This window comes from Mesorhizobium sp. C264A, assembly GCF_040324515.1.
In the GTDB taxonomy this organism is placed as follows: Bacteria; Pseudomonadota; Alphaproteobacteria; order Rhizobiales; family Rhizobiaceae; genus Mesorhizobium.
This window is the reverse complement of the sequence record NZ_JAMYVY010000002.1, coordinates 688,931-745,595: the sequence shown is the minus strand read 5'-3', so window position 1 is coordinate 745,595 and position 56,665 is coordinate 688,931. Positions and strand designations below refer to the sequence as shown.

53 protein-coding genes and 1 pseudogene (2 of these 54 cut by a window edge) are annotated in these 56,665 nt (G+C 62.8%); 27 read left to right on the top strand and 27 right to left on the bottom strand.

Features of this window, described 5'->3' with window-relative positions; genetic code table 11:
* The 4 genes from NKL04_RS22605 to NKL04_RS22590 form a co-directional block, all read left to right on the top strand.
* On the top strand, window positions 1-1,532 hold the 3' portion of the coding sequence (locus NKL04_RS22605) for a hydantoinase B/oxoprolinase family protein (protein ID WP_023694214.1). The gene continues 673 nt to the left of window position 1, outside the view; the window shows 1,532 of its 2,205 coding nt (coding positions 674-2,205); its start codon lies off the left edge, out of view; the stop codon is at window positions 1,530-1,532.
* The gene (locus tag NKL04_RS22600; protein WP_023702346.1) at window positions 1,529-2,014 is read left to right on the top strand and encodes an acetone carboxylase subunit gamma; all 486 of its coding nucleotides are present in this window, start codon (window positions 1,529-1,531) and stop codon (window positions 2,012-2,014) included. Before NKL04_RS22605 ends, NKL04_RS22600 begins: the two co-directional genes overlap by 4 nt.
* Before the next feature lie 95 nt (window positions 2,015-2,109).
* Window positions 2,110-2,937 (top strand): SDR family NAD(P)-dependent oxidoreductase, encoded by an 828-nt coding sequence (locus NKL04_RS22595; RefSeq protein WP_023702345.1) that lies wholly within the window; start codon window positions 2,110-2,112, stop codon window positions 2,935-2,937.
* A gap of 288 nt (window positions 2,938-3,225) precedes the next feature.
* The gene (locus NKL04_RS22590) at window positions 3,226-4,509 is read left to right on the top strand and encodes an O-antigen ligase family protein (protein ID WP_023689977.1); all 1,284 of its coding nucleotides are present in this window, start codon (window positions 3,226-3,228) and stop codon (window positions 4,507-4,509) included.
* Window positions 4,510-4,519: 10 nt separating this feature from the next.
* Here the strand turns inward: NKL04_RS22590 and NKL04_RS22585 are convergent, their stop codons facing one another.
* From NKL04_RS22585 to NKL04_RS22575, 3 genes are all read right to left on the bottom strand, one after another.
* On the bottom strand, window positions 4,520-5,611 hold the full coding sequence (locus NKL04_RS22585; protein WP_023711268.1) for an acyltransferase family protein: 1,092 nt from the start codon (window positions 5,609-5,611) through the stop codon (window positions 4,520-4,522).
* 177 nt (window positions 5,612-5,788) lie between these two features.
* Entirely contained in the window at window positions 5,789-7,012 is a 1,224-nt protein-coding gene (locus NKL04_RS22580) for a polysaccharide biosynthesis/export family protein (RefSeq protein ID WP_023702343.1), read from the bottom strand.
* A gap of 218 nt (window positions 7,013-7,230) precedes the next feature.
* Entirely contained in the window at window positions 7,231-7,908 is a 678-nt protein-coding gene (locus NKL04_RS22575) for a sugar transferase (protein ID WP_023668816.1), read from the bottom strand.
* A 607-nt stretch (window positions 7,909-8,515) separates the two neighbouring features.
* Between NKL04_RS22575 and NKL04_RS22570 the strand changes: the two genes are divergently transcribed.
* Window positions 8,516-8,788 (top strand): exopolysaccharide production repressor protein, encoded by a 273-nt coding sequence (locus NKL04_RS22570; protein ID WP_023668815.1) that lies wholly within the window; start codon window positions 8,516-8,518, stop codon window positions 8,786-8,788.
* 47 nt (window positions 8,789-8,835) lie between these two features.
* On the opposite strand, the gene NKL04_RS22565 is transcribed toward NKL04_RS22570, so the two are convergent.
* The 6 genes from NKL04_RS22565 to NKL04_RS22540 all read right to left on the bottom strand — a co-directional run bounded on the left by NKL04_RS22565 (window position 8,836) and on the right by NKL04_RS22540 (window position 14,549).
* Window positions 8,836-10,671, bottom strand: coding sequence for an ABC transporter ATP-binding protein (locus tag NKL04_RS22565; RefSeq protein WP_023702342.1), 1,836 nt, complete (start codon window positions 10,669-10,671; stop codon window positions 8,836-8,838).
* 5 nt (window positions 10,672-10,676) lie between these two features.
* On the bottom strand, window positions 10,677-11,645 hold the full coding sequence (locus NKL04_RS22560) for a phosphoenolpyruvate carboxykinase (ATP) (protein WP_023702341.1): 969 nt from the start codon (window positions 11,643-11,645) through the stop codon (window positions 10,677-10,679).
* On the bottom strand, window positions 11,642-13,561 hold the full coding sequence (locus tag NKL04_RS22555) for a lasso peptide isopeptide bond-forming cyclase (protein ID WP_023702340.1): 1,920 nt from the start codon (window positions 13,559-13,561) through the stop codon (window positions 11,642-11,644). Before NKL04_RS22555 ends, NKL04_RS22560 begins: the two co-directional genes overlap by 4 nt.
* A 3-nt stretch (window positions 13,562-13,564) precedes the next feature.
* Window positions 13,565-13,939, bottom strand: a complete 375-nt coding sequence (locus tag NKL04_RS22550; RefSeq protein WP_023702339.1) for a lasso peptide biosynthesis B2 protein — start codon at window positions 13,937-13,939, stop codon at window positions 13,565-13,567.
* 25 nt (window positions 13,940-13,964) lie between these two features.
* Window positions 13,965-14,234 carry a PqqD family protein gene (locus NKL04_RS22545; protein ID WP_245259933.1) on the bottom strand — a complete coding sequence of 90 codons (270 nt, stop codon included), beginning with the start codon at window positions 14,232-14,234 and terminating at the stop codon, window positions 13,965-13,967.
* Between the two features lie 162 nt (window positions 14,235-14,396).
* Window positions 14,397-14,549 carry a lasso RiPP family leader peptide-containing protein gene (locus NKL04_RS22540; protein WP_023684233.1) on the bottom strand — a complete coding sequence of 51 codons (153 nt, stop codon included), beginning with the start codon at window positions 14,547-14,549 and terminating at the stop codon, window positions 14,397-14,399.
* A 478-nt stretch (window positions 14,550-15,027) separates the two neighbouring features.
* On the opposite strand from NKL04_RS22540, the gene NKL04_RS22535 reads away from it, so the two are divergent.
* The 9 genes from NKL04_RS22535 (at window position 15,028) to NKL04_RS22495 (ending at window position 25,663) form a co-directional block, all read left to right on the top strand.
* The gene (locus NKL04_RS22535; protein ID WP_023816354.1) at window positions 15,028-16,152 is read left to right on the top strand and encodes a nucleotidyltransferase family protein; all 1,125 of its coding nucleotides are present in this window, start codon (window positions 15,028-15,030) and stop codon (window positions 16,150-16,152) included.
* A 130-nt stretch (window positions 16,153-16,282) separates the two neighbouring features.
* The gene (locus NKL04_RS22530) at window positions 16,283-17,305 is read left to right on the top strand and encodes a glycosyltransferase family 2 protein (RefSeq protein WP_023702337.1); all 1,023 of its coding nucleotides are present in this window, start codon (window positions 16,283-16,285) and stop codon (window positions 17,303-17,305) included.
* Window positions 17,306-17,519: 214 nt separating this feature from the next.
* Window positions 17,520-17,828, top strand: coding sequence for a hypothetical protein (locus NKL04_RS22525; RefSeq protein WP_502898766.1), 309 nt, complete (start codon window positions 17,520-17,522; stop codon window positions 17,826-17,828).
* A gap of 121 nt (window positions 17,829-17,949) precedes the next feature.
* Window positions 17,950-18,849 carry an endo-1,3-1,4-beta-glycanase ExoK gene (exoK, locus tag NKL04_RS22520; protein ID WP_023702335.1) on the top strand — a complete coding sequence of 300 codons (900 nt, stop codon included), beginning with the start codon at window positions 17,950-17,952 and terminating at the stop codon, window positions 18,847-18,849.
* A 55-nt stretch (window positions 18,850-18,904) separates the two neighbouring features.
* Complete coding sequence (locus tag NKL04_RS22515; protein ID WP_023702334.1) at window positions 18,905-20,236, top strand: UDP-glucose dehydrogenase family protein; 1,332 nt, start codon at window positions 18,905-18,907, stop codon at window positions 20,234-20,236.
* A gap of 31 nt (window positions 20,237-20,267) precedes the next feature.
* Entirely contained in the window at window positions 20,268-21,347 is a 1,080-nt protein-coding gene (locus tag NKL04_RS22510) for a glycosyltransferase (RefSeq protein ID WP_023702333.1), read from the top strand.
* Window positions 21,348-21,570: 223 nt separating this feature from the next.
* A complete protein-coding gene (locus NKL04_RS22505) occupies window positions 21,571-22,812 on the top strand; it encodes a glycosyltransferase (protein ID WP_023702332.1) in 1,242 nt (413 codons plus the stop codon).
* Between the two features lie 221 nt (window positions 22,813-23,033).
* A complete protein-coding gene (locus tag NKL04_RS22500) occupies window positions 23,034-24,203 on the top strand; it encodes a glycosyltransferase (RefSeq protein WP_023702331.1) in 1,170 nt (389 codons plus the stop codon).
* Window positions 24,200-25,663: a lipopolysaccharide biosynthesis protein gene (locus tag NKL04_RS22495; protein ID WP_023702330.1), complete on the top strand. Its 1,464-nt coding sequence runs from the start codon at window positions 24,200-24,202 to the stop codon at window positions 25,661-25,663. Before NKL04_RS22500 ends, NKL04_RS22495 begins: the two co-directional genes overlap by 4 nt.
* Window positions 25,664-25,888: 225 nt before the next feature.
* Here NKL04_RS22495 and NKL04_RS22490 read toward each other — a convergent pair.
* Window positions 25,889-26,938 (bottom strand): annotated as a pseudogene (locus NKL04_RS22490) (polysaccharide pyruvyl transferase family protein); the annotation flags it as partial.
* Window positions 26,939-26,999: 61 nt separating this feature from the next.
* Between NKL04_RS22490 and NKL04_RS22485 the strand changes: the two are divergent.
* From NKL04_RS22485 to NKL04_RS22455, 7 genes are all read left to right on the top strand, one after another.
* Complete coding sequence (locus NKL04_RS22485; RefSeq protein WP_352724411.1) at window positions 27,000-27,197, top strand: hypothetical protein; 198 nt, start codon at window positions 27,000-27,002, stop codon at window positions 27,195-27,197.
* Window positions 27,198-27,233: 36 nt separating this feature from the next.
* The gene (locus NKL04_RS22480; RefSeq protein ID WP_023689991.1) at window positions 27,234-28,406 is read left to right on the top strand and encodes a glycosyltransferase; all 1,173 of its coding nucleotides are present in this window, start codon (window positions 27,234-27,236) and stop codon (window positions 28,404-28,406) included.
* A gap of 42 nt (window positions 28,407-28,448) precedes the next feature.
* Complete coding sequence (locus NKL04_RS22475; protein WP_023711254.1) at window positions 28,449-29,444, top strand: glycosyltransferase family 2 protein; 996 nt, start codon at window positions 28,449-28,451, stop codon at window positions 29,442-29,444.
* The gene (locus tag NKL04_RS22470; protein ID WP_198029329.1) at window positions 29,444-30,388 is read left to right on the top strand and encodes a glycosyltransferase family A protein; all 945 of its coding nucleotides are present in this window, start codon (window positions 29,444-29,446) and stop codon (window positions 30,386-30,388) included. Before NKL04_RS22475 ends, NKL04_RS22470 begins: the two co-directional genes overlap by 1 nt.
* Window positions 30,378-31,328 carry a glycosyltransferase family 2 protein gene (locus NKL04_RS22465; protein WP_023702326.1) on the top strand — a complete coding sequence of 317 codons (951 nt, stop codon included), beginning with the start codon at window positions 30,378-30,380 and terminating at the stop codon, window positions 31,326-31,328. The genes NKL04_RS22470 and NKL04_RS22465 overlap by 11 nt, the downstream gene beginning before the upstream one ends.
* A 75-nt stretch (window positions 31,329-31,403) precedes the next feature.
* Window positions 31,404-32,300 carry a UTP--glucose-1-phosphate uridylyltransferase GalU gene (gene galU, locus NKL04_RS22460; protein WP_023668795.1) on the top strand — a complete coding sequence of 299 codons (897 nt, stop codon included), beginning with the start codon at window positions 31,404-31,406 and terminating at the stop codon, window positions 32,298-32,300.
* Between the two features lie 190 nt (window positions 32,301-32,490).
* Entirely contained in the window at window positions 32,491-34,869 is a 2,379-nt protein-coding gene (locus NKL04_RS22455) for a polysaccharide biosynthesis tyrosine autokinase (RefSeq protein WP_023702325.1), read from the top strand.
* A gap of 88 nt (window positions 34,870-34,957) precedes the next feature.
* Here the strand turns inward: NKL04_RS22455 and NKL04_RS22450 are convergent, their stop codons facing one another.
* Window positions 34,958-35,659, bottom strand: a complete 702-nt coding sequence (locus NKL04_RS22450) for a metallophosphoesterase family protein (RefSeq protein ID WP_023689995.1) — start codon at window positions 35,657-35,659, stop codon at window positions 34,958-34,960.
* A 71-nt stretch (window positions 35,660-35,730) separates the two neighbouring features.
* Window positions 35,731-37,638, bottom strand: coding sequence for a propionyl-CoA synthetase (locus NKL04_RS22445; protein ID WP_023689996.1), 1,908 nt, complete (start codon window positions 37,636-37,638; stop codon window positions 35,731-35,733).
* Window positions 37,639-37,856: 218 nt separating this feature from the next.
* On the opposite strand from NKL04_RS22445, the gene NKL04_RS22440 reads away from it, so the two are divergent.
* From NKL04_RS22440 to NKL04_RS22425, 4 genes are all read left to right on the top strand, one after another.
* A complete protein-coding gene (locus NKL04_RS22440) occupies window positions 37,857-38,654 on the top strand; it encodes a DUF2259 domain-containing protein (RefSeq protein ID WP_023689998.1) in 798 nt (265 codons plus the stop codon).
* A 543-nt stretch (window positions 38,655-39,197) separates the two neighbouring features.
* A complete protein-coding gene (locus NKL04_RS22435; RefSeq protein ID WP_023684213.1) occupies window positions 39,198-39,485 on the top strand; it encodes a PqqD family protein in 288 nt (95 codons plus the stop codon).
* Entirely contained in the window at window positions 39,485-39,919 is a 435-nt protein-coding gene (locus NKL04_RS22430; protein ID WP_023668789.1) for a lasso peptide biosynthesis B2 protein, read from the top strand. Before NKL04_RS22435 ends, NKL04_RS22430 begins: the two co-directional genes overlap by 1 nt.
* Window positions 39,916-40,911: a phosphoenolpyruvate carboxykinase (ATP) gene (locus NKL04_RS22425; protein WP_023702324.1), complete on the top strand. Its 996-nt coding sequence runs from the start codon at window positions 39,916-39,918 to the stop codon at window positions 40,909-40,911. Before NKL04_RS22430 ends, NKL04_RS22425 begins: the two co-directional genes overlap by 4 nt.
* Before the next feature lie 8 nt (window positions 40,912-40,919).
* Here NKL04_RS22425 and NKL04_RS22420 read toward each other — a convergent pair whose 3' ends face one another.
* The 15 genes from NKL04_RS22420 to NKL04_RS22350 form a co-directional block, all read right to left on the bottom strand.
* Window positions 40,920-41,945: a nucleotidyltransferase family protein gene (locus NKL04_RS22420; RefSeq protein WP_023668787.1), complete on the bottom strand. Its 1,026-nt coding sequence runs from the start codon at window positions 41,943-41,945 to the stop codon at window positions 40,920-40,922.
* A gap of 448 nt (window positions 41,946-42,393) precedes the next feature.
* Complete coding sequence (gene dhaK / locus NKL04_RS22415; RefSeq protein ID WP_023668785.1) at window positions 42,394-43,380, bottom strand: dihydroxyacetone kinase subunit DhaK; 987 nt, start codon at window positions 43,378-43,380, stop codon at window positions 42,394-42,396.
* Between the two features lie 22 nt (window positions 43,381-43,402).
* On the bottom strand, window positions 43,403-43,828 hold the full coding sequence (locus NKL04_RS22410; protein ID WP_023668784.1) for a hypothetical protein: 426 nt from the start codon (window positions 43,826-43,828) through the stop codon (window positions 43,403-43,405).
* A 10-nt stretch (window positions 43,829-43,838) separates the two neighbouring features.
* On the bottom strand, window positions 43,839-45,425 hold the full coding sequence (gene ptsP / locus NKL04_RS22405) for a phosphoenolpyruvate--protein phosphotransferase (RefSeq protein ID WP_023702322.1): 1,587 nt from the start codon (window positions 45,423-45,425) through the stop codon (window positions 43,839-43,841).
* On the bottom strand, window positions 45,409-45,711 hold the full coding sequence (locus NKL04_RS22400; RefSeq protein ID WP_023729629.1) for an HPr family phosphocarrier protein: 303 nt from the start codon (window positions 45,709-45,711) through the stop codon (window positions 45,409-45,411). The genes ptsP and NKL04_RS22400 overlap by 17 nt, the downstream gene beginning before the upstream one ends.
* Before the next feature lie 21 nt (window positions 45,712-45,732).
* Complete coding sequence (dhaM, locus tag NKL04_RS22395) at window positions 45,733-46,122, bottom strand: dihydroxyacetone kinase phosphoryl donor subunit DhaM (protein WP_023668781.1); 390 nt, start codon at window positions 46,120-46,122, stop codon at window positions 45,733-45,735.
* Window positions 46,119-46,721 (bottom strand): dihydroxyacetone kinase subunit DhaL, encoded by a 603-nt coding sequence (dhaL, locus tag NKL04_RS22390; RefSeq protein ID WP_023668780.1) that lies wholly within the window; start codon window positions 46,719-46,721, stop codon window positions 46,119-46,121. Before dhaL ends, dhaM begins: the two co-directional genes overlap by 4 nt.
* Before the next feature lie 70 nt (window positions 46,722-46,791).
* Complete coding sequence (locus NKL04_RS22385) at window positions 46,792-48,432, bottom strand: dihydroxyacetone kinase subunit DhaK (protein ID WP_023668779.1); 1,641 nt, start codon at window positions 48,430-48,432, stop codon at window positions 46,792-46,794.
* 64 nt (window positions 48,433-48,496) lie between these two features.
* On the bottom strand, window positions 48,497-49,510 hold the full coding sequence (locus NKL04_RS22380) for an ABC transporter ATP-binding protein (protein ID WP_023668778.1): 1,014 nt from the start codon (window positions 49,508-49,510) through the stop codon (window positions 48,497-48,499).
* Window positions 49,503-50,615 carry an ABC transporter ATP-binding protein gene (locus tag NKL04_RS22375; RefSeq protein WP_023668777.1) on the bottom strand — a complete coding sequence of 371 codons (1,113 nt, stop codon included), beginning with the start codon at window positions 50,613-50,615 and terminating at the stop codon, window positions 49,503-49,505. The genes NKL04_RS22380 and NKL04_RS22375 overlap by 8 nt, the downstream gene beginning before the upstream one ends.
* A gap of 2 nt (window positions 50,616-50,617) precedes the next feature.
* The gene (locus tag NKL04_RS22370) at window positions 50,618-50,821 is read right to left on the bottom strand and encodes a hypothetical protein (protein WP_023668776.1); all 204 of its coding nucleotides are present in this window, start codon (window positions 50,819-50,821) and stop codon (window positions 50,618-50,620) included.
* Window positions 50,822-51,035: 214 nt separating this feature from the next.
* Window positions 51,036-51,986, bottom strand: coding sequence for a carbohydrate ABC transporter permease (locus NKL04_RS22365; protein ID WP_023668775.1), 951 nt, complete (start codon window positions 51,984-51,986; stop codon window positions 51,036-51,038).
* Entirely contained in the window at window positions 51,983-52,930 is a 948-nt protein-coding gene (locus tag NKL04_RS22360) for a carbohydrate ABC transporter permease (protein WP_031198535.1), read from the bottom strand. The genes NKL04_RS22365 and NKL04_RS22360 overlap by 4 nt, the downstream gene beginning before the upstream one ends.
* A 229-nt stretch (window positions 52,931-53,159) precedes the next feature.
* On the bottom strand, window positions 53,160-54,491 hold the full coding sequence (locus tag NKL04_RS22355) for an ABC transporter substrate-binding protein (RefSeq protein ID WP_023684201.1): 1,332 nt from the start codon (window positions 54,489-54,491) through the stop codon (window positions 53,160-53,162).
* Window positions 54,492-54,745: 254 nt separating this feature from the next.
* Window positions 54,746-55,444: a PIG-L deacetylase family protein gene (locus tag NKL04_RS22350; protein ID WP_023715560.1), complete on the bottom strand. Its 699-nt coding sequence runs from the start codon at window positions 55,442-55,444 to the stop codon at window positions 54,746-54,748.
* A 26-nt stretch (window positions 55,445-55,470) separates the two neighbouring features.
* Between NKL04_RS22350 and NKL04_RS22345 the strand changes: the two genes are divergently transcribed.
* Both NKL04_RS22345 and hrpB read left to right on the top strand, forming a co-directional pair.
* Window positions 55,471-56,361, top strand: coding sequence for a DMT family transporter (locus NKL04_RS22345; RefSeq protein ID WP_023702319.1), 891 nt, complete (start codon window positions 55,471-55,473; stop codon window positions 56,359-56,361).
* Window positions 56,362-56,401: 40 nt separating this feature from the next.
* Window positions 56,402-56,665, top strand: partial view of an ATP-dependent helicase HrpB gene (hrpB, locus tag NKL04_RS22340; RefSeq protein ID WP_352724403.1) — the beginning only. Its footprint extends 2,199 nt past the window's final position; 264 of the gene's 2,463 nt are visible here — the first part of the coding sequence; it begins with the start codon at window positions 56,402-56,404; the stop codon falls past the right edge of the window.

The following is a 56,665-nucleotide window of genomic DNA, read 5'->3' as shown; positions in this document are numbered from 1 at the left end:
TCGCCTCCTGCATCGACATGCGCGAAAGCGTCAAGCAGCTGATCTCCGAGATCGGCCTCGACTACTGGATGAAGGTGTCGAAGGAGTTCATCGAGGAGGGCCGTCGCGCCCAGCTCGCCCGCACCCGCCAGCTCACCGTGCCCGGCATCTATCGCGGCCACACCTTCTACGGCCATGTCACGGCGGGCAAGCCCGGCTTCCAGCTGCTTGGCGATCCCGACTGGCTCTACAACATCCCGATCGAGATGGAGATCACCACCGACGGCAAGATCACCATGGACTTCGAAGGCACGCAGCCCTGGGGCTACCATTCGATGAACTGCACGCCGGCCGGCATGGATGGAGGCATGTTCGTCACCTTGACCCAGCACATGAATTTCGAGGGCCTCGTCAATGACGGCGCCTGGATGGCGACCGAGCTGAAGCTGCCGCACGGCACTTGGACCAACCCCGACAATGAGATGGTGGCGACCGCCACATCCTGGGCGCTGCTGCTGCCGGCCTATGGCGTGTTCCAGCGCCTTTTGTCGCGCGGCTTCGTCGCGCGCGGCTTCGTCGAGGAAGCCTTCGTTGGCCAGGTCAACAGCCCGATGATTGAGATGGGCGGCGAAAGCCAGTACGGTACGCCGTTCGGCATGGCGCATTTCGAATGCGCCGCCGCCGGCTCCGGCGCGCTGGCCATCGCCGATGGCCTCGACACCGCCTATGTCGGCTGGAATCCGGAATCCGACATGGGCAACATTGAGGTCTGGGAACAGTCGATGCCGATGGTCTATATCGGCCGCTCGATCATGCCCAATTCGGGCGGCGCCGGCAAATATCGCGGCGGCTGTTCCTTCGTCTCGACCTGGCTGATCAACAAGACCTCGCACCTGCGACTGCACACCTCGGAACACTCCTCGCGGGTATTCGACAATGGCGGCATGTGCGGCGGTTATCCCGCGCCGACCTGCCAGAAGCATCGCGCGGTGCGCAACTCCAACATCCACGAACTGGCGGCAAAAGGCGAACCGCTCGCGCATGCCCCAGGTATCGATCCGCATGTCTCCGACTACGAGAAGAACATCGGCGGCGACCATGCCGTGGTCGAAGGCCCCTACATCACCTCGCCGCACAAGTCGGGGGACATCTTCAGCCATTCCTACAATGGTGGCGGCGGTTACGGCGACGTGCTGGAGCGCGATCCGGTCAAGACCGCCTGGGATGTCGAGAACGGTTTTCTCACCCGCCAGGCGGCGATCCAGATTTTCGGCATCGTGCTGAAGGACGACGCCGAGGGTTATCCGGTTGCCGATATCGACGCCACCGTCGAACGTCGTGCCGCCATGCGCAGAGAGCGTCTGGCCAAGGCGATCCCGGTTTCGGACTGGATCGCTGCCGAACGCGGCCGTGTCGAGAAGGCCGACTTCGCGCCCGAGGTGAAGAAAATGTATGCCAGCGCGATCAAGCTGTCGTCGCGCTTCACCAGGGATTTCAGCGATTTCTGGACCGTCGACGCCAGATCGATCTTCATGCCGGGAGCAAAGCCATGACCTCGTACAGCAAGGAAGTCCTCGGCGATCTCTCAGCCGGCAAGCTCCCCTGGCCTCAGACAAAGCGCATCATGAGCGCCTACAAGGACGACGACCGCTTCTTCAAGATGCTCGCCGTCTATCAGGACCGTGTCACCTGGAAGGACCCGATCCTGCTGCCGGTCTCGGATCACCTGTTCATCTGCCAGAGCGGCGACGAGCGCATCACCCGTTGCGAATGCGGCCACTCCTTCGGCGACTACCGCAAGAACTGGAAGCTCAAGGCTGCGATCAACGTGCGAAACACCGAGGAAGCGCTGCGCGAGATCTATCCCAACAGCGATATCCCCGATCCGCAATGGATGGAAATCCGCGAATTCATCTGTCCGGAATGCGGCACCATGCACGAGGTCGAGGCGGCGGCACCCGGCTATCCGATCGTGCATGATTTCGAACCCGATCTCGAAGGCTTCTATCGCCAGTGGCTGGGCAAACCGCTCTAGCGACGTGGTGACCAGCGCTGCAGGCAAGGTAGCGCTCGTCACCGGGCTGGGTCTAAGACTATCGCATCAAACATCGTATCGGAGATTCACTGCCCATGACAGACCTTTCCGGCCGCAGCGCGATCGTCACCGGCGGGTTTTCCGGCATGGGCTTCGCGATTGCGACGGCGTTGGCGCAAGCCGGCGTCAATGTAGCGGTCGGCTCCTACATCGTCCCCGCCGGCGCCGAAAGAACCGACGCCGCCTACTATCCCGGCGCAGATGAAATCGAGCGCGTGCGGTTGGCCCTGTCTGCCCACGGCACCAGGGTTTATGCCGCCCATCTTGATGTCCGCGACAGCGATGTGACCAACCGGTTTGCGGCTGACGCGCAGGCCGCCATCGGCCCGGCCGACATACTGGTCAATGCCGCGGGCACCACCGCCGAACAGCCGGTCTGCGGCCATTCCGACGCACTGTGGGACAAGATCGTCGACACCAATCTCAGCGGAGCGTTCCGCGTCACCCGAGCTGTGCTGCCCGGCATGATCGAGCGCGGCTGGGGCCGTGTCGTCAACATCGGCTCGACGGCGGCTTCCGTCGGCTGGAAGGACAACCCGGCCTACTGCGCCTCGAAGGCCGGGCTGCTCGGCCTTACCCGCTGCGTGGCGCTGGAAGGCGCCGCGCACGGTGTCACCTGCGTCATGATCAGCCCCACCTGGGTCGAGACCGAACTGATGCGCCGCAACGTGACGCAGGTCGTCGAGCGTGAGGGCAAGGGCAGAACCGCCGAGGAAGCGATGGCCGAGATCGCCAAGGGCAATCCCCAGCAGCGCATGCTGCAGCCGCAGGAAATCGCGGCACTAGCCGTGTTCCTGTGCTCGGATCTGGCCAAGGGCATCACCATGGAAAACATTCAGGTCACCGGCGGAGCGCTGTGGTAGCTGTCACCGCTTGAATTTTCAAACGAGCGAGCCGTATTAACGCCATTTGTCGGTTGCATGGTCGTTTTGGCCCTGCCCGCGGCAACTTTACCCCTCGCGGCAAATTTACCATTGAGTGACAGGCGATAGAGGTTATATTGTGCACTGCACAATGGATGCCCGCTGATCGGGTCCGGCAAGGGCAGGTTCCGGCGATCTCGCATGTAAGGGCGGACCTGACGCAGAAAAGCCGACCATGGGCGCTTAAGCCCAGCCGAAAGGCGGTAGCATGAGAAATCCGGTACGGATATGAAGATCCCGAAATCCATTCTGATCGATCCGGACAACAACAAGGCCTATGCCGCCTTCGCCGTTGCGGTGTCGGTGTTTGCCTTCGCCTACTCCACCAATTTCGGCCAGATCCTGATCCTCGCCTACTATTTGGTATGGCTGCCGCTGCTGTTCGTCGATTACCGGCGTTTCGCCCGCGATCTCTCCAGCGCCTGGCTGCCGCTGCTGTTTGCGGCCTATGTCTGCCTGTCGCTGTTCTGGTCGCAAGCGGCCGGCACCAGCGCGCGGGCGGGGCTGCAATATTTCTCCCACATGCTGTGCGCCTACATCGCGGCGCGCACCATTAGCACGCGCACGCTGGTGCTGGGCTCGCTAATCGGCATCTTCATCGTGCTGCTGTATTCGCTGAAGGTTGGCGCCTATGCGCTCGACACTATCGACGGCACCACCAATTTCGTCGGCGCCTTCGGCTCCAAGAACCAGATCGGCTTCTTCGCCTCGCTTGGCATCTTCTTCTGCTTCGCTTTTCTGGCCTTCTACCGGCGCAACTGGATGAGCTTCGTCTGGACCGCGCCGATCATCCTGCTGTCGGTCTATATGCTGGCGATCGCCCACTCGGCGACGTCGGTCGCTTCGCTTCCGGCGGTGATCGGTGTCGTTGCCTTGCTTGCCATGAGCAAGGTTCTGTCACGCCGCTACCGCCGCGTGCTGTTCGTCGTCGGCGCTACCGCGCTGGTCGGCGGTGTGATGGCTGCGCTGAACCTTGGCCTGCTCGATGTCGTGCTCGGCATCTTCGGCAAGGATTCGACGCTGACCGGCCGCACCTATCTCTGGGAACAGGGCTGGGCCGCCGCGCAGCAGCGTCCGGTGCTCGGTTATGGCTATGCCGCCTACTGGATCCAGGGTTTTGCCGATCCGGAACGGCTCTGGGCCGAGTTCTACATCTCCACCCGCACCGGCTTCCATTTCCACAACACCTATATCGAGACGCTGGTCGAGCTCGGCTTCATCGGCGTGACGATGCTGGCGCTGATCATCCTGCGCTCCTTCTGGGGCCATGTTTCGAAGGTGGTGTTCGGTGACTGGAGCGCCGATTCAGTGGTGCTCGCCGGCGCGGTCGGCATGATGCTGATCCGCTCCTTCTTCGAGGTCGAGATCCTCGGCCCCTATTTCATGGCCTCGTTCATCGTCTATTACGGCCTGTTCAAGCTGCGCCCGGTGCCGCTCGCCAGGGCAAGGCGGGCCTATGTTCCGGTGCCGGACGAGAACACCGCCAACGGCCGCATGCCGGCGCGCGTCTGACTTGCTTATCTCAGGCGACGGCGCGCTTGCGCAGCATCAGCCGCTGCAGGAAGCGGCGCAACGGCTCGTCATAGAGGCGCGTGGCGATGTCGGCGATGACGATGACGGAAACCGCCATGACGATGCCGAACCAGGGATGATGCGCGAACGGGTCGATCGCTGCGGCCTTGCCCGCCCCGGCGATGATCATCAGCAGCGGCGTGTGGATGATGTAGATTGGGTAGGAAATCCGCCCCAGCCAGCCATAGAGGCCTGACAGGCGCGGCGCCGTCGGCGCAATAGTGCCGACCACCACCAGCGCCGGGAAAACAAAGACGACGCAGGCGAGATCGTAGGCGACGCGCGCGCCGCCGACCGGCGCGATGGCAAAGACAACGAGCGTCAGTGCGATCGCGGCCTCTATCCACCAGCCGCGCCGCAGAAAGCCGAGCCCGCTTTGATAGCGTGTCATGGACCGGCAAAGCAGCACGCCCAGGAAGAACGAGAAACAGACGCGTGGCAGGCCGCTGATGATAGTCGATCCGGTCATGCCGAAGTCGAGGGTGCCGGCAATGATAGAGACGACCACCAGCAACACCAGACTGACGGCGATGAGCGTGCTCAGCACGCGTTTCGTCAGCAGGAAGAAGACGGCGACATAGGCTATGTTGACGATCAGCTCGAAGAACAGCGACCACGACGCGGGGTTGAGCGGAAAGATCGTGTGATAGGCATCGCTGACCAGCGGGATGAAGAACATGCCGGTCGTCAGCATGGTGCCGATCTCGGAGATCGGCATGTATTCCGCCGGAATCAGCCGGTTCTTGACGACGAGATAGAAGAAACCGAGCAGCGTGCCGGCGAGGTAGAGCGGGTAGAGGCGTATCAGGCGGATCGCCACGAAGGTGCCGACGCCCATGCCGTTTTCGATCTTGCGGTCATAGGCATGCGCGATGACGAAGCCGCTGAGCAGGAAGAACAGGTCGACGGCCAAATAGCTCGACGGCAGCACCTTGCCGGCGGCCAGGAACGGCGAGAAGTGGTAGAGCATGACGCTGATCGCCGCGACGCCGCGGATGGCATCGAGATTGAGGTAGACGTGGCGCGGTGCGGCGGGCTGCATGGAATGCCTTCAAGCGGTCGAAAAACGGAAGTTCCCGCCCGCACCCTGGCGCGAACGAGCCGAACTGGTTCCTCCCGCCTCCATCGCGCGGGCCTCGCCGAGCGAGCCCGAGCGCTAGAGCAATTCCGGGAAAAGTGGGAAACGGTTTTCCGTCCGGAATTGCTCCAAACAAACAGGTTACTGGCTGGCCGTCGGCGCCAGCTTCACCTTGATGACGTCGCCCGGCAGCACCGGCGTATCTTCCTTGGCGTCGATCTCGCTGGTCTTGCCGTCCGTCACGCGCACCAGCGAATAGATGAGCGCCGGCTCTTCATTGTGGTTTGTGATGGCGGCGGTCGTGGCCGGGTCCGATGCCTGGGCCATCAGGCCCTGTTGCATGTTGACCCTGAGTGCGGCTTCGTTGAGGTCTGCTTCGACCTGCTGCCGGTCGGCGGCAAGTCTCGAGTTCAACGTGTTCTGGGCATCGATGGCATCCTGCGTCGCCTTGCTGACCGACTGCTTGGCGGTGAGGATCGCCGTCTCATAGTCCAGGATCTTGCCCTGCAGATCGGTGACCGACTGTTGCGAGGAAAGCAGGCGTGCGTTGGCGACCAGGCCCTTTTGCGCCAGCGGACCGATACTGTCCGCCTGCTGCTGCGCCAGGTCGACCTGCTTTTGCTGGTTGACGATCTTTTTCTGCAGCGCCTCGATTTCGGACTGCAGGACCCCTTTCAGATCGTCAAGCGCCTGCAGCTTCAGCTTCAACGCTTTCTGGTCGGAGATCAGGATCTGCATTTCGTCGGAGACGATTGTCGCCAGGCGCGGGTCGCCCTCGACTTCCTTAGGCGCCTCGAAACTCTCCTTGCCGGCGAGATCGGCATCGATGCGGGCACGCTTGACGATCAACCGCACGCGCTGGTCGTCATAAATGTCGAAATTGCCCTTGGCGGTGATCAGGTCCTTGCCGAGCTGGGTGCCGAAATCGGCGTTGCGCCGGATGCCGCCGGCGATGCTGATCGCCTTGAGCACGGTCAGCTCCGGCACATAGGGAAACTGGCCAGGCGTCTGGATCTCGCCCGAGATGTAGAACGGCCGGAACTGCACCATTTCCACCGAGGCTTCCGGCTTGTCCGACAAGGCAAGCTTGCGCTGCAGGGCGACGCTGATCGCGGCCGCAACCTCCGACGTGGTCTTGCCGGCGGCCGGCAGTTCGCCGACGAACGGCACCGACAAATTGCCGGCGGGACCGACCGAATATTCGCCGTTTACCGCCGACCAGTCACGGAACGTGCCTTCCACCGTCTGCCACTCGGCGACGCGGATGTTGAGCTTGTCCTGCGAGCCGAGCCGGTACTCGTCGGCCATGGCTGGAACCGCGAGCGACAGAGCGAGGCACGTGGCGACGAGCCGTGCCGGCCGCATCGGGCCGGCAAGGCGAAAATACGCTGATATGTCTGTTTTCAACTGAACTTTTCCGATCCGTTTTGGCCCCATCCGCCCGATAGGCCTGCTGCCGAGTGCCTCCTTCGGAACCTGGCAGAACACTATGGCTGCAATGCGAGACCGGCCCATCGCCGAATAGCTTTGGACCGGATTGGCTTTGGGCCGTGCCGGCCCGATTGCTGACCAGTTGCGGTCGGTCAGTAGGAACCGCGCGACATCCACACCGCGGGCACGGTCTTGAGGATGATGCGAACGTCTTCGAACAGCGACCAGTTCTCGACATAGTGACGGTCGAACGCGACGCGACTGTCATAGGAGACATCGTTGCGTCCGCTGACCTGCCAGAGCCCGGTCAGGCCCGGCCGCGACTTCAAATAATAGACCGCGGCGCTGCCGTAGATCTCAAGCTCGTCGCGCACCACCGGGCGAGGCCCGACAAGGCTCATGTCGCCCTGCAGGATGTTGATGATCTGCGGCAGCTCGTCGAGGCTGAGCTTGCGCAGAACGGCGCCGACGCGGGTGACGCGCGGATCGTTCTTCAGCTTGCGGGTCGCGATCCATTCGGCGTTGGCTTCCGGATTGGCCGCGAGATAGGCGGCCAGCACACGTTCGCCGTCTTCGACCATGGTGCGGAACTTGAGGCAGGGGAAAATCCGCCCACCGCGTCCGATGCGCTTGTGGCCGTAGAAGATCGAGCCGCCGTCGGAAAGCTTGACCAGAAGGGCCACCATCAGGAAGAGCGGGCTAAGCGCCACCAGGCCGACAAGTGAACCGAAAATATCGAAACTGCGCTTCAGCAGCCCGCCGATGGGTGGCGGAAAATCTACGCCGACATGCGAAAATGCCGCATTGGCCGACTTGGCAACGTCCCTCATGCAAAAGCTCCATACGTTGAACGGATGGTTTATGCCACGATACCAAAAAAATGCTGCAGCGCAACACACAATTTCCCATATGGCTGAAATAGTCACGTCAGGAATTGACTAAATAATAAACCCTCCTTGCCCAAATTTTGCCCTTTATGGCGGGTTTGTGACGAATAATTAGCAACCCTAGGAAATGTAATGCCTTTTTTCGGCGGGTTTTGGGCAAATCGTCCTTTGCCGCAGAGGGAACGGCTTTAAACGATTTTCGAATCACTCGCTTTGTTAAATTAATCAAGTAAAATACTAATCAACATTGTAGATTCTACTGTAGTATAAAGCGCATGACGAGTTAGGCCACCACCCCTGCGTGTGCATCGCAGCATGGCGGAGTCCAAGCCGCCGCCAAGCCGAAAATTATTGCAGGTTGCCCTTGCCGTCAGTTTCGCGCCTTAATAGAGTCGCAAATTATTCCTGATAGAGTCTGGATGGGTTGGGAAGGCCGGAAGCAACCGGCCGAAAAAGAGCAGCTAAATAAGCTCGCATGGCGAATGGGGAGATACTCGGGTGGGTAAGTCATCGCTTTTGCATGCTCGGGCCGGTTGACGGGCCGCCGAACATGTCATTACCAAAATTCGTCATTGGAATGGTTTTCGCCCTCGCGATCGTGGTCGCGTGGTCCTATGTCGACGGCGCGACGGTCACCACAACGGTGCTTCGCGTCATCGGCTGCGCTGTCCTCATCCAAATCGGTTATTTCCTGCTGGTGTATGTGATGATCGCCAGGAGCGCGCCGACATCGGCCGACAGGGCTCGCGACGCCGAAAGAAGCCTCGGCGCCGACAAGGCGGTTGAAGGCGAGAAGCTCTCGGCGAGGCGCAGCGTGCATTGAGCAGTCTGAAGCCGCAAGGTCGGCCTCGGATCATCTTGCAGCCGGACTCAGCCTGCTTCGGCCGGCTCGGGTTCCGATTGCTCGCCTGAAAGCATTTTCGACAGGCGGCTGCCGGCCTTCGCTTTCAACCTCTGATATTGCCCGACTTCGACGATTCGTCCGTTTTCGACTGCAACCACCCAGTCGGCGAAGGCGATCATCGATGGCCTGTGCGCAATGGTCAGGATCGTCATCGATCCGCGCAAGCCGTCGATCGATTTGGCGATCAGGGACTGATTCTGCCAGTCGAGCGCGCTGGTCGCCTCGTCGAGAATGAGCAGCGAAGGTTTGCGCAGCAGCGCGCGCGCCAGCGCGATGCGCTGGCGTTCGCCGCCCGAGAGCCGGACGCCGCGGTCGCCGACCACCGTGTCGAGCCGCAACTCCAGCCGCTCGACGAAGTCGGCGCCATGCGCGGCGCGCAGTGCAGTCCACAGCTCCGCGTCACTGGCTTGCGGCGCGGCAAGGCGCAGATTGGCGGCGATCGTATCGTGCAGCAGGAACACGTCTTGCGGCACATACGCCACCTCGTCGCGCCAGCGCCGGCGGTTGGCGGCGCCGATCTCGACGCCATCGGCCAGGATCTTGCCCTCGCTCGGTTCGAGCAGGCCAAGCAGCATGTCGGCAAGCGTGCTCTTGCCCGATCCTGACGGACCGATCAGCGCCGTTACCTTGCCGGCGGGAAGGCCAAAGGTGACATCGCTCACCACCGGCTTGCCGCCGGCCTCATAGGCAAAGGAGACGTTGCGGATGTTGAGCCCGACATCGAGCGACAGCTTGGCATCCGATTCGCGGTTTGCCGGCTCGCTTTCGGCATCGAAACGCGCCTGCATGTCGCGCATCGAGGCATAGGCCGGCAGGTTGATCAGTACCTGCTGCGCCTGCATCTGCATGTCCATGAAACGCGGCGCGATGCGCATGAACACCAGAAGCAGGACAACGATCTCGGCCAGCGAGAGGTTGAAGCGGACCAAAGCGACATAGATGAACAGGCTCAGACCAATGACGCTGGCGACCTGGAACAGAGCGGTGCCGATGGTGCTGTTGCGCACATAGTTGATGTTGTCGGCCTTCATCTTCTCCAGCGTCGCGCGAAGCTGCGCGTAATAGGTCGCCTCGACATTCAGACTCTTGGCCACCTTGATGCCGCCGAGGAACTCCGAGACCGTTCGGTACTGCTCCTGGCGATTGCTGGTCAAGACCCGGCCGAAGGCGCTGGCTCGTGCCCGAAACGGCTGCAGCGCCAGGAAGGTGACGATGCCGACGACAATGGCAAACGCCGTCATCACTGGCGAAATGAACAGCGAGACAACGAGATAACCCGCCAGAAGCACGGCGATCTGCACCAGCATCAGCAGCGAGAACGCCGCCGACTGCACGCGGTCGATATCGCCGGTCAGCGCATGGTCGAGATCCGAGCTTCGCATGCGCGCGAATATCCCCCACCGCGCCTTGCCGATGCTCTCGAACAGGTTCATGCGCAGGCGATTGATGAAGTCGAGCAGCAGCCGCGCCATGTAGACGGATTTATAGCGGTTGAACGCTGCCTGCAGCGCGACAAGCCCGACCAGCAGGCAAAGCACCGTGGTCAATTGCAGCGTTCCGTCCGGAGCCAGCCAGCGCACCCAGTCGCGGTCAGGCAACCTGACCGCGAAATTCTGCTCGGGTCGCCCGACCAGATGCAGCAGCGGCACCAGAAGCAGGATCGAGATGCCTTCGGTCAGGCTTCCCAGGATCAGGAACAGCAATGCCGTGAAGGTCCTGCGCCCGCCGATCCGGGCCATGGCGGCGCCGAAGCCGGCGACATCGCGGTAAAACGAAAAGCGCAGGATCTGCGATGCGGACATGTCAGTCACCGCGGCCCTTTGTCGGCCGCCAGATCGTTTTCGATCAGGGCGACAGCTTCGCCGATACGGTCGAGCCCGGTGGGCACTTCGAGGCGACAGACGCCGATCTGGCTGGCCAGGGCGGCGCATTGGCGAAGATGTGTCGTGGCAAAATCGCCGACCAGGGCTGGACGGCCGAAACGCGTCACATAGGAAAATTTGATGATTGCCGGCAGGGCGCCGATGCCTGGCAGCGGCGTGATCGCTGCTTTGTCGCTGCGCTCGAGGATATAGATCCGGGTCGCCGGCACCGCGTCTGCCGCAAATCCGGCGTGCAGGCGATGCTGCATCTTGTCGATCGCCGCATGCACCTGCGGGCGTATTTCTGCCTGGCGGATGGGAAACGCGGCGGCCGCATCGGCGGCGAGTTTCAGCTGCGGAAAACCCGGAACGATCATCGGCCGGTCGGTGAGATCGAGCGCCACGACATCGTCGGTCAGCAAGCGATGGCCGGCGCGGATCATCGCGCTCGCGGTCGTCGATTTCCCGGCGCCCTTGTCGCCCATGAAAACAGCGCTCTTGCCGCCGACGGCAATGGCGCTGGCGTGCAGGATGAGCAGGCCGCGCTGGTGCAGGAGCAGTGCCATGACCGGACCGAGCAGCGGAAACGCCAGCAGCGCGTCGTCGACATCAGGCGCCGGCTCCACCTCGATGCGGCAGGCATCGGTAATCAGGAACGCGCCGACCGTCTGCCATGCCAGATATTGCTGCCGCGCCTCGAAGCGGAAAGCAGTTCCGGTCTCGGGCGAGGGTTTTGGCAAGTCGATCGGGCCGACTGTAATCACCACATCGACCGCCGCCGGCGCGCTCGGCTCCAGCTCGGGCAATTCGATCTGCGAAGCGATCGTCAGCCCATAGGCTTTGTAGAAGTGCTGTGCGCGAGCAGCAATTGCATGGCGCTCATCAGCGGCAAGGGGCATGTTGGCCAGTGTCATGCTTGGCTCCCGCGCTGTTGCACCTGCCTTAGCCACAGCGACAACGCGATCGAACGCCATACATACTGGACATCGGGCAAGGTGGCGGCCTCGGGTTGGCTGGAAATGCGGCCATAGGCGGCGGTCACCTCAGGCAGGTTGACGTAAGGGGCGATCCGCGCCGCATCTTTCACCAGCACCTTGTCCAGGAGATCGCGGTGATTGCCGAGCATGCCTTTGACCAGGTTCGAGGTGAAATCGATCTTGTCGCGCCGCCACTGCACCGCCGGGGGCAAAATTCCTTCCATGGCACGGCGCAACACCGAGCGGCCAAAGCCCTGGTTCAGCTTTTCCGCGCCGGGCAGTGCCAGGCAGAACTCGACCAGAGGCTTGTCCCAGAAGGGGTAGCGCGGCTCGACGCCGAAATTCGCCGCCGCCTTGTCGAGTACCTCGAAGGCGTGCGGCACCATGCCGTTCGACAGCAGCCAGCGATGGGTCAAGGTCTCGCTGGCGCTGACCGCGGGCGGCATATAGCCGGCCCTGCGGAACCGTTCGACGAGGTCGGTGCGCATCGCCAGGTCCGGATTGATCAGGCCGCGCCAGCTCGTCGCCGGCCGCCCAGTGGGATGGCGCCGCAATTTGCCAAGCACGCGGTTCGCGAACCGCTTGATTCTCGCGACGCGCCAGGCAGGCCCGTAGAGGGTCAGGAACTTGTAGTAAAGGCCGAGCATGCCGTCGCCATAAGTGTTGGAAGCGCTGCGCAGCTCACGCCACAGCTCCATCCATTTGCCGGCATCGGCGAGTTCGTGCAGATGGCCGTGGCCTTGCGAAACCACCTCGTCGCCACCATGGCCGTCCAGCAGCACCTTCATGCCCTTGGCGCCGGCCGTCCTGTAGATGTCGCGGGTCAGCGACAGGCCGGGGGCCAGGAACGTTTCTTCCTGCTCCTCCAGAATGCGTTCGAATTCCGCGAAGGGCGCGTAGTCGCCGACGGAAATCAAAGTGCCGTCGACCTTCTGCTGGCCCAGCACCGCCTCGATGAACGGACGCTCATCCATCGGCGAGCCCTTTTCGAACACCAGCGAGAAGGTCGGCAGCCTCGGTCTTTGCTGGGCGGCATTCTGCAGGCCCGCCACGCAGGCGATCGAGGAGGAATCGAGGCCTCCGCTCAGCATCGCCCCGACCGCAGGCGTGCCGCGCATGCGGTTGCGGACCGATTGCGAGAACAGATGGCGGAATTCCTCGGCCGTGTCCGCCCGCATCGGTCTTGGCGACGGTTCGATCTGCCAGTAGCGGCGCAACACCACCTGGTTCCCGGTCACCGTCAGGCTATGGCGCGCCGGCAGGCGGAAGATATCGGCATAGGCAGTCGATTGCGGATCGTCGGGCAGCCCGGCGAGGAAGCCGGAAATCTGGTGTTCGCTGATGCGCATGTCGACGCCGCCGACATCGAGGATCGGCCCGATCTCGGAAGCAAAGACGAAACGCCGGTCGCTCGAATGGTAGTAGAAGGGTTTGACGCCGAAATGATCGCGCACGCAAAACAGCTTCTGGCGCTCGGCGTCCCAGATGGCAAAGGCGAAGTCGCCCTGCAGATATTCGGGACAGGCTTCGCCCCAGCGCAGATAGGCGCGCATCACAAGCACGGCGTCGGCAACCGAATTGTCCCGGATGCCGAGCCTGGCCAAGAGTTCGTCGCGGTTGTCCAGCCGGCAATCCTCGGTGATTGCGAGCTTGCCGCCGGCCATGGTCAGCGGGCCGGGGCCGGCTTCATCGGTGGTGTTGAGCCAGGCGTGGCCAAGAACGACGCCCTCGTCGATCCACCACGAACTGCCGTCAGGCGCGCGATGCTGCATGCGGGCAAGCATGCGCTGGATGTCGGCCGCGGCGGCCTGCCTGCCTTCCTGCCTCAGCAGAATTCCGGCGACGCCGCTCATCGCTCACTGGCCGTGGTCGACGAGATGGTTAAACCCGCCAAGCGAGCCGCCGAGCACGATATGGTCGCCGCTGACCAGCCAGGCATGCGCCTTCAACTCGGTGCCGGTATCGCGCTCGATGCCGATGCGGATTTTTGAGGCGTTGCCCTGGCGGGCAAGCAAATATTGGCCGGAAAGCGCTTGGGTCAGACAGCTTGCGCCAGGCACCAGGCGGGCAGCCGCAGCCACGCCCCAGGCGACACGCCTGAGATCGCCGATGTCGGCTGGTTCGCGCGCGTCGAGCCGGGTCACCATGCGGCGCACTTTGTTGTAGGAAAGCAGCGTCAGCCCCAGCCGCACCGCCACGACCACCGCAAGGCAGTGGGCGAGAAAGAGCATCTCCGGCCCGCTAAGTGAGAAAGCTCTAGACAAGTTCCTCATCATGGAGCCTCGCAAGCCCGGCGTCCGCCAAGCCCTTCAACAATCCATCGACATCGGCCTTGCAGCGTTCCGGATCGACATTGTAGCGATCCAGCACGGCGCTGCGGATTTCGGAAATCGGCCGCGGCTCCTGGATCAGCTCCCAGATATAGGCGCCGACGCTGTTCAGGCTGTAATAGATGTTGGACCTCATATCGAGCAGCGCCAGGCCGTTGCCGAATTCGCAGGCCACGGCATCCTTGCTCGCGCTCATCCGATCATGGTCCGTGGGGTTCCAGTCCATTCCTAAACCTCGCTCACAACCAACGCTTCGGCAATTCCGGACAAAGACGCGAGAGCCGGGGTTTGACCCCCGACTCTCCTTAGTGCGCTCTGTTTGCAGAGTCCGGACTTTGTCACCCCAACGAGAGAATACTCAGGAGAAGGTGAGTTCGCCGACCGGCGTATGTGCCGGAAACGAGGCGTCGAGTGCCGTAGTACCGCTACCGCCTTGCGTGATGGTCTCGATCGAGCCGTGGACCGTCAGGCTAGGGGTTTCGTACTCATGCTTTTCAACATTCTGTTCCAATTTACTCTCCACTTGTGGACTGGAAGCGGCCTGTCGATTGCCGGCAGCGAGCTATTGCTGCACCGCAATAGCTGCATGGCAGCATTTATGAGTCAAGCCTGATTTACCAGCCGTTAATCAATTCTCGGTTGCGACTCCCTTCAATGGTGATCAAAGCGCTTTGCATTTTCACATCCCAGGAGAATTCAGCAGAGTGTCCGACGCCATCAACTAAGTATCTGATTTAATTACGTTAAATTTTCCTTCGAATGCTCCTCACTTGGGCGCTGGCGCATTCCCACAAAATTGTTGCTGACGTACCCGTCACAAGCCCCGATCAGGCGGCGCCTTGCATCTAGGACTGTGTTGCGAAACGTTCAGGTTGCAGGAAATTGGCGCCAAAGGAAAAACTGGACGCGGCGCATGAATTTGGCGATGCTTTGCTTCGCACTTGCAATATAACGCGCCTGGCGAATTTTTTGCGGAGATGCTGCAGCAGATGGCCTTGCAGGAAGGGACCTTCCAAAGGTTGCGCGCCGCTGGCTGCGCCGACGAAGTGGCCTATGTGCAGGCGTGCCTGCGGCTGTTCTTCGCCTCCGGGGCGAGCCCCAGCGCCGCGCCTGCACCGGCCATCTCCGTTGCCGATGTTTGCGACATCGCCAGGCTGAACAAGGTCGCCACCTTCATGCTGAAGGCGCTGTCGCGCCCACCGGCGGGCGAGACGCCGCCGGGATTGCTCGAGTGGCTCGACACTTATCGCCGGCGCACGATTGCGATGAACTCGTCCGGCATCATGGATTCGATGGCCATCGACAAGGCGCTGCGCGGCAGCGGCATCGATTTCGTGTTCCTGAAGGGGCCCCTCCAGCAGCAACTGCTCTATGGCGACCATTTCATGAAGCCGTCCGGAGATGTTGACATATTGGTGTCGCCGGCCGGCTTCTTTAGGGCTCGCGATGCGCTGCGCTCGATCGGCTACGAGGTCGCCGGCAAGTCCCGCTCCGTCTGGTGGGTGCGCTTTCTGGGCGAGCAGCACATGGTTCGCAGCCAAGGTCGGAAATTGTCCACCGTCGATCTCCATTACCGGCTCCAGCAGCCGGGATCGCCCAGCCCGCGCGATACGGAAGGGTTCCTGCGCCGCAAGCGCGCGCTTGCGATCGCCGGCTCCAGCGTGCCGTTCATCTCGGCCTCCGACACTTTGCTTCTGTCCTGCATCAGTGTCGCAAAGGCGCTGTTCAACCGCGAGCCATGCGCGGGCTATGTCTGCGATGTCCGGGCCGCTGCCAGTCGGCTGAGCGAGGCCGAGCAGCAGACTGTGCTCGACTACGCGGCCGAGCAGGGGCTGGCTGACACCCTGCTGCTGGGCCTGCGCGCCGCCGATGTGCTGCTTGGTGGCGCCGGCACGCTGCTGTCGGATCGGGCCACCAGGATCCTGTCACGCATCGGCAATGAAGACCTGTTCCACATGGTCATCGCGCCGTGGCTGTCGTCGCTCAGATGGCCGCAACGGCGCACCGTTTTGTGGGAATTGTGCGGCCGCGAACCTGTCCGCTACCTGACCGAGGCCGGCTGGGCCGCGTCAGCCGACCTCAGCCGGCGGATTTTCGAGCGGGAAAGCCGGTGACGATGAGGGTCGTCATGCAGCAGGCAGATAACGTTCCGTCCCGATCCGCTGGGGATGGATCGGGGTCCGGCGCCGCGCGCCGGGAGGGCGAGGGGCCTCGCGACACTTTATGCAATCGAAAGGCCACCCTATGTCCATGACAGAATCCCGGGTCTGCGTGATCATCGCGGCGCGCAACGCGGCCCGGACCATTCCCGCAGCCATCGCCTCGGCGCTGCGCGAGCCGGAGGTGGCGGAAGTCGTCGTCGTCGACGACGCCTCCACCGATGACACCGCAAAGGTGGCCAGCGCTGCCGATGATGGCAGCGGCCGGCTTTCGGTCATCCGGCTCGACGCCAATCGCGGCCCGTCCTTCGCCCGCAACGCCGCCATTGCCGGGTCGAAATCGCCTTTCATCAGCATTCTCGACGCCGACGATTTCTTCCTTCAGGGACGGTTTCGCCAGCTGTTTGCCAGCGCCGACTGGGATTTCGCCGCCGACAACATCATGCTGATCCGTGACGATACGGCGACCGATGTCTCGAAGATCGTCGCCCCGTCCTTTTCGGCGGACCCGGAATTCCTCGACTTCGAGCGGTTCATCGAGGGCAACATCTCCAGACGGCGTGTCCAGCGCGGCGAACTCGGCTTTCTCAAGCCGGTGATATCAAGAGCTTTCCTCGACAGGCATGGGCTGCGTTACGACGAGAACCTGCGTCTCGGCGAAGACTATGAACTGTACGCCCGCGCCTTTGCCCTTGGCGCACGCTTCAAGGTCATCCGTTCCTGCGGCTATGGCGCGATCGTGCGCGCCGATTCGCTGAGCGGGCGCCACAAGACACAGGATCTGAAGCGCCTCGCCGATGCGGATCTGGCACTGCTCAAGATCGACAGCCTGCCGGAAGGCTCCAAGGCCCTGCTGCGCAAGCACGAGCGGCATGTGCGTGACAAATACCGGCTGCGCAATTTCCTCGATGTGAAGGCCGAGCGCGGCATGGCGTCTGCCGCCGCCTATGCGCTGGCCAGCCAGTCGAACCTCATTCCTATCGTTGTCGGCGTGGCCGCCGACAAGCTCGATGCCTTGTTTCGCCACGCCGGTCTGTCCCCGCGGCAGCAGCCGGTGCCGCCCTTGCGCTTCCTCATGGCCGCTACCAGCACGGCGGCGCAAAAGTAGGCTCCGCCAAGTCCGGGACGGCGGCCGCAAGGCTGAAAAAATTGCCTTTCTGAAACTCGGAGGTTGCCTACACGCCCCGACGATGGCACTGTATGTTGCGGTGCAGCAATTTTGGAAGGCCAACCGGATGGCTTCAATTTTCGGCTTCAGGTCCAGGGACCCAGCGCGCGACAAGCAGACCGATCTGGCGCGTTTCGACCGTCTGGCAAAGCTGTTGGATCAGATCACGGCCGAGATTGCGGCCGAGAAGACCGGGTTGGAGGCCCGCTACCGGTCGAAGTCCACCAACGCGGCCTTCCTGGTCGAGTCGATGGAGAACGGCTCGGCGTCGGCAAGCAAGCTGTCGGAAGTCGGCGAGCTGACGAAGTCCATCCTGAACTGCGAACAGCGCATCGCCGAGCTGGTGCGCCAGACGAGCCGGATGAAGGAACTGCGTCATTCACTCGACGCGATCGTCGGCGAGGATGGCCAGGGTTCTGATTCGCACGGCGAATATGTCAAACCCGCAGGTCGCTTCGGCTGAACACGGTCACACGAGACACAGAAGAGAAAGTTCGGGGACGGAGGATCGGGATCGGCCCGTTAGCAATGTGGGCCAATCGGTGACTTTGGGTTGGGGCGGAACAGCACAAAGGTGAATTGATATGAACGCAGATCCGAAGACGACGCCCATGGCGGCAATCGATGCCATGATTTCCGCGCGGCCAAATCGGCCAATGCGTCTTGTAAACCCAACGCGTCTTCTATCCGTTGGTGCGCTTCTGTTGTCGGCAGCCGCAGCTCTGCTCGGCGCCGCGCATCCCTCCCGCGCCCAGGACACCTCCCTGGAGATGCAAAGCGCACCGTCCTTCGTCGACGATTTCAAGAGTTTCGATCGTTCGCGCTGGTATGTCTCCGACGGCTGGTCGAACGGCAATCACCAGAACTGCACCTGGTCGAAAAGCCTGGTAAAACTTTCCGACAACATGCTGACGCTCGGCTTCGAAAAGCGGAAACTGAAGGACCGCGAGTTCGCCTGCGCCGAGATCCAGACCAAGCAGCGCTTCGGCTATGGGACCTATGAAGCACGGATGAAGACCGACACCGGATCCGGTCTCAACGCCGCTTTCTTCACCTATATCGGCCCTGCCGACAAACAGCCCTGGTATGAGATCGACTTCGAGGTGCTGACCAAGGATACATCCAAGGTGCAGGTCAACAGCTACATCGCCGGCAAACCCAAAAACGAGAAGCTGGCCGAGGTCGAAGGCGGCGCCGACAAGGGCTTCAACGACTATGCCTTCATCTGGGAAAAGGACCGGCTGCGCTGGTACGTCAACGGCAAGCTGGTCCAGGAAGTGACCAATCCCGAGCAATTGCCGACCCACTCGCAGAAGATATTCTTCAGCCTCTGGGGCAGCGACACGCTGAAAAACTGGATGGGCGCCTTTTCGGACCCCGGCCGCCAGGTGACGATGCAGGTGCAGCGCGTCGCCTTCACCGCGCTCGGCCAGCCGTGCCAGTTTCCGGAATCGCTGGCATGCAGTGTAAGCAGCATAAAGTAGATCTGAACCGGCCCGGCCGTATAAGGCCAAAGGGCGTGAACAGGAATTAACCCGAATGAATTTGACGGTCTTTGGAATTGGCTATGTCGGTCTCGTGCAGGCCGCGGTGCTGGCTGAGGTCGGGCACCAGGTGGTGTGCGTCGATGTCGATGAAAAGAAGGTCGAGCGGCTCAACCAGGGCCTGGTGCCGATTTTCGAACCGGGACTGGAGGCCCTGGTCAAGGAGAACCACGCCGCCGGCCGGATCAAGTTCACCACCGATGCCGCCGCCGGCGTCAAGCATGGCGAGATCCAGATGATTGCGGTCGGCACGCCACCCGGCGAGGATGGTTCGGCCGACCTCAAATATGTGCTGGCGGTGGCCGAGACCATCGGCCGCGAGATGGACAGTCCCAAGATCGTCGTCGGCAAGTCGACCGTGCCGGTCGGCACCTGCGAAAAGGTGAAGGCCAAAATCGCCGCGACGCTGAAGGCGCGCGGGCGCCAGGACCTGGCTTTCGACGTCGCTTCCAATCCTGAGTTCCTCAAGGAGGGTTCCGCCGTCGCCGACTGCATGAAGCCCGACCGCATCATCGTCGGCACCAACAGCGAGGACACCGAGGCGGTGATGCGCGAGCTCTACGCGCCGTTCAACCGCAACCACGAGAAGATGATCGTGATGGACGTGCGCAGCGCTGAATTCACGAAATACGCCGCCAACTGCATGCTGGCGACCAAGATCTCCTTCATGAACGAGATGGCCAATCTGGCCGAGCAACTCGGCGCCGACATCGAGGAGGTGCGCAAGGGCATCGGCTCGGATCCGCGCATCGGCTATCACTTCATCTATCCCGGCCTCGGCTATGGCGGTTCGTGCTTTCCCAAGGATGTCCGCGCGCTGATCAAGACCGCCGAAGGCGTCAAGTTCGACGCCAAGCTGCTGCGCGCCGTGGAGGAGCGCAACAATGCCCAGAAGTCGGTGCTGTTCGACAAGGTGCACCGTTATTTCAAGGGCAGTCTCAAGGGCAAGACCTTCGCGCTCTGGGGCCTCGCCTTCAAGCCCAACACCGACGACATGCGCGAGGCGCCGGCGCGCGTCCTGATGGAGGCGCTTTGGCAGGCCGGCGCCAATGTGCAGGCCTACGACCCCGAGGCGATGCAGGAATGCCAGGCCATCTACGGCCTGCGCGACGACCTTTTGTTGTGCGGCACCAAGGAGGCGGCGTTGCGCGGCGCCGACGCGTTGCTGATCGCCACCGAGTGGAAGAGTTTCCGCGCCCCGTCCTTCGACGCGGTGAAGGATGCCCTGACCACGCCGGTCATCTTCGATGGCCGCAACCTCTATGATCCCAAGGTCATCGCCCGTCACGGCATCGAGTATTTCTCGATCGGCAGGATGGCGGCGTGAAGGCAGGGCGGCACAACGCGGAGCCAGGTTCATGAAAGTTCTGTTTGCAGGCGGCACCGGCTACACGCCGCAATTCAGCGGGGGCGTCCAGTCGAGCACCCACCACCTGGTCGAGCAATTGCGCGAAAACGGTCACGAGGCATCCGTTCTGGCAGCGCTGTTCGGCGACGGCATGTTCGGCTTCAGGGCGCGCGCCAAGATGAAGCTCCTTCGTCAGCGCGCGGTCATCGACAATTTCCCGGGCTATCCGGTTGTACGGGCGTGGTTTCCCTGGGAAGCGGCCGGCTTCGCCGTCAAAAAGTTGAGGCCGGATGTCGCGGTCGTGCAGTGCCACAATTCGGTGCCGATCGGCAGAGAGTTGCAGAGGCTTGGCGTGCCGCTGACCGTCTATCTGAGGAATGTCGAATTCGACGAATTGGCCGGCGATCTGCGTGAGCTCCATTCGGCGGTCTATATCGCCAACTCCGAGTTCACCGCGCGCGCCTATAAGGCAAAATTCGATATCGATTCGACGGTTATTCCGCCGACCATCAATCCCGCGTTCTACAGCACACCGACGACCGGTGAATTTGTCACGCTCATCAATCCATATGAGGAAAAAGGCTTCGATCTTGCGGTGCGCATTGCCGCCGCCTGTCCCGAGATCCCGTTCCTGTTCGTCGAAAGCTGGAAGCTCGACGACGATCATCGAGCCCGGATCGAAGCAACAATCTCTCCCCTCCAGAACGTCAAGCTGGAAAGCCGCACCAGCGACATGAAGACGGTCTACGGCCGCACGAAAATCCTGCTTGCGCCCAGCAAATGGGAAGAAGCCTGGGGCCGGGTGGCCTCGGAAGCGCATTGTAGTGGCATTCCCGTGGTCGGCTCGCGGCGCGGCGGTCTGCCGGAAGCGATCGGCGCCGGCGGCGTGGTACTGGACTACGACGCCCCGCTCGCCGACTGGGTCGCAACGATCAGGCGGCTGTGGAGCGATGAGGCCGAGTACAAGCGGCTGTCAGCGACAGCACGTCAGTTTTCGGAGCGGCGGCAAATGAACCCCGACAGCCAGTTCGCAACGTTCATGGGCGTTCTCGACCGCGCAAGACGTGTCGGTTTGGAGCGCGCAGCCTAAACGCGTCGTGTTGCAGTTCAGCTGAGACGCTGCACGACCGTGGTCGCGCAAAGTTCCCGTTAGCCAGGTCCAGGCGTCGTGCGCCCGTCCGGATCACTTTTAATTGCTGCAGTGCAATATTTTGTGGCACTGCAGCAATCAACGTGTATTCTGCCTGTCTACATTAGGGCTTGTGCGATATGGACCGCTTGGTCCGAGCAAGCCCCAACCTTATGGGCGGGTCATGCGCGTGGGCTTTGTCGTCGGCGAATTCCCTCTGCTTTCGGAAACCTTCGTCGTGGACCAGATGGCTGGGCTGCTGGCGCGGGGCTTTCAGGTCGAAGTGGTCTGCGAAAAGATGCAAGGTGACCACCGAATTGACCGGCAAAGCGAGCCGATGGCGACGCTGCTCGCCAGAACCCGACATTGGTGGCGATGGGCCGCTGTAATCAGCAAATTTGTACAGCGTCTGCCGCCGCGTCTGCGATACAAGGCCTCGACCGTTCTCGACATCGCCTTTGCACGCCGCCTGAACCGCTGCGACGTGATTGTCGCCCACTTCGGACAGAACGGCGAGAGAGCAGCCGCACTGAAGAAATGGAAGGTGCTCAAACCACCGATCATAACCATCTTTCACGGCGCTGACGTGGCGATCCCGGCGCGGCAGGCAGTGCTCGCGACACAATATGCCGGGCTGACCAAGCATGGGACCCTGAACCTGCCCGTCAACGATTACTTCCGCACGATGCTGCTGGAAGCCGGCCTGTCCCAGGCGAGCACGACGGTCCACCATATGGGAATTGACACCCGCGAAATCGGCTATCGCTGGGAATCGTGGGAAGGCACCCAACTGGTCGTGACGACGGTTTGCCGCCTGGTCGAAAAGAAAGGCGTCGAGTTCGCCTTGCGAGCCCTGGCCTCTCTCAAGGCCTCCCAGCCGCAGCTAGACTGGCGTTACGACATTGTTGGCGACGGTCCTCTGCGGATGAATCTGGAGAAGCTGGCCGTAGAGCTGGGCTTGGCTGGTCGCGTAACATTCCTCGGCAGCCTCCCTCACGCAGAGGTGAAAAGACGGCTTCGCATGGCGCATCTCTTTTTGCTGCCAAGTATCACTGCCAGCGACGGGGATATGGAAGGCATTCCGGTCGCGCTCATGGAGGCCATGGCCGCCGGATTGATTGCGGTCAGCACGTATCATTCGGGAATCCCGGAGCTCATCAAGGATGGGGAGACGGGGTTGCTTGCGCCCGAGCGAGATATTTCAGCGCTTGCCGGCAAGCTTGCCTGGGCCGGGGAGCACCCGACCGAATGCGAGCGTATCGCGCTTGCCGCACGCCGCAAAGTCGAGGACGACTTCAACGCAGATGTTCTGAATGAACGTTTTGCGCAGATCGTTACCCAACTGGCCACATCGAGCCCTGCGCATGAACCTGCCGGTCATGTCGGGGTTTCCGAGGGCTTGGCGGATCCTTCATCTGCCGGCTGACACTGCTGCTCTGCGTTTGATCGGCAGACACGCCAAGCCGAGGGAAATCTTGCTACACTGCACCAAAAATGTTGCAGTGCAGCAAGACCTATACTAACGTCCCTGCGGGTGGGCCAACAGCGGTAGAGTTCCATGCTGCATGTCTTGTGCCTCCGGCACCCTGTTTTCGGCCCGGCTTTTGTCAAGGGCACACCGGCTCTCCGCACGAGCGCATCCTGCCGATGAAGATTTGCTTCGTAGTCGACAAGTTCCCCTCATTGTCCGAAACCTTTGTTCTCGACCAGATAGCCGGATGCCTTGAGCGCGGCATGGAAGTCGGCGTCGTCTGCAACGAGACGTCCTTCGGCAGGGACAGCAACATCGATGATCCGCGCTGGCAGGCGCTGCCAGGAAAGGTCGTATGCTGGTGGGGTGGCCTGGGTCGCTATCGCCCGCTGCTCAGGAAGTGGTCCGGCAGGTTCTGGGACAAGCTCTCGACCGCCATCGACATTGCTCATGCGCGAAAACTGCAGGGCGCCGACGTCATCGTTGCCCATTTCGGCAACAACGGCATGCGCGTGGCCCGCGCCATCAAGCGCGGGAGGATTTCCGCTCCCCTGGTGACGATATTTCACGGCCGTGATGTCGGCGAACCGCTGCATGACAATACGCTCGCGCGCTACAAGGTTGTGTTCGAAAAGGGCGTTCTTCAACTGCCGGTGAATGCGTTTTTCCGCGACGCCTTGATTGAGGTCGGTGCATCGCCGGAGCAGGTTGTGGTTCACCACATGGGGGTGCGGCCGAGTGAGATCGACTATCGGTGGCGTTCATGGGAGCAGGCCACGCTCTCTTTCATCTCGGTCTGCCGCCTGACCGAAAAGAAGGGCATCGAATATGCGCTTCGCGCGCTTGCTGGCCTGCCGCGGCACGACTGGATCTACTCGGTGATCGGCGGCGGAGAACTTCTCGAGGAGCTGAAGGGGATCGCCGCAGAGCTCGGCATTGCCGACAGGGTGAACTTTCTTGGGCCCCGGCCGCACAGCGAAGTCAAACAGCGTCTGCGCGATGCGCATGTGTTCCTGCTGCCCAGCGTCGGCGCCCGCGATGGCGATCTGGAAGGCATTCCGGTTTCGCTGATGGAAGCGATGGCCGCCGGCCTGACGGTGGTCAGCACATATCATTCCGGGATCCCTGAACTGATCGATGATCACAAGACGGGTTTTCTCGTGGCTGAGCGGGACGTTGCGGCGCTGACCGGCAAGCTTGCCTGGATCGCCGAGAATCCGAAGCCGTGTGAAGGGATCGCTCTCGCGGCGCGCAAGAAGATCGAGGCGGAGTTCAACTCCGATCTGCTGAACCAACATTTCGTGGAAATCGCCATGCGGCTTGGCGAAACGAGGTCGCTCGCATGAACGCCAATCCGCCCCCCCAGTTCGGTCGTGTCGCCCTGCGCGGCGGGCTGGTAACCATCGGCGCCCAAGGCTTCAAGATGGCGATCCAGTTTCTCTCCGTCATCGTGCTGGCCCGTCTGCTCGTCCCCGAGGATTTCGGTCTGGTGGCTTCCGTCGGGCCGATCGTCGCCTTCGTCGGGCTGCTTCAGAATCTGGGCCTGCAGCAGGCTGTGGTTCAGCGCAAGGACATCAGCAACCAGCAGCTCAACCAGGTGTTCTGGATCAGCGCGCTCGTCGGGCTGGGCAGTGCCGTGGTAGTGGCCGGCCTGGCGCCTGCCATCGCCGCGTTCTATGGCGATCAACGCATGTCCGGCATCACCCTTGGCTCCGCCCTGCCGCTGCTTCTCGGCAGTCTCGCCGCAGTGCCGCTGGCGTTGATGAACCGGCACCTGCAGTTCGGCCAGCTCGCACTGAACGACGTGATAAGCGCCGCCGCCGGACTTCTGGCCGCCGCGATCGCGGCCTATGCGGGGTTGGGCTACTGGTCGCTGGTCATCGGCCCGGCGGTTTCGGCAGCTATCGCCCTGGCTGCCGCCTGGCGGGTGGCGCGTTGGACGCCGTTGCGGCCGGACCTGAAAGTCGATGCCGACATATTGTCGTTCGGCGCCAACCTGACCGGCTTCAACCTCGCCAACTTCTTCTCGCGCAATCTCGACAACATTCTCATCGGAAAATATTCCGGTGCGATCGAACTCGGCTATTACGACCGCGCCTACAAGCTCCTGTTGTTCCCGCTGCAGAACATCAACCAGCCGCTGACACGGGTTATGGTGCCGCTGCTCAGCCGCATCCACGATGATAAGGCCCGCTTTCGCGATATCTATGTGCGCACCAACTGGATGCTGGCGGCCGTTACCATGCCGGGCATCGCGGCGCTGACGCTGACCTCCAATCAGATCGTCGGACTTCTCTTCGGCGCGGGCTGGGCACCGGTCGCACCGATCTTTGCCTGGCTGGGCATCGCCAGCCTGGTCCAGTCCGTTTCAAGCACGACGGGATGGATATTCATCTGTCAGGGCAAGACGAAGACCATGTTCCATTGGGGCATCTATTCGTCGCTGACGACCGTCGCTGCCTTCGTCGTCGGCCTGCACTGGGGCGCCGTCGGCGTTGCCGCGGCCTATGCCATCAGCGGTTACGTGCTGCGCGTTCCCGTGCTGGCGCTACTGGTCCATCGCGTCGGTCCGGTGACCGCCGCCGACTTCCTGCTCATGCAGGGGCTTTTCATCGCCTCGTCCCTGCTTGCCTGGTTCCTGTACCTGTGGTTGCCGGCGTCTCTAACGGGCCAGTCAGACCTGCTCGCGGTCTTTTTGGCGCTTGCCCTCAACTACGGCATCGGTCTCGTTTTCATGCTTGCCGTCCCGCAGTCGCGACGCGCTTTGTTCACCACCCTGTCCAACGCCGCGCGCAATATCCGCTGAGCGGCCGGCGATCAGCGGCTCCAGCAGGTTTGTGGCCGACATTGCCGAAGCATGTTCTTCGAGCACGGCCTGAAGGCTTGTCTTGCGATAGCGGTCAAGATTTCCCGCAAACCGGCCGAGCTTTTCGCGCGCCTCTTCGGGCGTCACGGTGTCGATGTCGAGCAGCACATCGTCGACACCGATTCGCTTGGCCACTTCCTTGGTTTTGAACTCGTAGGCGATCGGCAGCACCGGCGTGCCGACGCAAAGCGACATGATCATCATATGCATGCGCGTCGCGACGACGAAGTCGAAGCCCTTCACCAGCGCCATCAACTGGTCCGGCGTGTGGAACGAAGCGTCCACCGTCACGTGGCTGGCGATCTCAGGATCGAGCTCGGCAACGATGGCCTGCGCGGTCTTCGAATCGTCATGGGCATATTCCGGCACACCCTGACACGTGGAGACGAAGGTCACCTCCTTGCCAAGGTCCCTGACAAGAATTGTGGCGATCTCGCGGACCGAATCCAGATAGCGGCGCATGCCGCCCTCACCGTCGCTGACGTAGTTCCAGTGGCGGACCGAAATAGCGACGCGGCCCGTCGACGCCGGCGGCTGGCTGGAAGCGAGACGCTTGCCGATCCTGTCGGTATCGGCCAAGGCGAATACGGCATCGGCCACCACGTGGCACTTGCCGAGATCCTTCACCAAGTCCCGGATATGGGTCCGCGACCGTTCGTCGCGCAGCAGGATGAGCGGGCTGCGGTCAAAGATCGGGCCGAGCTCCTGGCGGTTGTAACTTTTGTCGAACGGACCGAGGGATTGCGTGAAGAAGACCGGATCTTTGCCAAATACGGCATCGAGCCTGAACTGATTGAGGCGTCGTTCGAGATTGTAGTTCTCGACGAGATAGGTTCCCCCTGTGGTGACCACCATGTCCGCGTCGGCGTAGATATCGAGACCGCGCCGGTCGCGATGGCTGAAAAAATTGCCTAGCGCGCTGCTGCCAAACCAGCGCAGAGCCTGGAGAACGAGCCGATTGTAGATCGGCTTGAACCGGTCCCTCAGCCCGCTGCCATTCTTGTATCGGAACAGGGATTCCGACAGCAGCTTATGAAATTCGAGGTCGGGATAATCCGTCTTCGGATAGAGTCGTTCCGCAACCTCGGGCTGGCTGTCGAAGACGGCAAACCGCACGTCGCCTTGCACGATCGTCTTGAGAATGTGGCGGATCGCCAGCAGAATCGCCGCATCCCCGGTATTCAGGCAGACTGTGTTTTCAACGACGATCTTCATGGGATACCTCATTTCGTCAGCAGATTCCGCGGCGGGGCCTGCGGTGCCTAGGACGGGCATGGTGACCGAAAACACCAACGCCAGGACGATCCCCGATGCGGCTCGCGTCACAATTCATCGCTGCATCGGGCTGGGTGACCAGTCAGAGCGGCGTTCAAGCCCGACGGAGGGTAACGCATCAATTTTGCAGTGCAACAAAAAACGTGCACTTATGCTACGGCGCACCAAAAATGTTGCGATGCAGCAAAAGCTGGGTTAGCATTCCCGTGGGTGGGCCAACAGCGGTCGAGTTTTCATGCTGCATGTCTTGTACCTTGTGCACGATGTTTCCGACCCGGCGGTGCGCCGGCGGATCATAATGCTCAAGGCAGGCGGCGCGCGGGTCACGTTGGCCGGCTTCCGTCGGACCACAAATGCTGTTCCCGACGTCGAGGGGCTGCAGCCGGTCGACCTCGGCGCGACGCGTGACGGCCGATTCGGCCAGCGTCTGGCGGCGGTCGCCAAGGCGGCGCTGTCGATAGGCTCGAAGCTTGCGGCGATGCCGAAGCCCGACCTCATCATCGCGCGCAATCTGGAAATGCTGGCGCTGGCCAGGCGCGCCAAGGCCGCCTTTCGCGGCGGCGTGCCGATCGTCTACGAATGCCTCGACATCCATCGCCTGGTGCTGCGCAATGACATGCTGGGCAAAGCACTGCGCACAGCGGAGCGTTATCTCGCCCGCGACGTGAAGCTTCTGGTGACGAGCTCACCGGCCTTCATCGCCAATTATTTCAAGCCGTTCGGGCAGGTCGCCGCACCGGTGGAACTGGTCGAAAACAAATACTTCGAAACCGCGCCGATCGCCTTGGATGACAGGTCAAAGGCCGAAAACCCTGCAGCACCCCCGTGGCGCATCGGCTGGTTCGGCGCGCTGCGCTGCCGCCGCTCGCTGGAGCTGCTGGCCGACTTCACGCGCCGTCAGGGCGGGCGCTTCGAGGTCGTCCTCCGGGGCCGTCCGGCACTCTCGGAATTCCCGGATTTCCATGCTTTTGTCGAGGCCGAACCCTATCTCTCCTTTCGTGGCCCCTACCGCAACCCGGAAGACATGGCCGCGATCTACGGCGAAGTGCATTTTTCCTGGGCGATCGATTTCTTCGAGGAAGGGCAGAATTCGGAATGGTTGCTGCCCAACCGCCTCTATGAGGGCTGCCGCTTCGGCGCCGTACCGATCTCGATGGGCACTACCGAGACGGGGCGCTTTCTCAACCAGCAGGACATTGGCATCCTGCTTTCTGCTGCCACGCCCGAAATCCTGGAAACCGCGCTCGGCCGCATGGACCAGGAGCACTTCGGCAAGGCCAAGGCGCGTGTGCTGGCCCGCAACCCACGAACCTGGAGTTACGACCGCAGCGACTGCCGCGCCTTTGTCGACAGGCTGCGCGGCCTTGCGGTTGCCCCTGGTTCGTTCGCCACCGAGGCACTGGCCTGAAGGATGACCAATGACAAAAGTGCAGTTCATGGAAAGGCGCCGATGACGCAAACCGAAGCGCTGCCGCCAAGCCTGATCGTCATTCCGTGCCTGAATGAGGCAGCCCATATCGGCGCGTTGCTCGAGCAGCTCAGGCCGGCAGCGCTAAGGCTCGGCGCCCGCATCGTCGTTGCCGATGGCGGCAGCACCGATGGTACTTTGGCCATTGTCGAAGCGGTTGCGGCCAAGGACCCTCAGGTCGTCCTCCTGCACAACCCAAAACGTATCCAGAGCGCGGCGATCAATCTCGCCGTCGCCAGCCTCGGTGACGGCGCCGAATACCTGATCCGCATCGATGCCCATGGCGGCTATCCCGCCGATTATTGCGACCGGCTGGTCGAGGAGGCGCTCGCCACTTCAGCCGATTCGGTCGTCGTCTCGATGCTGACCAGCGGCAGCGGCGCGGTGCAGAAAGCGGTCGCGGCGGCGCAGAATTCCAAGCTCGGCACCGGCGGCTCCAAGCATCGGCACTTCTCGGCCGGCGAATGGGTGGACCATGGCCATCACGCGCTGATCCGGATCTCGGCCTTCACCGCGGTCGGCGGCTATGACGAGACCTTCAGCCACAATGAGGATGCCGAACTCGACTACCGCCTGCGCCGGGCAGGCTACCGCATCTGGATGAGCGGCAAGACGCAGATGGTCTACTATCCGCGTTCGTCGCTGAAGGGCCTGTATTTCCAATATCTCGGCTATGGCCGCGGCCGCGCCAAGAATGTGCTCAAGCACCGCATGATCCCGAAAGTTCGGCAGATGATCCCGCTGCTGGTGGCGCCGGTCGTCCTTCTCGCGGTATTTTCCTTTATCCACTGGCTGGCGGCGGTGCCGCTGCTGGTCTGGGCTTCGGTCTGTCTGGGCTACGGCGCTGTGACCGCCATCAGCCAGCGCAATCCCAACAATGTGCTGGCGGGCATTTCGGCGATGGTCATGCATTTCGGCTGGTCGCTCGGGTTTTGGCTGCAACTGCTCGGCTCGCGATCGCAGCGCGGGGTGGCATGATGGTCGCCGACAGCCGCCGAATCGACATCTGCGTCTGCACGTTCCGGCGGCCGGAACTGGCCGACACGCTGCGGTCGCTCGCTGCCATGGATATGCCTGCCGGTTTCGGCATCGGCGTCATCGTCGCCGACAATGACGACGAGCCGACCGCCGAGCCGCTGGTGACCGCGCTGGCGAGCGAATTGAAGCTCGTGGCCCGCTACCGGCACGCTCCGGCGCGCAACATCTCGGTTGCCCGCAACGCCTGTCTTGATGCCAGCACGGCCGATTTTGTCGCCTTCATCGACGACGATGAAACCGCTTCCCGGCAATGGCTGGCCGAACTGATTGCTATCGCGGAGACAAGCGGCGCCGAGGCCGTGCTCGGTCCGGTGCGGGCGCTCTACCGCCCGGATGCGCCGGACTGGATGCGCAAGGGCGATTTCCATTCGACCTTGCCGGTCTGGGTGCAGGGCCAAATCCGCACCGGCTACACCTGCAACGTCCTTTTGAGGATGAGCGCCGACAGCTTGCGCGACCGTCGTTTCAGCCTGGCGCGCGGCCAGAGCGGCGGCGAGGACACCGAATTCTTCGACCGCATGGTCAAGGCAGGCGGTCGCATCGCCTTTGCGCCGGAGGCGTGGGTCGAGGAAGTCGTGCCGCGTTCGCGAGCCGCTTTCGACTGGCTGCGCCGCCGCCGCTTCCGCTTCGGCCAGACGCATGGCCACCTCATCGGCCATGACGCAGGCGTGATAGAGCGTGCGAAGGCTGTCGGCCTTGCCTCGGCCAAGGCCGTCTATTGCTTCGGCATGGCGGCGTTGACCGCGATTAGCCCGGTCCGCCGCAACCGCAGCGTGCTGCGCGGCATCATGCATGTCGGCGTCGTCAGCGGCCTCGTCGGTATCAGCGAAATTCGCCAATACGGACTGTCTTCCCCGCAGCAAGGAGGCAAGCGTGCAGCCTGACGTCTCCTTTGTCATCGCAGCCTATAATGCCGCGGCCACGCTCGACCGGGCGATCGCAAGCGCCATGGCCCAGCGCGATGTCAGCGTCGAGATCATCGTCGCCGATGACCAGTCGCGCGACAACACGCTCGACGTCGCAAGAGCCTATCCAAAAGATGTCGTCAAAGTGGTTGCGCTGCCGGCAAATCGTGGCCCTGGCGGCGCCAGGAATGCCGGCCTCGACCTCGCCACAGGCCGCTGGGTCGCGGTGCTCGATTCCGACGATGCCGTCCTGCCCGGGCGGCTTTCCGCCATGATCGCGCGGGCCGAAAGCGCGGGCGCTGTGATCGCCGTCGACAACCTCCAGGTGGTGCGCGAGGACGGCATTGCCGAAGCGACGATGTTTCCCGCCGAATATCTGGAGGGCCTGCGTGAAATCACGCTCGCCGACTACATCGCCGGCAACATCGTTTTCGAATCCACGTTCAACCTTGGCTATCTTAAGCCGATCTTCCAGCGCCGTTTCCTGATCGAAAACGGGCTTCGCTATGATGAAAGTCTGAGCATCGGCGAGGATTACATCCTGCTCGCCAACGCGCTGGCCAAGGGCGGAAAATGCGTCGTCGAGCCGACGACCGGCTATATCTACCACATCCGCACGGGCTCGATCTCGCGCGTGCTCGAGCTTCACCATATCGAGGCGATGCGCAAGGCCGACGCGGTCTTCGCCGAGACTAATTCCATGGACGCTGCTGCTGCGGCCGCCTTCGCCAAACGCGCCCGCAGCCTGCGCAAGGCGGCATCGTTTCTGTCGCTGGTCCAGCACATCAAGGCGCGTTCGCCGTTGAAAGCGATACGCACCGCGCTAAGTGATCCGGCGGCTGTCAGGCACATGTCGATGCCGATCGCCGTCCGCCTCAAAAGGGTGGCGGCGCAGTTTGCCGTCGGCGCGGAGAGGTAAGCAGGGCGAGTACATGAAGACGTTTGTTCGTGGCCTGCAACAGGCTGAAATCGATCTGCTCAGAAGGAATTTGCGATGAAGAAAATCAGGAAGGCAGTCATCCCTGTGGCGGGGCTTGGAACACGGTTCCTGCCGGCAACCAAGTCGATTCCGAAGGAGATGCTGCCCGTGGTCGACCGGCCGGTCGTCCAATATGCGGTGGACGAGGCCTTCGAAGCCGGCATCGAGCACATCGTGTTCGTCACCGGCCGCAACAAGGCTGTCATCGAGGACTACTTCGACCTGCACCCCGAACTGATTGGAACGCTCGAACAAACCGGCAAGAAGACCCAGCTCGAGGCGCTCGAAAGCATGCTGCCCGTGGCCGGCGCCACCAGCTTCATCCGCCAGCAGTCGCCACATGGTCTCGGCCATGCGGTGTGGTGCGCACGCGAAGTCATCGGCGACGAGCCCTTCGCGCTGCTGCTCCCCGATATGGTGTCGTTCGGTCGCCGAGGTTGCCTAGCTGAAACAGTCGATCTCTATCAGCAGACCGGCGGCAATGTGATCGCCGTCGAGCGCTGTGATCCCAGCGAGACCAGCAAATACGGCATCGTCGGGCGCGGCGCCGAGACAGGCAGCGGCTTCGAGGTGACGGCCATGGTCGAAAAGCCGGCGCCGGCCAATGCGCCGTCGAACTATTACATCAACGGCCGCTACATCCTGCAGCCCGAGATCTTCTCGCTGCTGGGCAACCAGCAGCGCGGCGCCGGCAACGAAATCCAGCTTACCGATGCCATGGTGCGGCTGGCGAAAAGCCAGTCTTTCTTTGCCCAGCCTTTCAATGGCCGCATGTTCGACTGCGGCTCCAAGGAAGGCTTCATAGAGGCGACCATCGCCTTCGCGCTGGCGCGCGACGACATGAAGGGACCTGTGCTGGAAATGCTGCAGGCGTTCGTGCGGTCGCATGAGCGTCAGGAAGTGGCCGCATAATGCCCATCTTTCGAGGGCATATGCGTTTGGACGATGGCGCGGCTCATGCCTGCACGCCTGGCCGCTCAGGCCCGGCGCCGGATGGCATGAAGCTTGCGTTGCATATCTTGCCCCCGATCTCCGCAGCTTCGGACGAGGTGGGACCTGACCCGTCTCGCTCCGGCGCCTGTAACCTAGAATTGGATCGAAGATGAATTATGCCAGCTTTCCTCTCGACAAGAGGATGCCATTGCCCAACCCCGATCAGGAAAAGGGTGAAGACTTCATCGACGTCGAGCGCCTGCTTGGCATGGCGGCGCGTCAGGTCAAGGTGGTGGCGGTCTGCGCCATCATCGGCCTGTTCCTGGGGTTGCTCTATCTGCAGACCACGCCCAAGCAATACATGTCGGTCGCCAGCGTGCTGATCGACGAAGGCCTGAACAAGGTCATCGACGACATCTCGGCTGCATCCGTCACCATGCAGACCGACGCCGCCCTGCTCAGCCAGATCGAAATCATCACCTCGGCGCGGCTGGCCTCGGTGGTGGTCGACAAGCTGAAACTCGACCAGAACGCAGAGTTCATGAACCCGCCGCAATCGGCGCTGGTCAAGGGCATCGGCTTCGTGCGCGGCGTGATCGGCTATTTCCGCTCAAGTTCCGCCGAGCAGATTCCCGGCATGGAAAACGTCGATGAGGCGACACGCCAGGCCATGATGCAGACGGCGCGCCACGACTATGCCGTGCTGAAGCTGCAGAGCGAGGTGCTGGCGCAGCGCAACGGCCGCTCCTATGTGCTCGCCATCGGTTACCAGTCGACCAATCCGGCGCTCGCCACCGCCATCACCAAGGCCTATGCCGACGCCTATCTCGCCGACCAGCTCAATGCCAGCTTCGACGCCACCGAGCGCGCTGCGGTCTGGCTGCAGGGCCGGCTGACCGAGCTTCGTCAGAACTCACAGGCGGCCGCTATGGCGGTCGAGAAATTCAGGGCCGAGCATGGTCTGGCCGCCAACAGCGACGGCCAGCTGATCAGCGACAAGCAGATTGCCGATCTCACCGCGCAACTGATCGTCGCGCAGGCCGATACGGCGCGCGCCAGCGCCCGCTATCAGCAATACAAGACCATCGTCGAAAGCGGCTCGGACAATGCCTTCAACGATTCCGCCATCTCAAGCGATCAGCCGGCAAGCTCCGTCATTGCAACGCTCAAGACCCGCTATCTCGCAGTGGCCAAGCGGCTGCAGGACGTGACGGCCAATTTCGGCGCCGACCATCCGCAGGCGGTGGCGCTGGCCAAGGAAAAGGCCGACCTGTCGACCCAGATTTTCGGCGAGTTGAAGCAACTGACCGAAAGCTATCGCAATGAATATGAAGTCGCGCTTTCACGCGAGACCTCACTGAGGCAGAAGATCGCCGACGCGGCCGGCAAGAGCTCCATCGACAACCAGAGCCAGGTCAAACTGCGCGAACTCGACCAGCAGGCGCAGGCGCTGACCACGCTCTACCAGACCTTCCTTAGCCGCTACGAGGAGGCCTCGCAGCAGCAATCCTTCCCGGTCGGCAAGGTCCGCATCATCTCGGATGCCTCAACGCCGCTTTCCGCCTCGAGCCCGCGCACCTCCAGGGTGCTGGCGCTGTCGCTGGTGCTTGGCGTGCTGCTTGGCGCCGGCTTTGGTGGCCTGAATGAGTTCAACGAGCGCTTCTTCAGGACCGGCGAGGACATTCGCGATCGCGTCGGCCTCAAATTCCTCGGCTATTTGCCGATGATCGGCGGCAGGCTCGGCAAGGACGCCGACGGCGGTGCGGCGGATGCCAAAGGCGCCAACACATTGTCGGCGGCCGAGAAACGGGCGCGCATGCGGGTCAGCGTCGATGCGCCGGCATCAATGTTCTCCGAAACGCTGCGCAACGCCAAGATCGCCTTCGACGTCGTCATGGAAGGGCAAGGCAGCCGGGTCATAGGCGTGGTCTCGGTCCTGCCCGGCGAGGGCAAGTCTACGGTCGCCGCCAATCTCGCCGGATTGCTGGCCGCCAACGGCTCGAAGACGCTTTTGATCGACGCCGATCTGCGCAATCCTGGCCTCAGCCGCAACCTCGGCATGGAAGCCGAGCAGGGGCTGATGGAGGCCGTGGTCAACGGCCAGACCTGGCAGTCGGTCGGCAAAGTCGACCGCCAGACCAAGCTGGCGATCATCCCGGCCGTGCTGCGTGGGCAATTCTCGCATACCAGCGAGCTGCTGTCGTCGGCCGGCATGCGGCGCTTCATCGACAACGCCAAGGAGACGTTCGAGTACATCGTCGTCGACCTGCCGCCGCTCGGCCCCGTGGTCGACGCCAAGGCGTTTGCGCCGCTGGTCGACGGCTTCGTGCTGGTTGCCGAATGGGGCCGCACGCCGCGCGCCATGGTGCGCTCGCTGCTGGAGCAGGAACCCTACGTCGCAAGCAAGGTCGTCGGCGCCGTGCTCAACAAGGTCGATCTGAAGAAGCTGCCGAAATACGGCTCGCTCGGCGGCTCGGAAAAGTTCTTCGACCGCTATTCGACCTACTATCTGGAGAAATCGGACGTGCGAGCCAAGACCGCCGCCTGAACGGAGCGCGATCCTGAAAAGGAGCGTGATCCGGACAGCGGATCCGGTTTTCGGAAAAGATCACGCTCAAACGAAGAAGCACGGCAGGTCAGGAAAAGATCAGCTTGCCGAACTTACCCGCGATCCTGAGCGCTGTCAGCCGTCCGCTCTGAAAGGCGCCGGTGTCGATGCCGAGCCTTCGCCCGTCAAGCCTGGGGATATCGACCGGCGTGTGCCCATGCACCACAAGGCGGTCGAGCAGATGTGCGGCCTTGAAGAACTCGTCGCGGATGTTGAGCAGATCCTGCTCATCCTGTGCGACCAGGTCGATGCCCGGCCTGATGCCGGCATGGACGAAAACGAATTTATCCGAACAGAGCAGCACCGGCAGGCTGCGCAGGAAGTCGATATGGCTGGCCGGAATGACCTCCTTCACGCGCCGGTCGACCGCGTCGCTCGAGGCATAGAGGCTGGCAAGCCGCGCCGGATCGACCCCATAGGAAAACAGAGTCTCGCGGCCGCCGACCGCCAGCCAGCGGTCCCGCGACAGATAGCCGTCGAGATAGTTCAGCATGGCCACTTCGTGGTTTCCCGCCAGGCAGACGCGCAGGAACCCTGTTGGCGGCAGCGCCAAGAGGTGGTCGAGCACGCGCGCCGATTGCGGCCCGCGATCGATATAGTCGCCGAGCATGACGATAATCTTGCGGCCGCGAAATTGCAGCGCGTCGAGCTGGATCTTCTGCTCCAGCGACAGCAATTCCTTGTAGCAGCCATGCACGTCGCCGATCGCGTAGACGACGGTGTCGTCCATATCCATTTCCAGGCGCTCGCGCGGCGCCGGCCGGGGGGGCCTGGATCGCTGGAACAACGCCACTGGGGCCGTCAGACCCCGATGCCGCGGGCTTTGAGCGCCGCGGTGATCTCGTCAAGAATGGCGGGATCGTCGATAGTCGCCGGCATCGTCCATTCTTCCTTGTCGGCGATCTTCTGCATGGTGCCGCGCAGGATCTTGCCGGAGCGCGTCTTGGGCAGGCGCTTGATCGTCACCACGGTCTTGAAGGCCGCGACCGGGCCGATCCGTTCGCGCACCAGCCCCACCACTTCGCCTTCGATGGCAGCGGTATCGCGCGACACACCGGCATTGAGCACGACGAAGCCGAGCGGGACCTGGCCCTTCATAGCGTCAGCGACGCCGATGACGGCGCATTCGGCAACATCGGGATGCGCTGAAAGCACCTCCTCCATGGCTCCGGTCGACAGCCGGTGTCCGGCGACATTGATGATGTCGTCTGTGCGCGCCATGACATAGAGGTAGCCGTCGTCGTCGATCATGCCGGCATCGGCCGTCTTGTAGAAGCCGGGAAATTCCTCGAGATAGGCTTGCCGGAAACGCTCGTCGGCATTCCACAGCGTCGGCAGGCAGCCGGCCGGCAGCGGCAGTTTCACCGCCACATTGCCAAGTGTGCCGCGCGGCACTTCATGGCCGGCATCGTCGAGCACGCGAATGTCGTAGCCCGGCATCGGCACGCCGGGCGAGCCGTATTTCACCGGCAGCAGGCCGAGGCCCGCCGGGTTGATGGTCATCGGCGAGCCGGTCTCGGTCTGCCACCAATGATCGACCACCGGCACGTTGAGTTTCTGCTCCGCCCATTTGATGGTTTCCGGGTCTGCGCGTTCGCCGGCCAGGAACAGAGTGCGGAATTTCGACAGATCGTATTTCGGCACGAATTCGCCCTTGGGGTCCTGCCCCTTGATGGCGCGGAAGGCCGTCGGCGCGGTGAACAGCGCGACCACGCCGTGTTCTGCGATCACCCGCCAATAGGTGCCGGCGTCGGGTGTGCCGATCGGCTTGCCCTCGAACAGCACGCTTGTCGCACCATGCAGCAGCGGTCCGTAAACGATGTAGGAATGGCCGACCACCCAGCCGACATCGGAGGCCGCCCAGAATACTTCGCCCGGTCTGACGCCGAACTCGTTTTCCATCGTCCATTTGAGCGCGACCATGTGGCCGCCATTGTCGCGCACGATGCCCTTCGGCTGGCCGGTCGTGCCGGAGGTGTAGATGATGTAGAGCGGGTCGGTGGCGAGCACCGGAACGCAATCGACGTTGGCGCCCGCGGCGCGCTCGCGGGCAACGGCGTCGGCAAAATCGATATCGTAATGCTCCCTCAGATCGCAGCGCAGCTGGTCGCGCTGCAGGATCAGGCAGGCGTCCGGCTTGTGGCGGGACATTTCGATCGCCTTGTCGAGCAGCGGCTTGTAGGCCACGACACGTCCAGGCTCCAGGCCGCAGGACGCGGAGATGACCAGCTTCGGCTTGGCGTCGTCGATGCGGGTGGCGAGCTCGTGCGAGGCAAAGCCGCCGAACACCACCGAATGCACCGCGCCGATGCGGGCACAGGCAAGCATCGCGACCGCCGCTTCGGCCACCATCGGCATGTAGATGATGACGCGGTCGCCTTTGCGAATGCCGCGGTTCTTGAGCACCGAAGTCAGCGCTACCACTTCGCGCTTCAATTCGGCATAGGTGAATTTCTTGACCGTGCCGGTGATCGCGCTGTCGTAGATAAGTGCGATCTGGTCGGCACGGCCGCCTGCGACATGGCGATCGAGAGCGTTGAAGCAGGTGTTGCAGCTGGCGCCGTTGAACCAGCGCCCGTAAACGCCGGCCTTGGCATCGAAGACGCTGGTCCACGGCGAATACCAGTCGATCGCCTCGGCCGCATCGGCCCAGAATTGTTCTGGGTCGCGTTTCCAGCCGTCATAGACCTCGTGGTAGCGTGACGCCATTCATCCCTCCTCGGGAAAACTCTCTATCTTGCAATAGCCTATGCGGGTTTTCCCGGCCACGTCTTTCCCCAAATGCCATGTCTTTCCCGAAATTTGGCGCTTGGCCGATCTCGCCTTGGCCATAAATTGCAGGCACCATGGCCGGGTTTGAAATCGGGGCAGGGCGCGCAATGACGGTACGATACGGGGTTGGATCTGCCGTTGGAGCAGCGCTGCTGTTGACGATCGTTTCCGCCGCCCAGGCCGGCGATGCCGCCGCGCGGCGCATCATCGGCTTTTCCCCCGACGGCAAATATTTCGCCTTCGAGCAATATGGCGAGCTCGACGCTGCCGTTTCCGGCTGGTCGCAGATCGACATCATCGACACAAGCACAGACGAGTTCGTCGGCGGCAAGCCGATCCTTGTCCTCGACGAATCGGAAGAGGCGACCACGACGGTGGAGCAGGCACGGGCGCAGGCCGCAAAGCAGGCCGCGCCAATCCTGGCCAAATACGGCATCGCCGAGCGCGGCACGCGCACGGCCTCCGACAGGTTCACCTTCCCGGACGACACGGTCGAGTACAACGACATTTCCCGCCTCGAGCAAGCCGCGCAGAAATGGCTGTCGCCGTTCTATGGCGAAACACAGATTTCGACCATCCAGCTCGATGAGATTTTGGCCGACAGCAAGACGGACTGCTCGGCAAGCTTCGATGACGCCAAGCCAAGCGACCAGGCTCTCCCGAGCGACAAGACACTTCAGGGCGAAAAGAAACTTCAAGGCGCCAAGACGGGCAAGGCGCGCGGCTTCCGCCTGTCGCTGCAGGGGCAGGACGGCAAGCCGTTCAAGGTGCTGCACGAGGACAAGGCCGTGCCGGGCTCGCGCAACTGCCCGACTTCCTACAGCCTGTCGGAATCCTACGAATACACCCCGCCCGGCAGGCCGGCGGTAGTGGCGGTGCTGGTGCAGCGCTTCAGCCAGGGCTTCGAAGGACGCGACCGCCGCTTCATCGCCGTAACCGGCCATGCACGCTAAGCCGCGGCCCGTCTTGTGGCAGGCAGAAAAAGCTCATGCGCCCGGAGAAAGCAGGGCGTTCGTGTCGGATATCAGTCTTAAAGCGGCAAGGCCGCCAGCATCAGCCCGACGCCACCCGCGATCAATATGGCGGCTGCCAACGCTTTTCGATGACGTTCGAACGCGGTCGGCGCCCGCTCCCAGTTGTAACGCATACCCAATGCTCCCAAAACCCCGCGACTGCATAGCTTACTTTAGGTAAGAAAAGCAACACCTTGACCCTGCGAAATAGCTGGCTTGACCGTTTGCGGCGGTGGTTCCCAGCCGCAATCACCGACTATTTCTGGGGTGCTTCCCCGTTCTCAGGCTCTGAATGATGTGGAAGTTACCACAATCTAAAATTGGATGTCTCCATTAGGCTTCGGTTGCCTGTGTCGTGAGGATGGTGGCGTTGCCGGATTGCCACAGAACGGTCAGGCCGGCTTGTTCTCCCTCTCGCCCGCGCAATGGACAGACCCGCATCGCCGCGCTATCTGCTCTCCAGGAAAATGGTGGAGGGGCTCCATGGCCCAAATCGGTTCTGAAATGGTTCTGCGGCTGGCGGACGACGCCTCGGTCCAGCATGTCGGCGATGGCGCCGTCGTGCTCTTGGCGCGCAGCGGCCAGCTTTACACCTGCAACGGCACCACCGAAGCCTTTCTCGACAAGGTGGACGGCGCCCGCAGCCTTGACCAGATCGTCGTCCTGTTGTCTGACGAGTTCGAGGTCGACAAGGGCACGCTCGACCAGGACATGGCGGCGCTGGCCGCCGAACTGGTGAGCGAAGGCATTCTCGCCGACCCGGCTCCCTGATGGTGGACGGCGTTCTCCTGCGCGCTTTGTTTCGTGTCCATTTATGGGCAAGCGCGCGGCTGATGCCGACCCTGATCGGCCGCCGCAGCTTCGAATCGGTGCTGAAATGGGCGCCGCTCAGCGCACCCACCCCTTATCGCGGCCTGTCGTCAGCCTACATCGTCGCTGCCGTCAACCGGACCGTCCGGCACCCCTGGCTGATGCGCGACCGCAGATGCCTGCGCGAGGGCCTGCTCGCCCACCGCTTCCTGCGCTTTGCCGGCTTCGATCCGGATCTGCGCTTCGGCGTCGATCCGAAGTCGATGCAGGCGCCGCGTATGTCTGCCCATTGCTGGGTCTGTCTCGATGGCCGCCCGGTGGTCTCGGACAGCCTCCCCGGCATGGTGCAGATCTATCGCCATCACGCCGATGCCGGAAAGGCGCACGCTGCTTGACCGGTCCGGCGACCACCTTCTGCTACGATCTCCAGGGCCAGGTCATCAGCATATCGGCCTCGCGGGCCGATCTCTGGCCGAGCTTCGACCTCTTGCTCGGCACGTTGCGCGTGAGCGGGCCGGTCGAGCCCGATTTCCGCGTCGACATCGTCGAGACGCGGGAGTTACCGGAATCGCCTGCCGGAAAACTCGCTTTCGACGGCGAGGTGCCGGAGGACGGCCATTGCCGGCTGATCGACGGTGGCGGCACCGTTCATCTGGTCTTTCCCGGCCTGCAGACCGTCTCGATCAATGCCGATGGAGGCTGGGCCGAGATACGAGTCCATCCCGATGCCAAGGTCAAATGGACGGTGCTGATGATGGTGCTGGATGCAGCACTTGATGCCGGCGACCAGCACATGCTGCACACCGCCGGCCTGACATTGCCCGGCCGCGAGGCGCTCGTGCTGATCCATGCGCCGAGCGGCACCGGCAAGTCAACGACGTCGCTGGCGCTGGCGTCGCAAGGTTTCGGCCTGTGCTCGGATGACGCCATGATCCTCAAGGTTTTGGCCGGTGGCGGCATCACGGCCTGGGGCTTGCCGCGCAAGGTGAAGGTCCACCGCCACACGGCGGCAATGCTGCCGTTCGTGGCGCCTTGCCTTGGCGACAAATGGGACGCCAATGGCGAGCAGGCCGTCTTGCTGGAACGTCTCGCCGAGATCATCCGCATCGAGGAAACTGTCGGCAGACCGGTTGCGGCACTGTTTCATCTCGCCCGCTCGGCGGACGCGCAAACCCGGCTCGTGCCCATGACCAGGACAGACGCCATGGTGGCGCTTGCCACCGACAATGTCAGGACCGGCATGACCGGCCTTTTGCCGGCGCAGAAGCGCCGCATGGCAACCATCGCAACGCTGGTCAAAGCCGTCCCGACATTTACCCTGGAAGTCGGCGCGAACCCGGCCGAGGCGGCCCCGCTGATCCGCTCGGCGCTGGCGGCGCGGGACTAAAGCACACTTCAGGCAGAATGCGGCTTTGGCCTGGCGAGGCGCTGGATCCAGCGGAAGGCGTCGCGGCGCAGGCGCGAATGCATCTTGTCCCTGGAATTGACGCCGAGCAGCGTATCGCCGGTGATCAGCCATTTGGCCAAAAATATCGAGAGGTCGGGCTTGATGCGGTCGGCCAGTTCGATCGCGCGCGGTGCATCAAACAGCCGCCCCGTCACATTGAGAACCGTCGCCAGTTCGAGCTCGATGCCGCTGATGCGCGCCGCCTCGAAAAGCCGGTCTTCATCCGCGGGCGACCGCAGCGCGCGCACGCCCTGCAGCACATCGACGCAAAGCTGCAGCCGGTGGAACTTGTGCCCGCCGGCGGCGTGGACAATGGCGATGGTCAGCAGCGCGGCCGGCGTGTCGGCCTCGCTGCCGTCGATGATCTGCAATTCGCGAAAGCCCAGCGACAGCCGCCGCCGCATGCCGGAATCATGCACCAGGTTGCCGTGCAGTTCGATCAGCAGGCTGGTATTCTCCTTCTCCAGCCACTTGAACTCCTGCAGATCCTGCGACTGCGCCTCGCCGCTCCAGAGCTCGAAGCCGCATCCGGCAATCACCGTGTTGGCTTCAATGATGCTGGCCGGCTCGACCAGAATGTCGATGTCGGTGAACGGCCGGTCAGCGGCGTGGCGGTAAAGTTTGCGTGCGAAGACCGGACCCTTGACGATGCGGGCCGGAACATTTTTCGCCGCCAATGCCTTCATGATGCGGTCGCCATGATATTGCAGCAGCATCGATTGGCCGGTCGCCAGCGTCGAGCGATCACGCAGTTCCGACAGCTTTTGCCGCAAGGCTGCGTCCGCAGGCAGTTGGGCGTCGCCGATCTCGCTGAGCTTGCGCAGCATGATCGGCAGCACGCCGTGGAACTCGGCATTGGCGAGCAGTGCCAGCAAGCTTTCGGCAGCAACGTCACGGCCAATGGCAACCGTCGCCTCCGGGTCGGCGAAGGTCAGCAGCAGTTTTTCATCGGCAGGCGCAAGAGATGGCAGCATCAAACCCGGATTGCGTTCGCCCACATCAGCAATTCCCGTCCGGAATTGCGTCAAACAACCAACTCAGAGGAGCGTATGTTGCAGAAAAGCATGCATGAAGCCAGCGTGTGGTGGCAGAACCAGCTCATGAATTGACTTTCCACGGTTTCGGTCCATTCTTTTGCACTGGACTGAAAAGGGTGTTTGGAATGGCCAAGAAAAAGTATGAAGCGCCCGTGCTGCGCAAGGCAGGAAAGTTGTCCAGCGTGGTGGCCGGGCCGTCGCTGCCGATACCGCGATAAGACTTCTACGGCTTCGGTTTGGATGAAGCCGGAGCGGTCGGCCGCAAGGCAAGCCGCGCTGCAGGCGGGCAATCTGTCGGCGTGACTGCGGGTAACGGTCCGTCCGGTCCCGCAGGCTAAGGCAAGTTCATAAGCCGCCTGTTCGGGATATGGGCAAGGCCCCTCCGTTACAGTCCCCAGCGCAGCGCGGCTGTGTGCACCGGCGCGTCCCACATTGACGTTGCCTCGTCATCCAGCATGGTCAGCGTGATCGAGCAGCCGGCCATGTCGAGCGATGTCACGTAGGACCCGACCAGCGAGCGGGTCACCGTCACGCCCTGTTTTTCGAAGATGTTTCGGGCGCTGTTGTACATCAGATAGAGCTCCATCAGCGGCGTGCCGCCAAAGCCGTTGATGAACAACAGTGCCGGGCCTTTCGCCCTGTCGCCGAGATCGCCCAGGATCGCGGCGCAAATCTCTTCGGCGATCGCATCGGCGCTTTTCAACGTGTCGCGACGCCGGCCGGGCTCGCCATGAATGCCGACGCCGAATTCCATCTCGCCATCACCAATCTCGAAGGTCGGCCTGCCGGCCGCCGGCACCGTGCAACTGGTCAGCGCCACGCCCATCGAACGCGTCGCGCTGTTGATGCGACCGCCGAGCGCCTTGAGATCCGCCAGCGCCATGCCTTGCTCGGCGGCGGCGCCGACGATCTTCTCCACCACCAGCGTGCCGGCGACGCCGCGCCGGCCGGTCGTAAAGGACGAATTCTCGACGGCGACGTCATCATTGATCACCACCTGCAGGACGCCGTCGGCCATTTCGCCGGCCATGTCGAAATTCATCACGTCGCCTTCATAGTTCTTGACGATGAACAGGCAGCCGGCGCCGGTATCGACGGCGGCGGCCGCCGCCAGTATCTGGTCCGGCGTTGGCGAGGTGAAGACCTGGCCGGGGCAGGCGGCGTCCAGCATGCCGTGACCGACAAAGCCGGCATGCAACGGCTCGTGGCCGGAACCGCCGCCCGAGATCAGCGCCACCTTCCCCGGCTTCATCACCTTGCGGCGAATGAATTTGTGCTCCTCGCCCAGCACCAGGATGTCGGCATGAGCTGCAACGAAGCCGTTGAGGCTTTCGGTCAGCACCGTGTCGACGGAATTCATAAACTTCTTCATGTGTCCTCCCGACACAACACGATCAGCCACCACTCCTGCCGGTGATGCTGGTGATCTTCTGGATGAATTCGTTGATCGCCTTGTCGAGCGCTGCATTCTGCTTGTCGTCGCCGAAATCGGGCACGATCAGCGAGACATGCCGGGTCTTGCGCATGCCTGCCGCAACCGACATCTTGCCGGGATGCGCCAGATGATAGGCAGCCAGAAACTGATCGCGCTCGGCCGGACTGAAATGGCAGACCGAAAAAATAGCCGGCAGATGTTTTGACGGGATCGGGGTCGAATAGGCCGCGCTGGAAATCTGGGTGACGAAGCTGCGGTGCTTGCCAAGCGCGTCGGCAAGGCGTTGTCGCATACCCGACGGTCGCTGGTCGATGACCTGCGACAGGATCGTCTTGTAGGCGCGGATCGCCTCTTCGGAGCCGGCTTCTGGTGTCTTGTCGGCCATCTCAGTCATCCTAGACCGATGCATCCGAGATGGCCGCCTTGGCCATGGCGAGTTGGGCGGGAGCCACCGAGAGATCCCGCAGGCCGGCCTCGAGCAGTGCCGGGATCGATGCCGGATCGCCGCCGGCATCGCCGCACAGGCTGACTGGGATTTTCGCGCGCAGGCCAAAAGCGGCAACCGAGCCGATCAGCCGCAACACGGCGGGATGGCGGACAGAATTAAGATGCGCCACGGCTGCGTTATCGCGGGCAGCCGCCATTACATATTGGGTCAGATCGTTCGAACCGATCGAGAAGAAGGCGACATCGGCGAACGCCTCCGGCGCGATCGCCACCGAAGGCACCTCGACCATGATGCCGAGCGGCGGCATTTTTTGCGCGATGCCGCGCGCGGCAAGCCCGGCCTGCTCCTCCACGAACAGAGCGGCGGCGCGTTGGTATTCCTCCGCGACGGCGATCATCGGAAACATCACCTTCAGATTGCCGTGCACCGCCGCGCGCAGCAGCGCCCGGATCTGTACGCGAAACACCTCCGGCCTTGCCAGCGACAGCCTGATGCCACGCAGCCCGAGGAACGGGTTGCTCTCCTCGACGGTGAAGCCCGGCACCGGCTTGTCGCCGCCGGCGTCGACGGTACGGATGGTCACCGGCTTGTCGCCTGCCCATTCCAGCACCTTGCGATAGGCCTGGTATTGCGTCTCCTCGTCCGGCGGCGCCTTGCCGAACAGGAATTCGGTGCGCATCAGCCCGACCCCGTCGCAGGTCGAAATGTCGATGCCGTCGACCTCGGACGGATCGGCGATGTTGACCTGCACGCGCACTGTCGTCCCGGCCCGGGTTACCGCCGGTTTCGCGAGATAGACTCCGGCCTTGTCTCGATGTGCCACAAACGAGGACGAGGACCGGTGGAACGCTTCGATCTCGGTCGTGGTCGGCGAAAGCACGATACCGCCATGCTCCGCATCGAGCAGAGCCAGACCGACGGGATTAGCCGGCGAAGCGCCAAGCCCCACCACCATCGGCACGCCGCGCGAGCGCGCCAGCATGGCGACGTGGCTGGCGGCGCTGCCGGCCCTCAGCGCGATGCCGCCGCCGGTGCTCCAGTCGGTCTCGAGAAAGCGCGTCGGCGCGATGTCCTCGCCATAGAGAATGGCGCCCGCTGGTGGAGCGCTCTCCTGCTCCTCGGTAAGGGCGCGCAGCACGCGGTCGCGGATATCGCTGATATCGGCGGCGCGAGCCCGGAAATAGTCCTGGTCTGACGTTTCGTAGCCGGAGATCTCGGCGTCCAGCGCCTGTCGCCAGGCCATGTCAGCCGGCATGCCGGACGCGATCGCGGCAAAAGCCGGGCCGGTCAGGGCATCGTCCTCAAGCATGGCGAGCTGGAATTCGAGAATGCCGGCGGCCTCCTCATCGGCGGTTTCAATCAGGGTCGCGAGCCGGTCAGCCGAACTGGCGATAGCTGCTTCCAATGCAGCCTTTTCCTCGCCGGCTGTCGCCTTCCGTGAGTAGTGCGCGGTGCCGTTGTCGAGATTGAACAGCGGCCCCTCGGCGTAGCCGGCGGAGGCCGAAATGCCTTGCAGCCTAAGCGGTTCGGGCATGGCCCGCGCCTTCGTCGAAATCGCGCCGCACCAGCTCGACCAGCGCTCTCACGGCATCATCGGCGCCGTCGCCTGTGGCCCGGATGTGCAGCATGGTGCCTTTCGGCGCCCTGGCCGCCATCACCTTGACGATGCTCTTGGCGTCGAACCATGGGCCGTTGGCAGAAAGCGCAATCTCCACCTCGGCCGCAAAGCTCTTGGCAAGCTTGGTGAACTTCACCGAAGGGCGCGCATGCAGACCCACCTCGTGGGTGATCAGGACGGTCGCTTCGGCAAAGGCGGACATCAGGTCAAAATTCCCGTTCACTCACGACGGCGACAATTCATGCGCCGTCGCCACCACTTCCTTCAGCGAGGCGCCGCCGGAGGACTCGGTCGCCGCCATCACCGCGCCTTCGACGATCGGCGCGTTGCAGACGATGATCTTCTGCGCCCGCGGCTCGCCGATCATTTCCACCGCCATTTCCGAATTGGTCTCGGCGCCGCCGAGATCGACCAGTATGGCGACGCCCGCCTCCGACCACGCCTTGTCGATGGCGCCTATGATCGCTTCGACGCTGGTGCCGAGCCCGCCATGGCCGTTTCCGCCGCACCATGCAAGCGGCACTTCGTCGCCCACCATCTGCCGCACCATGTCGGCCGTGCCTTCGGCAACCAGCGGGGAATGCGAGACGATGACGATGCCGACATTGCTCATGCTTGGCCCTCGACGGTTTCGGCGACGGTCCGCACCAGCAGCGCCACAGAGCGTCCGCCGGCATCCATATGACCGATTGAGCGGTCGCCGAGGAATGAGGCGCGACCGCGTGTTGCCTTCATCGGCACGGTCGCCTCGGCAGCCATGTCGGCGATATCTGCAATTTCCATGGCCGTCTTTCCTTCGACCAACGCGTCCTGCACAGGTTGCAGCACATCGAGCATGGTCTTTTGACCGACCTGGGATTTGCCTCTGGCGGCCACAGCTTCGATTGCCTTGCCGAAAGCAGCCGCCAGATTGGCACGATCCGGCTCTCCCGAAATCTCCTTGCCCAGCGCCAGGAACAATGTACCGAAGAGCGGCCCGGATGCACCGCCAACCGTCATCACCAGCTTGGTGCCGATCGCCTTCAGCGCCTCGGGCAGCGGCTTGGCCGAAAACGCCTCGGCATCGGCACGCAAGGCCTCAAACCCGCGCTTCATGTTCAGCCCATGGTCACCGTCGCCGATCGCCTGGTCGAGCGCGGTCAACTCTTCCGAGTGAGCGGCGATCGTGTCCGCGGCGGCGGTGATCAGCCTGGCAAGGTCGAACGCTGCCATGTCCAGATTCCCGGTTTCGATCCTGCCGGCAGTATCGCAAGAGTTTTCATTCGACAATCTAAGCATGCCGTCAGGCCGTTGCATGCAGCGCGGCGGCCGCGAACACTTCGGCCACGGCATGGGCGCCAGGGTCGACTACGCCCTGCAATTTGGTGCCGACATAGGCGGAGCGCCCGGCCTTCGCCTTCTCCATGGCCGCGGTCGCCTCGGCGCCGTGCCGTGCCGCTGTAGCCGCGGCATCCAGCCCCTTGGCATCGAGCGCCTTCAGCCCCGGCTCCAAGGCATCGACCATGGTGCGGTCGCCGACCCTGGCGCCGCCATAGAAGGTCATCCGGTCAAGCCCGGCAAGCAGCGCCTTGGACAGGGTTGCTCCGCCGTTCGAAGCCTGAGCCGCCGCCGTGAAGAAGATCGACAGCAAGACGCCTGAGGAGCCGCCCATTGCGACGCCCAGACTATCGCCTATAGCCGCAAGCGTGGCGGCAGGGTCGGCCAGCGGCAGCGCATCGAGCCGTTCCAGCACGCTGCGCGCGCCGGTCGCAACCGTCGAACCGGTATCGCCATCGCCCGCCTTGGCGTCGAGCCCGTTCAGTGTCTCTTCGAGCGCGATCAGCCGTTCGCAGACCGTGATGATCAAACGCCTGGTGCCGGAATCCTGGCTGGCCCTTTGGGCTGCGCTGTTTCCAGCCGCTTTCGCCATAGGCACGATAGCCGGCGCGACGACGGTTTTGGCCGGCATCCAGGCATGTGGGCCGACAGGCGCCAGCAAGGCTGCCTCGCGCGCCGCATCGAGCTTGATCAGCGACAGCGAAAAACCGTTCATGTTGAGCGCCGTCATCAGCGGTCCGGGGCCGATCGCAAGCTTCACGGTCTTGGCCAGCGGCGAGGCCAGCACGGCATTGGCGACCAGCGACATCTCAAGCGGCGGCACCGAGCCGAGATTGTTGATGAGCAACGCGTGGCTGGCGTTCGGGTCGAGCCGCGCGGCCAGCCGCTCCGCCATGATCGCCACCAGCTTGTCGGCGCTTTGCACCGCGATGCGCTCGACGCCCGGCTCGCCATGGATGCCGAGGCCGAGTTCGCCGTCATTTTCGCCGAACCGCTCTTCATGTGGCTGGCCGGGGATCGAGCAGGACGACAGCGACATGCCGAGCGAGACGATGTCCTTCGCCGCCGCGCGAGCGGCTGTAGCAACGGCTGCCAAGTCCTGACCGGTCTCCGCCAAATGGCCGGCGATCTTGTGCACGAACAAGGTGCCGGCGACGCCGCGCGGCTGGTTGATACCCGGCAGGGCGATGTCGTCGGCAACGATCGCCATCTCGACGCGAAACCCCTCGGCGCGCGCCTTCTCGGCCGCCAGGCCGAAATTGAGCCGGTCGCCGGTGTAGTTCTTGACGATCAGCAGGCAGCCGGCGGGGCCGGTCACCGCGCGGATGGCCGCCAGCACCGCCTCGACGCTGGGCGAGGCAAAGATCTCGCCCGAAACCGCCGCCGTCAGCATGCCCTTGCCGACAAAGCCGGCATGAGACGGTTCGTGTCCGGCGCCGCCACCGGAGACGACGGCAACTTTCGCCTTGTCCCAGTCGGCGCGCAGCACGACCTTGATCTCGGGGTAACCGTCGAGGCGCGCGAGATCGCCGGAACCGATAGTCCGCAACAGCCCGTCCAGCGCCTCGGTGACGATCGTTTCCCTGCGGTTGAAAAAGTGCTTCATCGAATTCGTCCTGTATTCGTCAATCAGAAGCCGGTGCCGTGCCCTTGGCGAGACACCGAAAACCTCACATCAGTCTTTGTCCGTCGGCGCCGAAATAAAGTGGCGAGCGGTAGCGGATCACCACTTTGTCGCCCTCGGCCAGATCCGTATCGGGGTCGGTGAGCGTCACCAGTTTCTTCGGGCCGACCGTAACATGCAGATGGTTCTGGTCCCCGAGATGTTCGACCCAGTCGACGACGCCGTCGGCATGGCCGTTTGCGGTCTTCTCGATCGACAGATGCTCGGTGCGCGCGCCGATGGTCTTGGTTCCGGTCGGCGCCCCACCATCAGGCAGCAGTCCCGCTGGCAGCAGATTGATCGCCGGCTGGCCGAGCCGTGCGGCGACATGAAGGTTTGCCGGCTCGGAATAGATGGTGCGCGGCGTGCCGATCTGCACCAGCACGCCATTGTTGAGGATGCCGATGCGGTCCGCCATGGTCATCGCCTCGATCTGGTCGTGCGTGACATAGAGCATGGTGGCGCCGAGCTCGGCTTGGATGCGCTTGAGTTCGAGCCTGAGATCGGCGCGCAATTTGGCATCCAGCGACGACAGCGGTTCGTCCATCAGATAGATCGACGGTTTGCGCACCAACGCTCGGCCGATGGCGACGCGCTGCATCTCGCCGCCCGACAGCTTGGTCGAGCGGTTGGCGAGCTTGTGGTGGATGCGCACCATCTTTGCCACCTCTTCGACGCGGCGGCGAATCTGGTCCTCCGGTACTTTCCGCGCCGGCGAGCGCAGCGGGAAGGCGAGGTTGTCGTAGACTGACAGATGCGGGTAGAGCGAATATTGCTGGAAGACGAAAGCGGTGTCGCGCTCGGCCGGCGACAGCGTCGTCGCATCGTGGCCGCCAATATGGATCGTGCCGCCATCCGGCCGCTCCAGTCCGGCGATCAATCTCAGCGTCGTCGTCTTGCCGGCGCCGGTCGGGCCGAGCAGCACGACGAATTCGCCATCGGCGATGTTAAGGTCGAGGCCATCGACGGCGACATGGTCGCCGAAGCTTTTGGTCACGCCCTTGATGTGCACGTCAGCCATGCTGCGCTCTCCCTTGAGAGGCGGTATCGTGGATCGCGGTGCGCACCGCCCGACCCGAGCCCTTGTCGAACAGCGACAGCCGCGCGCTGTTCAACGTCAGCCCGACATGATCGCCGCCAGCGAGCCGGATTTCGGCCGGCACCCGCGCCTTGATGATGCCGTCCGCCGTCTCCACCGCCACGATCTGCGTCGTGCCGAGATATTCGGTGCCGTAGATGGTGCCGCGCAGTTTCGACGCATCGTCGAAACGGATGTGCTCGGGACGGATGCCGAGCGCCATGTCGGCGGGCGCAATTTCCTCGCGCACTTCCGGCACCGCCACCTTGGCGCCCTGGACGACGATTTCCTTCGCCCCCTTCGCCAGCCCGCCACCGAAGCCCAGGAAATTCATCGGCGGCGAGCCGATGAAGTCGGCGACGAACATGGTTGCCGGGCGGTCGTAGATTTCGCGCGGGCTGCCGAACTGTTCGATAACGCCATGGTTCATCACGGCGATCTTGTCGGCCATCGACATCGCTTCCATCTGGTCGTGCGTGACATAGACGGTGGTGGCGTGGATGCGGTTGTGCAGCTCGCGCAGCTCATGCACCATCAGATCGCGGAATTCGGTGTCGAGCGTGCCGAGCGGCTCGTCCATCAGGAAGCATTTTGGCCGTCGCACGATGGCGCGACCGAGCGCCACGCGCTGGCGGTCACCGCCGGCAAGGCCCGAGACCGATTTGTTGAGCAGATGGTCGATGCGCAGCAGCTTCGCCGTTTCCTCGACACGGCTTCGAATCTCGGCCGAGGGCATGCCTTGCGCGAGAAGCGGGAAGCCGATGTTCTTGCGCACGTTCATATGCGGATAGAGCGCGAACAGCTGGAAGACGAAGGCGATGTCGCGTTCGCGCGCCCGGCGCATGGTGACGTCCTCGCCGCCGAGCAGGATCTGGCCGCCGGTCGGCAATTCGAGGCCGGCGACCATGCGCAGCGTCGTCGTCTTGCCGCAGCCCGAGGGACCAAGCATGACGAAGAACTCACCATCTTCGACGACGAAGCTGGAATCCTGCACCGCGACGAAATCGCCGAAGGCCTTTCTCAAATGTTGGACGCGGATTTCTGCCATGATTATTCCGGGAACTTCGAGACGATGATGAACATCACCGTGCCGGCGAGCATGGTGATGAAGGAGTAGGTGTAGAGCGCCAGCGCGAAGGGCTGGAACAGCATCAGGAATCCAATGGCGATCAGCGTCGTGGCGATGTTTTCCATCAGGCCGCGCCGGGCCCAGCGAGGCCAGGATGACTTTTTGGAGATGGCTGGGCGCGTCATGCGCAGCTTCCTTCCTTCTGCCCGGCAACGGGGCGAGACGGTTGCCAGGTGGTTCCCCCACTCCGTCGCTGCTTCGCAGCGCCACCTCTCCCCCCTCCGGAGGGAGAGGAAGGGAGCCTGGCTGAATGAAGTTCGCGTCCTTCCTCTACCCCGTCGATCGGGGGAGAGGTGTCGAGCGAAGCTCGACGGAGTGGGGGTCGACCTGGCACACCAATCATTTGCGCACCGCCCCAAAAGTGATGCCGCGCAGCAATTGTTTGCGAAGCAGGATGGTGAAGACCAGGATCGGCACCAGGAAGATGGTCGTGCCGGCCGCCACCGCCGGCCAGTCCTGGCCGCCTTCGCCGATGATGGTCGGGATGAAGGGCGGCGCGGTCTGCGCGGTGCCGGAGGTCAGGAGTGCGGCGAACGCATATTCGTTCCAGGCGAAGATCAGGCAGAAGATGGCGGTCGCGGCGATGCCGGTAGTCGCTTGCGGCAGCACGGTGCGCCAGAAGGCCTGCAGCCTGGTATAGCCGTCGATCATCGCCGCTTCTTCATACTCGCGCGGGATCTCGTCGATGAAGCCTTTCAGCAGCCACACCGCGAGCGACACGTTGACCGCGGTGTAGAGCAGGATCATGCCGAGCGCGGTGTCGGACAGGCCGAGCTCGCGGTACATCAGGTAGATGGGAATCGCGACCGCGATCGGTGGCATGAAGCGCGTCGACAGGATGAAGAACAGAAGGTCATCGGCCAGCGGCACCTTGAAGCGCGAGAAACCGTAGGCCGAAAGCGTGCCGAGGAATACGGCGCAGAAGGTGGAACCGAAGGCGATGATCAGTGAGTTGACGAAGCGCGGCAGGAAGTTGGACGGGCCGGCAATCACCATGTTGCGCTTGCGCGAGGTCTCGTCGCAGAAACCGGTCGCGGGTCCGAGCGAGTTGATATACTCGGCCGTTTGCCTGGTGCGCGTCGTGAACAGGTTGCAATAGCCCTCGATGCTCGGCTGGAACAGAATCTTGGGCGGATAGGCGATCGAATCCGGCGGCGTCTTGAAGCTGGTGGCGAAGATCCACAGCAACGGCACGATCGAGATCAGCGCGTAGAGCACGATGATCGTGCCGGCGATCCGCTTCGAATTGGCCGAGGGGGCGACGACGGAGTGGGCGGTGGTCAGGCTCATCTCTGCTTCACCTTGTTCAGCGCCTTGACGTAGATGTTGGCCAGCCCAAACACCGCGACGAACAGGATGATGGCGAAGGCCGAGGAATATCCGGTGCGCCAGCTCTCGAAGGCCTGCCGCTTCAGCGTGATCGAGGCGACCTCGGTGGTCGAGCCCGGCCCGCCACCGGTCAGCAGGTTGACCATGTCGAACATCTTGAAGTTCTCGATGCCGCGAAACAGCACCGCCAGCATGATGAAGGGCAGCGCCATCGGCAGCGTGATCGACCAGAACTGCCGCCAGTTGGACGCGCGGTCGACCTCGGCGGCTTCATAGATGTATTCGGGGATGGAGCGCAGGCCGGCGAGACAGATCAGCATAACATAGGGCGTCCACATCCAGGTGTCGACGATGATGATCGACCACGGCGCCAGCGACACGTTGGACAGCATCTGGATGTCGGTCGGTGGTATCCGGGTGACGAACGAGATGGCGTAGGCGAACAGGCCGATCTGCGGCTCGTAGAGGAAACGCCAGAAATTGCCGACCACCGCCGGCGACAGCATCATCGGCACCAGGATGATGGTCGTCCAGAAGGCGTGGCCGCGAAACTTCCTGTCGATCAGCCATGCCAGCGTGAAACCGATCAGCGTCTGCAGCAGGATCGTCCAGAACACGAAATGCGCCGTCGTCTGCATGGCGATCCAGATGTCCTGGTCGCCGAGGATGCGCTGGTAATTGGCGAAGCCGAGGTTTTTCACCACCTCGTTCGGGCGGTTCGCGCGGAAGTTGGTGAAGGACAGGTAGATCGCCCAGAACAGCGGGAAGATGTTGATGGCCAAGAGCAACAGGATCGTCGGCGAGATGAACAGCCAGGCGAGGCCCTTGTCGCTGATCCCCCGGACCTTGCGGGCCAACGGCTCCGGGGTCGCCCGGGCAACGTTCTCCGCAGTCCGATTGAGCATGGTGAGTCCTGCTTCGGTCACGTCAAGTCTCGACACTGGAATTTATCTGAACTGCGTCCCGTGCCAAGGGCAGCACGGGACCAAGAGCATGATGCCGAAAAGTGTGAAGCGGTTTTCGGACGACATCATGCTCTCTCTCTTTTTAGCCCTGAGGCGGATGATTTCTGATCGATTCGGCCTGAAAATCATCCGCCTCTGGGGTCAGGCTCGGGAGGAGCCGTTGGTCCGGTTACATCTTGCCGTCGTCCTGGAACACTTGCGTCCAGTCCTTGACCAGGCCGTCAAGCGCGTCCTTGGCCGAACCCTGGCCGGCAACGACATAGTCGTGGAAGCGCTTCTGCGACGCCTGCAGCAGCGGTGCGTAGCTCGGCTCGGCCCAGAAGTCCTTCACGATCGCCATCGAGTCGAGGAAGGTCTGTGCATAGGGCTGGCTGGACGGGAAGGCCGGGTCCTTGACCACCGCGTTCAGGCAGGAATAGCCGCCGAGCGACCACCATTTGGCCTGTACATCCTTGTTGGCGAACCACTTGATGTATTTCAGCGCCGATTCCTGCTTGTCTGAATAGGACACGACCGAAATGCCCTGGCCGCCAAGCTGCGCAAACTGGGCACCGCCGGGACCCTTCGGATTGACGAAGTAGCCGATCTTATCACCGCCGACATTCTCGTCCTTCTGCAGGCCGGGCCAGGTGAAGGCGAAGTTCATGTGCATGGCCACCTGACCGGATTTGAAGGCGTCGACGCCTTCGCCCATATAGCTGTTCGAGGCACCCGGAGGCGTGCAGCAATCGTAGAGCGACTTGTAGAACTCCAGGCCTTTGACCGCGTCTGGCGAATTGACGAAGCCTTCCATCTCGTAGGGCTTCTTGGGGTTTTCATACTGGAAGCCGTAGCTGTAGAGCACGTCCATGGCGCCCATGGTGATGCCTTCCGAGCCACGCTCGGTGTAGATCGAAGCGCCATAGACGGTCTTGCCGTCGATCTCGCGCTTCTGGAAGAACTCGGCGACCTGCTTCAGCTGGTCGAAGGTGGTCGGTGGGCCGAGGTCCCAACCATACTTTTCCTTGAATTCCTTCTGCAGTTCCGGCTTGGAGAACCAGTCCTTGCGGTAGGTCCAGCCGACGACGTCGCCCATGGCCGGCAGCGCCCAGTAGTTCGGCGTGTTCTTCGGCCATTCGGAATAGCCGACGACGGTTGCCGGCACGAAGTCGTCCATGCTGATCTTCTCCTTGTCGAAGAAGTCGTTCAGCTTGACGTAGTGGCCGTTCTCGGCCGAGCCGCCGATCCACTGGCTGTCGCCGATGATCAGGTCGCAAAGTTTGCCGTGCGAGTTGAGCTCGTTGAGGAAGCGGTCGGCATAGTTGGTCCACGGCACGAATTCGAATTTCATGCCGATGCCGGTTTCCTTGGTAAAATCCTTGGACAGTTCGACCAGCGCGTTTGCCGGATCCCAGGCGGCCCAGCAAAGCGTCAGGTCTTCAGCGTGCGCCGCGTTCGAGACGGCTGTCGACGCGGTAATCGCCGAGGCCAGCCCCAACGCCAGTTTCAAGCTCGATTTCATGCCTTCCTCCCATTTGCGAAACGCGCCCGGATGGCCGTTTCAAGAACCCCTCAACCCTCGCTCCTCCGAGGGGCTAAACACGGCGCGCTATGCGTCGCCAGGGCGGCGCGGTGCGCCGCAGATGTTTAGTAATTTGTTTAGTGATGCAATTTTTACTAAACAAGGCAAGCGAATTCGTCGCTGCGCCGCAACATGGCGAAACGGCGATTGAAATCGTTGGGAAATGATTGCCGGACGGCTCGCCCGGAAGTTGCTTAGCCGGGGTCGCCTATAATTTTCGTCTGCGGCGTCACCGGCCGAACAGGGGGCGCGGGCGGCAGCAGCGCGCGGATGTCGGCGAAGGGAAATGTCGGCTCGAATCGGAAGGCCTCGGCCAGGGAGCCGGGAACGCTGTTGCATTGCCCGGCGCGAAACTCATTCTGGACGCGCGCTCTGTCGACATATTGCTCCGGCCACTGCGACTGGTGCGCTCGGATCGCCTGCGTCTTGATATCGCCGTAGGCGGAAATGTCGACGTAATGCGTCGGCGCAAAGCCGGTGCCGCCCATCGTGTCGGCATGCAGCACGGGGACGCCGAACGAGGCCGCGATGCGCACGCCGTCCGACAAAGCACGATGGTCGGCGTGATAGTCGTTGGGGGCATGCGTGATCACCAGATCCGCCGCGGTCTCGCGTATCAGCGCTTTCAGCGAAGCGATCAGTGCCGCATCGGCCACCAGTTCGCCGTCGGGAAAGTCGAGAAAGCGAAGGGTTGCGCCGAGCAACGCCGCAGCGGCCGCCGCCTCGTCGCGGCGGACACGAGCCAAAACGCTCGGGTCGCCCATGCCGCCCCTGGCGCCATCCGTGGCCACGGCAAAAGTCAGTTCTGCGCCTTGCGTGGCATAGGCAGCCAGCGTACCGAACATGAATATCTCGATGTCGTCGGGATGCGCGCCGAGCGCCAATACCTTCACTGCACTCTCCCCGGAAATGGAAAAACGTGACGAACGGAATCCTGCTCGCCCTCATCGCCTATGCAAGCTATTCGTGCAGCGATGCCGTTATCAAGAGCCTTGGCGGACAGTTCACCGTCTTCGAGATCGGCTTCTTCATCACGCTGTTTGCCGGCTGCTTCCTGTTTTTCAGCCGCCCAGTCGATGAGCGCTGGCGCGACTTCTGGCGCACCGGGCGGCCATGGGCGGTGCAGGCCCGCGCCTGGGCCGGGATCGCCTCGGGCGTGCTCAGCGTCTACGCCTTCACCACCATTCCGCTGGCCGAGACCTATGCACTGATCTTCCTGGCGCCGCTTTGCGTTACCATTCTCTCGACCGTCATCCTGAAAGAAAAGGTCGGTCCATGGCGCTGGCTGGCGGTGGTTGCCGGCTTTGCAGGTGTCATGCTGGTGGTGCGGCCAGGTTTTGGCGAGTTGCATCTCGGACACCTTGCCGCCTTCACGGTGGCCTTCCTTGCCGCGGCCAGCGTCATCCTGATGCGGTCGCTCGCCCAGCAGGAAAAGCGCACCACCATGCTCGGCGTGCTCATCGGTTACGGGCTGCTGTTCAACGGGGCCGGCACCATCGCCACATCGTTCACCCTCCCCAACGCCATGCAGCTGCTGTGGCTGGTGCTGGGCGGCGCCTTTACCGCCGGCGGCCAATTGCTGCAGCTGCTGGCCGCCAAATACGCACCGGCCAACCGCATCGCGCCGACGCATTATTCGCAGATCGTCTGGGCGGTGATCCTCGGTGCGTTGTTCTTCCAGGAGTATCCGGACTGGATATCGCTGGTCGGCTTGGCCGTCGTCGGCGCGTCCGGCCTGCTCACCATGGTGCGCGAGGAGGTGCGGCTGGGCACGGTGCGCTGGAACCCGTTTGCGCGCACGAGGCTTTGAGCCGTTGCACGGTTGTGGTGACCGCTGATATGCGGACGCAATGACGACGAGATCCTTGCCGGAGCTTCCGGTATCCGCCGTGCTGCCGGCCCTGCGCGAGGCGCTCGGCTCCGGCAACAGCGCCGTTCTGGTGGCGCCGCCCGGCGCCGGCAAGACGACGCTGGTGCCGCTGGCGCTGCTCGATGCGCCCTGGCTGGTCGCCGGCAAGATCGTCCTGCTCGAACCGCGCCGGCTCGCCGCCCGCGCCGCCGCCCGCCGCATGGCCGAATTGCTTGATGAAGAGCCTGGCGCCACTGTCGGCTAT

What these genes read in the sequence shown, in the direction of transcription:
- NKL04_RS22600 (WP_023702346.1), top strand. Translation starts at nt 1,529, where the DNA reads ATGACCTCGTACAGCAAGGAAGTCCTCGGCGATCTCTCAGCCGGCAAG.
- NKL04_RS22595 (WP_023702345.1), top strand. Translation starts at nt 2,110, where the DNA reads ATGACAGACCTTTCCGGCCGCAGCGCGATCGTCACCGGCGGGTTTTCC.
- NKL04_RS22590 (WP_023689977.1), top strand. Translation starts at nt 3,226, where the DNA reads ATGAAGATCCCGAAATCCATTCTGATCGATCCGGACAACAACAAGGCC.
- NKL04_RS22585 (WP_023711268.1), bottom strand. Translation starts at nt 5,611, where the DNA reads ATGCAGCCCGCCGCACCGCGCCACGTCTACCTCAATCTCGATGCCATC.
- NKL04_RS22580 (WP_023702343.1), bottom strand. Translation starts at nt 7,012, where the DNA reads ATGCGGCCGGCACGGCTCGTCGCCACGTGCCTCGCTCTGTCGCTCGCG.
- NKL04_RS22575 (WP_023668816.1), bottom strand. Translation starts at nt 7,908, where the DNA reads ATGAGGGACGTTGCCAAGTCGGCCAATGCGGCATTTTCGCATGTCGGC.
- NKL04_RS22570 (WP_023668815.1), top strand. Translation starts at nt 8,516, where the DNA reads ATGTCATTACCAAAATTCGTCATTGGAATGGTTTTCGCCCTCGCGATC.
- NKL04_RS22565 (WP_023702342.1), bottom strand. Translation starts at nt 10,671, where the DNA reads ATGTCCGCATCGCAGATCCTGCGCTTTTCGTTTTACCGCGATGTCGCC.
- NKL04_RS22560 (WP_023702341.1), bottom strand. Translation starts at nt 11,645, where the DNA reads ATGACACTGGCCAACATGCCCCTTGCCGCTGATGAGCGCCATGCAATT.
- NKL04_RS22555 (WP_023702340.1), bottom strand. Translation starts at nt 13,561, where the DNA reads ATGAGCGGCGTCGCCGGAATTCTGCTGAGGCAGGAAGGCAGGCAGGCC.
- NKL04_RS22550 (WP_023702339.1), bottom strand. Translation starts at nt 13,939, where the DNA reads ATGCTCTTTCTCGCCCACTGCCTTGCGGTGGTCGTGGCGGTGCGGCTG.
- NKL04_RS22545 (WP_245259933.1), bottom strand. Translation starts at nt 14,234, where the DNA reads ATGAGCGCGAGCAAGGATGCCGTGGCCTGCGAATTCGGCAACGGCCTG.
- NKL04_RS22535 (WP_023816354.1), top strand. Translation starts at nt 15,028, where the DNA reads ATGGCCTTGCAGGAAGGGACCTTCCAAAGGTTGCGCGCCGCTGGCTGC.
- NKL04_RS22530 (WP_023702337.1), top strand. Translation starts at nt 16,283, where the DNA reads ATGTCCATGACAGAATCCCGGGTCTGCGTGATCATCGCGGCGCGCAAC.
- exoK (WP_023702335.1), top strand. Translation starts at nt 17,950, where the DNA reads ATGAACGCAGATCCGAAGACGACGCCCATGGCGGCAATCGATGCCATG.
- NKL04_RS22515 (WP_023702334.1), top strand. Translation starts at nt 18,905, where the DNA reads ATGAATTTGACGGTCTTTGGAATTGGCTATGTCGGTCTCGTGCAGGCC.
- NKL04_RS22510 (WP_023702333.1), top strand. Translation starts at nt 20,268, where the DNA reads ATGAAAGTTCTGTTTGCAGGCGGCACCGGCTACACGCCGCAATTCAGC.
- NKL04_RS22505 (WP_023702332.1), top strand. Translation starts at nt 21,571, where the DNA reads ATGCGCGTGGGCTTTGTCGTCGGCGAATTCCCTCTGCTTTCGGAAACC.
- NKL04_RS22500 (WP_023702331.1), top strand. Translation starts at nt 23,034, where the DNA reads ATGAAGATTTGCTTCGTAGTCGACAAGTTCCCCTCATTGTCCGAAACC.
- NKL04_RS22495 (WP_023702330.1), top strand. Translation starts at nt 24,200, where the DNA reads ATGAACGCCAATCCGCCCCCCCAGTTCGGTCGTGTCGCCCTGCGCGGC.
- NKL04_RS22480 (WP_023689991.1), top strand. Translation starts at nt 27,234, where the DNA reads ATGCTGCATGTCTTGTACCTTGTGCACGATGTTTCCGACCCGGCGGTG.
- NKL04_RS22475 (WP_023711254.1), top strand. Translation starts at nt 28,449, where the DNA reads ATGACGCAAACCGAAGCGCTGCCGCCAAGCCTGATCGTCATTCCGTGC.
- NKL04_RS22470 (WP_198029329.1), top strand. Translation starts at nt 29,444, where the DNA reads ATGGTCGCCGACAGCCGCCGAATCGACATCTGCGTCTGCACGTTCCGG.
- galU (WP_023668795.1), top strand. Translation starts at nt 31,404, where the DNA reads ATGAAGAAAATCAGGAAGGCAGTCATCCCTGTGGCGGGGCTTGGAACA.
- NKL04_RS22455 (WP_023702325.1), top strand. Translation starts at nt 32,491, where the DNA reads ATGAATTATGCCAGCTTTCCTCTCGACAAGAGGATGCCATTGCCCAAC.
- NKL04_RS22450 (WP_023689995.1), bottom strand. Translation starts at nt 35,659, where the DNA reads ATGGACGACACCGTCGTCTACGCGATCGGCGACGTGCATGGCTGCTAC.
- NKL04_RS22445 (WP_023689996.1), bottom strand. Translation starts at nt 37,638, where the DNA reads ATGGCGTCACGCTACCACGAGGTCTATGACGGCTGGAAACGCGACCCA.
- NKL04_RS22435 (WP_023684213.1), top strand. Translation starts at nt 39,198, where the DNA reads ATGGCCCAAATCGGTTCTGAAATGGTTCTGCGGCTGGCGGACGACGCC.
- NKL04_RS22430 (WP_023668789.1), top strand. Translation starts at nt 39,485, where the DNA reads ATGGTGGACGGCGTTCTCCTGCGCGCTTTGTTTCGTGTCCATTTATGG.
- NKL04_RS22420 (WP_023668787.1), bottom strand. Translation starts at nt 41,945, where the DNA reads ATGCTGCCATCTCTTGCGCCTGCCGATGAAAAACTGCTGCTGACCTTC.
- dhaK (WP_023668785.1), bottom strand. Translation starts at nt 43,380, where the DNA reads ATGAAGAAGTTTATGAATTCCGTCGACACGGTGCTGACCGAAAGCCTC.
- NKL04_RS22410 (WP_023668784.1), bottom strand. Translation starts at nt 43,828, where the DNA reads ATGGCCGACAAGACACCAGAAGCCGGCTCCGAAGAGGCGATCCGCGCC.
- ptsP (WP_023702322.1), bottom strand. Translation starts at nt 45,425, where the DNA reads ATGCCCGAACCGCTTAGGCTGCAAGGCATTTCGGCCTCCGCCGGCTAC.
- NKL04_RS22400 (WP_023729629.1), bottom strand. Translation starts at nt 45,711, where the DNA reads ATGTCCGCCTTTGCCGAAGCGACCGTCCTGATCACCCACGAGGTGGGT.
- dhaM (WP_023668781.1), bottom strand. Translation starts at nt 46,122, where the DNA reads ATGAGCAATGTCGGCATCGTCATCGTCTCGCATTCCCCGCTGGTTGCC.
- dhaL (WP_023668780.1), bottom strand. Translation starts at nt 46,721, where the DNA reads ATGGCAGCGTTCGACCTTGCCAGGCTGATCACCGCCGCCGCGGACACG.
- NKL04_RS22385 (WP_023668779.1), bottom strand. Translation starts at nt 48,432, where the DNA reads ATGAAGCACTTTTTCAACCGCAGGGAAACGATCGTCACCGAGGCGCTG.
- NKL04_RS22380 (WP_023668778.1), bottom strand. Translation starts at nt 49,510, where the DNA reads ATGGCTGACGTGCACATCAAGGGCGTGACCAAAAGCTTCGGCGACCAT.
- NKL04_RS22375 (WP_023668777.1), bottom strand. Translation starts at nt 50,615, where the DNA reads ATGGCAGAAATCCGCGTCCAACATTTGAGAAAGGCCTTCGGCGATTTC.
- NKL04_RS22370 (WP_023668776.1), bottom strand. Translation starts at nt 50,821, where the DNA reads ATGACGCGCCCAGCCATCTCCAAAAAGTCATCCTGGCCTCGCTGGGCC.
- NKL04_RS22365 (WP_023668775.1), bottom strand. Translation starts at nt 51,986, where the DNA reads ATGAGCCTGACCACCGCCCACTCCGTCGTCGCCCCCTCGGCCAATTCG.
- NKL04_RS22360 (WP_031198535.1), bottom strand. Translation starts at nt 52,930, where the DNA reads ATGCTCAATCGGACTGCGGAGAACGTTGCCCGGGCGACCCCGGAGCCG.
- NKL04_RS22355 (WP_023684201.1), bottom strand. Translation starts at nt 54,491, where the DNA reads ATGAAATCGAGCTTGAAACTGGCGTTGGGGCTGGCCTCGGCGATTACC.